Genomic DNA, 52,089 nt, shown 5'->3' on the forward strand with positions numbered 1-52,089 from the left:
TCAAGCCCAGCACCACCAACGCGAACACCGGGACCGGCGGTGGCGGGCCGGCCCGCAGATGCTCCGGCGTCGCGCGCAGATCGGCGCGGAAGAACCACCTGAAGATCAGGTAGACGACCGCCGTCGCAACGAGCCACGGCGCCGCCATCAGCGCGGTGAACCGCACGAACGACAGGCCGGTCGCCTGGAAGGCCAGCAGGTTGGTCAGGTTGGACACCGGCAGCAGCAGGGACGCCGTGTTGGCCAGATGCGCGGTCGCATAGGCGTGCGGGCGCATCGGCGCGCGGCGGCGCCGGACCATCGTCAACACCACCGGGGTCAGCAGCACCACCGTCGCGTCCAGGCTCAATACCGCGGTCAGGCAGGCCGCGATGACGAAGACCCGGCGCAGCAGGTGCTGCGGCGGCCCGACATCGGCGCGGGCCATCGCCGCCCCGGCCGCCTCGAACAGCCCCTCGTCGTCGCAGAGTTGTGCCAGCACCAGCACCGCACCCAAAAACGCGACGACGTGCAGCAGCGTGGCGACTTCGGCTGCCGCGTCGTGCACCGAGATCGCCCCGGTCGCAACCAGGATGGCCGCGGCCGGCACGGCCGCGAACAGTTCCGGCCAGCCCCGCGGCCGGGCCACCGCGAAGCCCAGCACCACAACGAGCAGCAGCAGTGCGAGTATCGGATTCAGCGCCACGGGTCTTCGCGCCGCCACACCGTGGGAAGGTGCAGCGCGACGCCGTCGGCCGCGGCCAGCTCACACAGGATCCGCATCGAGAAATCCAGATCGTCGCCGGCGTAGGGCAACGCGCGCAACGGCTTTGACAGTGGCCGGAAGAAATCGTCCCAGTGGGTCAACACGACCGTCTTCGCGCCGACGGTGCGCACCGTCTCCGACCAGTAGTCGACGAGGTATTGGCGCGGTTGCAAACCGAGTTGGCCCACACCCAGGTACACCACCTCGGCGCGGTGCCCGGCCAGCGCGCCGGGAACGAACCCGGCGCTGCCGACGATCAGCAGGCCCCGCCCCGAGGGCCGGTGGGTCACCAGCGCCGACCACGCCTCACCGCACTTGTAGGCCGACGCCTTGACCGGCGGGACCACCGCGGTGGTGATGACCCCGGGGAAGCGGTCCGGCGGGCAGTGCCGTGACTTGACCAGGGTGACGTCGTAGGCGCCCAGCGTGATGGGTGCCCCCGCAACGGCGACGATCAGCCGATCGTCCGAGAGCCCTTGGCCGCGGCCGATATTGGCGGCTGAGAGGCCACCCACCAGTGCGGCACCGGTGCGTTCGGCCACCACCGCCGAGTCCAGCGCGTGATCGATGTGGGTGTGCAGGGGGATCACTGCGGCCAGCTCCCGCGCCCCGGCCCGGGCCAGGCAGCCGTCGATGCGAGCGGCCGACGGCGACACCTTGCGCAACGCCACCCGGGTCAGACCCGGACGCGAGAAGTAGCCGTCGGTCATCAGCGCCGACGACCCGTCGTCGATCAGCATGCTGGTCACGCCGAGCCACGTCACCCACAGCGGTGCGTCCGGCGCCGCGGCCGGGACGGTGAACCGGTGCTCGTACCTGCCGATGTCGGGGCGGCCGACTTTGAGACGCATCGGCGGGGCCGGGTCAGACCTTGGGGCTGTCGTCGTCGCCGATCAGCAACCGCACCGCCAGGTCCAGTCGCGTGGTGAAGTCGGTCGCAGACGCCCGCCGGGTCAGCCAGGCGAGCAGGTTGGACAGCCACACATCGGAGATGACCCGCGAGATGTGGTACTGCTCCTCGGTCGGCTCGCCGTCGCTCATCGCCTCGGCGAACATCGAGTCGATCAGCTTCTGGACGTGGTCGACCTCACCGGCGGCCGACGCGTCGGCGAAGACGTATGCCCGGGTCATGGCCTCGGTGAGCAGCGGGTTGCGCTGCATCGCGCGGTTGAGTTTGTTGACCACGAGGTTGAGCCGCTGATGCCGGGTGGTTTCGGCGTAGGTGGCCGGGTCGGGCTTGGTCTCGACCCGTGCGATCTCTCTGCCCATCGCCGAGACCAGCAGGTGGACCTTCGACGGGAAGTACCGGTAGAGGGTGCCCACGGCGACGTCGGCGCGGTCGGCGACCGCACGCATCTGCACCGCGTCGTAGCCGCCCTTGGAGGCGATCGCCAGCGTGGCGTCCAGGATGCGCTTGCGCCGTTCCCGCTGCGCCTCGGAACCGAGGTCGGACTCGGTCAGCACGGCCACGCTGGTGACCTCGCGGGGCTGGGTGCCGGCTCCGCGGCCCGGGTTGCTGTCGGCTGGTGACGACATGAGAGGGGCAGCTCCTTCAGTTGGCCTACTCGCCAGTAACGATACGCATCGGGTAGCTGAATCTCTGACTCCCAACACCGGCGGGACGTGATGTGTCCTGCCACAAGGGTTCGACTTGACGTTCGGACGCTGGCACTATTAGAACACGTTCTAGTGAGCGTGGTGGCCTTCTCGCCACGGAAATTCCATACCGCCATGACCCCGAGGAGTCCAGCGTGTCCCTGACCATCGACGACGAACAGCTTGCCGCCCGCGAGCTGGTTCGTGACTGGGCCGCCGCAGCGGGCACCGTGGCGGCGATTCGCGCCGTGGAACTGGGCGAAACCGACGCCTGGAAACCGGTTTTCGCCCGGCTGGCCGAGTTGGGTCTGTTCGGGGTGGCCGTCCCCGAGGAGTGCGGGGGTGCCGGCGGCCGGCTCGAAGACCTGTGCGCGATGGTCGACGAGGCCGCCAAGGCGCTGGTGCCAGGTCCGGTAGCGACCACGGCGCTGGCCACCCTGGTGGTCGCCGACCCCCAGCTGACCGAAGCCCTGGCCGCCGGTGAGCGGGTCGCCGGGGTTGCGATCGACGCCGACCTGCACTTCGATGCCGCGACCGGGAAGGTCTCCGGCACCGCCGAGCGGGTGCTGGGGGCGACCGCTGACGCGCTGCTGATGCTGCCGGCCGGGCAGGACTGGGTGCTGGTGGATTCCGGCGCCGACGGGGCCGACGTCGAGCCGCTGATCGCGACCGACTTCTCCCGGCCGCTGGCGAAGGTGACGTTGTCGGACACCCCGGCCGTCATTCTCGAGTCGGGCGGCCGGGTGGAGAACCTGGCGGTCACGGTGCTGTCCGCCGAGGCGGCCGGTGTCGCTCGCTGGGCACTGGACACCGCCGTCGCCTATGCGAAGGTGCGTGAGCAGTTCGGCAAGCCGATCGGCAGCTTCCAGGCCGTCAAGCACCTGTGCGCCGAGATGCTGTGCCGTGCCGAACAGGCGGCGGTGGCGGCCGCCGACGCGGCTCGCGCCGCCTCGGACTCCGATGAGCAGCAGTTCGCGATCGCGGCCGCGGTGGCCGCCGCGATCTGCATCGACGCCGCCAAGGCCAACGCCAAGGACTGCATCCAGGTGCTCGGCGGCATCGGCATCACCTGGGAACACGACGCCCACTTGTACCTGCGCCGGGCCTACGGCATCGGCCAGGCGCTGGGCGGACAGCAGCGCTGGCTGCGCCGTACCACCGCGCTGACCCGGGCCGGGGTGCGCCGCCGGCTCGAAGTCGACCTGGGCTCAGACGATGCGGCGGCCGATATCCGGCCCGAGATCGCCGCGGCGGCGGCCCGGATCGCCGCGCTACCCGAGGAGCAGCGCCAGGCCGCGCTGGCCGAGTCGGGTCTGCTGGCACCGCACTGGCCGGCGCCGTACGGGCGCGCGGCCGCTCCCGCCGAGCAGCTGGTGATCGACCAGGAGCTCGCCGCGGCCGGCGTCGGCCGTCCCGACCTGGTGGTGGGCTGGTGGGCGGCGCCGACGATCCTCGAGCACGGCACGCCCGAACAGATCGAGCGTTTCATCCCGGCCACCCTGACCGGCGAGGTGTTCTGGTGTCAGCTGTTCTCCGAGCCGGGCGCCGGCTCGGATCTGGCGGCGCTGCGAACCAAGGCGGTCAAGGTCGACGGCGGCTGGCGGTTGACCGGGCAGAAGGTATGGACCTCGCGGGCGCACGATTCGCAGTGGGGTGTCTGCCTGGCGCGGACGGATCCAGATGCTCCGAAACACAAGGGCATCACCTACTTCCTGGTCGACATGGCGGCCGAGGGCATCGACATCCGGCCGTTGCGGGAGATCACCGGTGAGGCGCTGTTCAACGAGGTCTTCCTCGACGACGTGTTCGTGCCCGACGAGATGGTGGTCGGCGGCGTCAACGACGGCTGGCGGCTGGCCCGCACCACACTGGCCAACGAGCGGGTCGCGATCGCCGGCGGTACCGCGCTGGGCAACCCGATGGAGGAACTGCTGAAAGCCCTGTTCGGCGGGCAGCACGATCAGGAACCCGACACCGCCACCGCCGACCGGCTGGCTCGGCTGATCATCGCCGCCCAGGCGGGTTCGTTGCTGGATCAGCGTATTGCGCAGCTCGCCGTCGGCGGTCAGGATCCCGGCTCGGAGTCCTCGGTCCGCAAGCTGATCGGGGTGCGCTACCGCCAGGACCTGGCCGAGTATCGGATGGAGGTGGCCGACGGGGCCGGCGCCGTGGCCGGGCGCCCGGTGCACGACTTCCTCAACACCCGCTGCCTCTCGATCGCCGGCGGCACCGAACAGATCCTGCTGACGCTGGCCGCTGAGCGGCTGCTGGGGCTGCCGCGCGGGTAGCTTTCCAGCACTGCGGGTACCCCCCTGTCGGAAACCCAGCCGACGAACGGAGTGGTGGTGCCGGGCCGAATCGTGGTCGATGGCGTTACGCCGGTTGTGTCCTGCGGCAGGTACCCCGCCAAAGCCGTGGTGGGGGAGGTAATACCGGTCGAGGCCGCCGTCTGGCGCGACGGACACGATGTTGTCGCGGCGACCTTGGCGGTGAGCTACCTCGGTCGCGACTACCCGGCACCCCCGGGTACGCGCGGTCTGGACCAGGACGCTCCGGAGGGCCGTGCCGCATGCCCGCGAACCGAGCCACTGCTGGCAACGATGGCGGCCGGTGCGCAACCCTACGTTTTTCACGGTCAGTTCGTGCCGGATCAGGTCGGGTTATGGTCGTTTCGGGTCGACGGCTGGACCGATTCGATCCGCAGCTGGCGCGACGCGGTGCTGGCCAAGCTCGACGCCGGCCAGGGTGAAGCCGAGCTGTCCAACGATCTGTTGATCGGCGCGGAGTTGTTCGACCGTGCCGCCGCAGCGGTACCGGTCGGCAGCCGCCGGCCGCTGTCGGCCGCCGCCGCCGCGTTACGCGACCCCGGCGATCCGCTGACCGGGTCGGCGCCGGCGTTGTCGGATGAGGTCGCCGAGCTACTCGCCCGCTATCCGCTGCGGGACCTGCTCACCCGGGGGACACAGCAGCTGGTCTGGGTGGATCGGCCGCTGGCCCGCTTCAGCGCCTGGTATGAGATGTTCCCGCGCTCCACCGGCGGCTGGGACTCGGCGGGAAACCCGGTGCACGGCACGCTGGCCACCGCGGCAGCAGCGCTGCCGCGCATCGCTGGGATGGGGTTCGACGTGGTGTACCTGCCGCCGATCCACCCGATCGGAAAGGTCCACCGGAAGGGCCGTGACAACAGCGCTGTCGCCGAGCCGGGTGACGTCGGTTCACCGTGGGCGATCGGCAGTGACGAGGGCGGTCACGACGCGGTGCACCCCGCGCTGGGCTCGCTCGATGATTTCGACCGCTTCGTCGCTCGGGCACGCGAGCTCGGGTTGGAGGTGGCCCTCGACCTGGCATTGCAGTGCGCGCCCGATCACCCGTGGGTTCGCCGGCATCGCCAGTGGTTCACCGAGTTGCCGGACGGGACGATCGCCTACGCCGAGAACCCCCCGAAGAAATACCAGGACATCTACCCACTGAACTTCGACAACGATCCGGCCGGCTTGTACGCCGAGGTGCTTCGGGTAGTGCAGCACTGGATCAAGCACGGGGTCAAGGTGTTTCGGGTCGACAATCCGCACACCAAGCCACCCGACTTCTGGGCGTGGCTGATCGCGAAGGTGAAGGCCGCCGATCCGGACGTGTTGTTCTTGTCTGAGGCGTTCACCCCGCCGGCACGCCAGTACGGTCTGGCCAAACTCGGCTTCACGCAGTCCTACACCTACTTTACCTGGCGCACGTCCAAGGCTGAGCTCGTCGAATTCGGCGACGAGATCGCCGAACTCGCTGATTTCCGGCGTCCGAACCTGTTCGTCAACACACCGGACATCCTGCATGCCAGCCTGCAGCACCACGGTCCCGGCATGTTCGCGATTCGGGCGGTGCTGGCGGCGACGATGGGCCCGGCGTGGGGGGTGTACTCCGGTTATGAGTTGTTCGAACACCAAGCCGTGCGTGAAGGAAGCGAAGAATACCTTCACTCCGAGAAATACGAGTTGCGGCCACGCGATTTCGCCACCGCCTTGCAGCAGGGACGATCGCTAGAACCGTTTATCGCGCGACTCAACGCCATTCGCCGCAGTCATCCCGCGCTGCAGCAACTACGAACCCTGCGCTTCCACCATGTCGACAACGATGCGCTGTTGGCATACAGCAAGTTCGATCCGGTCAGCGGCGACACGGTGCTGGTGGTGGTGACGCTGAACGCGTTCGCCGCCGAGGAGGCGACGCTGTCATTGGATATGGCGGCGTTGGGAATGCAGCCCTACCAGCGTTTCTGGGTGCGCGACGAGATCAGCGGGGAGGAATACCAGTGGGGACAGCAGAATTACGTGCGACTCGACCCGGGCCGCGCGATCGCCCATATCGTCAACATGCCGGTGATGGGCGCCGGCGTGCGAGCCGGCCTTGACTAAAGGGGAAGGCCCGATGACACGAAGCAAACGCACGCCCGCCGGCCGCCTGGCGGCGAATCCGGACGACATCAACCGGTTGCTGTCCGGTGTGTACCACGATCCCCACGCCATCCTCGGCGCCCACGACGACGGTGAACGCACGGTGATCCGAACGCTGCGACCGGGCGCTGCCGCGGTGACCGTCGTGGTGGGCGGCGACCGGTTGCCGATGAAGCAGCTGGCCGATGGACTGTTCGCCGCGACGTTGCCGTTCGCCGACTTGATCGACTACCGGCTGCTGATCGACTATCCCGGCGCCGCGGAACCGCAGACCACCGCCGACGGATATCGTTTCCTGCCGACGCTGGGCGAGGTTGACCTGCACCTGTTCGCCGAGGGCCGCCACGAACGGCTCTGGGAAGTGCTCGGCGCTCATCCGCGCACGTTCACCACCGCAGACGGGACCGTGACCGGGGTGTCGTTCGCGGTGTGGGCGCCCAACGCCGCCGGAGTGGGCCTGATCAGTGACGTCACCGGTTGGGAGGGCATCGGCGCACCGATGCGGGCGCTCGGCTCTTCGGGCGTGTGGGAGCTGTTCTGGCCGGACTTTCCCATCGGCGGCCTGTACAAGTTCCGGATTCACGGCGCCGACGACGTCGTCACCGAACGCGCCGATCCGATGGCGTTCTCCGCCGAAGTCCCGCCGCAGACCGCCTCCCGGGTGGCTACCAGCGGTCATAGGTGGCACGACGACGATTGGATGAGCCGGCGCCCCGGGGGGAATCCGGCCCTGGAGCCGATGAGCATCTACGAGGTGCACCTGGGGTCGTGGCGGCCGGGCCTGAGTTATCGCCAGCTCGCGGTGGAGCTGACCGACTACGTTGTGCAGCACGGCTTCACCCATGTCGAGCTGCTGCCGGTCGCCGAGCATCCGTTCGGCGGGTCCTGGGGTTATCAGGTCACGTCGTACTACGCGCCGACCGCGCGCTTTGGCACACCCGACGATTTCCGGGCGTTGGTCGATGCGCTGCACCGCGCCGGCATCGGTGTCATCGTGGACTGGGTGCCGGCGCACTTCCCCAAAGACGCGTGGGCGCTGGGCCGGTTCGACGGCACCCCGCTCTATGAGCACGCCGACCCGCGCCGTGGTGAACAGCTCGACTGGGGCACCTACGTGTTCGACTTCGGTCGTCCGGAGGTGCGCAACTTCCTGGTGGCCAATGCGCTGTACTGGCTGACCGAGTTCCACGTCGACGGGCTGCGGGTGGATGCCGTGGCGTCGATGCTGTATCTGGATTACTCCCGTCCCGCCGGCGGCTGGACACCCAACATCTACGGTGGCCGGGAGAACCTCGAGGCGGTGCAGTTCCTGCAGGAGCTGAACGCGACCGCGCACCGGGTGGCGCCGGGAATCGTGACCATCGCCGAGGAGTCGACCTCCTGGCCCGGCGTGACCCGCGATACCGGCCTGGGCGGCCTGGGCTTTTCGATGAAGTGGAACATGGGCTGGATGCACGACACGCTGTCCTATCTCGGTCACGATCCGGTGCACCGCTCCTATCACCACCATGAGATGACGTTCTCGATGCTGTATGCCTACAGCGAGAACTTCGTGCTGCCGATCAGCCACGACGAAGTGGTGCACGGCAAGGGCACGCTGTGGAGCCGGATGCCCGGCGACGATCACGCCAAGGCCGCCGGGGTGCGCTCGCTGCTGGCCTACCAGTGGGCGCATCCGGGCAAGCAGTTGCTGTTTATGGGCCAGGAATTCGGCCAGCGCGCCGAGTGGTCCGAGGAACGGGGGCTGGACTGGTTTCAGCTCGACCCGGACCGGCAGGATGGTGGCTTCTCCACCGGAATCCTCCGCCTGACAAGAGATCTCAATGCCATCTACCGAAGCCATCCCGCGTTATGGAGCGAAGACATCAACCCGGCCGGCTACTCCTGGATCGACGCGAACGACTCCGCCAACAATGTGCTGAGCTTCTTGCGCTACGCAACGGACGGATCGGTGCTGGCCGCCGTGTTCAACTTCTCCGGTGTCGCGCACAGCGACTACCGTCTCGGGCTACCGACCGCCGGCCACTGGCGAGAGGTGCTCAACACCGATGCCGTCGATTACCACGGCGGCGGCGCCGGCAACCTCGGTGGCGTGGACGCTGTCGACGAACCCCGCCACGGTCGTCCGGCCTCGGCCGTGCTGGTGCTGCCACCGCTGTCGGCGCTGTGGCTGGAGCCCGAGATCACGCCGGGTTGATAGGCGTGAGCCGGGTCAGCGCCCGCAGCGGAATCGGCAGCCAGCCGGGCCGGTGCCGGGCCTCGTACCCGGCCTCATAGACCGCCTTGTCGACCTCGTAGGCGGCCAATAGCTCCGCTGAATCCCGCGGATCGGCACCCGATTCCGCTCCATACCCTTCGCAGAAGGCGGTGCGGCAGCGATCCAGCCATTCGCGGGCGCGGGTGGCCAATTGCCGGTCCTGCCCGTCGCGTGACAGGTCGGCCAATTTCCCGTAGGCGGCGTAGTCGTAGGACCGCAACACACCGGCGACATCCCGCAGCGGCGAGTCCGGCCGCCGCCGTTCGGACAGCGGGGCGCCCGGTTCGCCCTCGAAATCGATGAGCAGCCAACCGTTGGGGGTGCGCAACACCTGGCCCAGATGCAGGTCACCGTGGACTCGCTGCACCGTGATCGGCTGTCCGGCCAGGGCCTGGAAGCGCTGTTCGATGGCCCCGACGTGCGGGCGCACTTCGGGCACCAGCGCCGCCGTCTCCGACAATCGCGACAGCAAGGCCTCCGCCGGAAACTTCGCTTGCGATGTACCGAAGCTGTCGGCCAGCGTTCGGTGCACCGAGGCGACGGCCTCACCGAGCCGGTACGATTCGCCGGCGAAGTCGCCACCCACTTCGTGGGCGTACAGATCCGCTTCGGCGAAGAGGTCGCGCACACTGGCGGTGGCCATCGCCCAGCCCTCGGCCGAGTTCATCGCGTACTCGCTGACCATGCCCAACGCGTAGGGCACCGCGCCGGACTCGCCGGGCAACTCGATCTGATAGCAGCCCAACAATCGCGGCACGTGCGGATTGGCCGCCTGGCCCAGCGCCGCGTTCAACTCGATGTCGGGATTGATGCCCTCCTTCAACCGCCGGAACACCTTGAGGACCACTTCTTCCTCGATGATCACGCTGGTGTTGCTCTGCTCGGCCTCCGATACCCGAGAGTCCGCCCGCACCGGCAGCGACACCCCCTCCTGGGGGGTGAACGTGACCTCGCCACGGGTGGCCGACGAGTCGATCAGCGACAACAGCACCCTGACTGCGGCCGCGTCATACAACGCGTCATAGGCGGTGTGGCCCCGATAGGTTCCGATCATCGCGATCTGGGCGTACTCCGGGGCCAGCTCCACGTCCCAGCTGATCACCACCTGATAGCGCTCGCCGGCGCCGTCGGTGTAGGCGACATCGAGCAAGACCAGATCCAGTCCGTCGTCGATCGCCACCACCAGGGCGGGCTCGGCTGCGGCCAGCTCCCGATTACGTCCCGCGTACCAGCGTCGGGTCGGCAGCCATTCCGCCCACGGCAGTCCCGCCGGCTCGCCGGTGCCACCGGTCATGACATGTCCTCCTTCGGCTCGCACAGCTGGAACCAGTAGAAGCCGTGCCCGGGCAGCGTGAGCAGATACGGGAGTTTTCCGATCGGCGGGAACTCCACGGACCCGGTCAGCTCCACCGGCGTACGGCCATCCCAGTGCTGCAGATTCAGTTCGATCGGCTGGGGAAACCGCGACAGGTTGTTGACGCACAGCACCGTGTGGCCCTCGTCGCCGGACAATTCGCGCACATAGGCCAGCACCGACGGATTGGAGCCGCCCAGTTCCCGGAACCCGCCGAGGGCGAATGCGTCGTACCGGCGCCGGATGGCGAGCATGGTGCGAGTCCAGTTCAGCAATGAGGTGGAGGTGTCGCGTTGCGCTTCGACGTTGACCGACTGATGGCCGTAGACCGCGTCTTGAATGGGCGGCAGGTAGAGCCGGCCGGGATTGGCGGTGGAGAAACCGGCGTTGCGGTCGGGGGTCCACTGCATCGGGGTGCGCACCGCGTCGCGGTCGCCCAGCCAGATGATGTCGCCCATCCCGATCTCGTCGCCGTAGTAGAGGATGGGTGAGCCGGGCAGCGACAGCAACAATGCGGTGAACAGTTCGATCTGGTTGCGGTCCTTGTCCAGCAGTGGTGCCAGCCGCCGCCGGATTCCCACGTTCGCCTTCATCCTGGGGTCTTTCGCGTATTCGGCGTACATGTAATCGCGCTCGTCGTCGGTGACCATCTCCAATGTCAGCTCATCGTGGTTGCGCAAAAAGATCCCCCACTGCGCCAGCTCCGGGATCGGTGGTGTCTGGGCCAGGATCTCCGAGATCGGAAAGCGCGATTCACGGCGCACCGCCATGAAAATGCGTGGCATCAACGGGAAATGGAAGGCCATGTGGCACTCGTCGCCGCCGGTCTCGGGATCACCGAAATATTCGACGACGTCGCTGGGCCATTGGTTCGCCTCGGCCAGCAGCACCCGGCCGGGGAACTCCTCGTCGACCACCTTGCGGCAGCGTTTCAGGAAAGCGTGTGTCTCGGGGAGGTTTTCGCAGTTGGTGCCTTCCCGTTCGAACAGGTAGGGCACCGCGTCCAGCCGAAAGCCGTCGATGCCGAGGTTCAGCCAGAACCGCAGCACGTCGATCATCGCTTCCTGCACCGCCGGGTTCTCATAGTTCAGGTCGGGCTGGTGGGAGAAGAACCGGTGCCAGTAGAACTGCTTGCGCACCGCGTCGAACGTCCAGTTGGACTCCTCGGTGTCGACGAAGATGATTCGGGCGTCGGCGTACCGTTCGCTGGTGTCACTCCACACGTAGAAGTCACCGTGCGGGCCGTCCGGGTCATGCCGCGACTGCTGAAACCAGGGGTGGCTGTCGGAGGTGTGGTTCATCACCAGGTCGGTGATGATCCGGATGCCGCGCCGGTGTGCCGCGTCGAGCAGTTCGACGAAGTCATCGACGGTGCCGAACTCCGGCAACACCTTGTAGAAGTCACGGATGTCATAACCACCGTCGCGCAACGGCGAATCGTAGAACGGTGGCAGCCACAGGCAATCGACGCCGAGCCACTGCAGGTAGTCCAATCGCTCGGTCAGGCCGCGTAGGTCGCCGATGCCATCGCCGTTGGAGTCGTAGAACGCCCGAACCAGCACCTCGTAGAACACCGCACGCTTGAACCAGACGGGGTCGGCGGGCAGTGCCGCGGCGTCACCGAAATCATCGGCGGTCGGATGCTCCACGAGGCCGTGTTCGACATGGCTGCCGGCTGCCGGGTCTGGGGGGTGCTGACCGAACTCGTCGTCAACGTCGGTGGCCATATTTCGACATGTACCCGATTCGCGTCGCGATTACCTGCCATCCGGGGGATCGTGCACGTCGCCGGGCCTCGGCACGCCACCCGGTGAGAACAATGCCGCGGTCCGGGCGACTCTCGGATCGGCGCGCAACTGTTCGAACGACTCGCGCAGCGGCAGCCGCCAGTTCGGATATTCATCGACGGTGCCGGGCAGATTGGGCTGGCGGGGTTCGGCCAATACGTCATAGGGGGAGATGAGTTTCAGCCGGCTCGGGGTGGCGGCCAGCAAGCGGTGCATGGCGTCGATGATCTCGGGTTCGTCCGCGTCGTCGCGGGGCTCGAGCAGCCCTTCGGAGCGCAGCAGCGCCAGCCATTCGGCCCGTTCGCGCTCGGCGGCGGCTTGGGCGGCCGCCGCGTCGTCGAGCAGGCCCCGCTCGGCGCGGGCCGCGACGTGCTGGGCACGCAGGAATCCGGCCGCGGTGGGCAGGTCGTGGGTGGAGATACTGGCGGCCACCTGCGCCGGCCACTTCGCCGGTGGCAGCAGCGGCTGGCCCGGTGCCGATTCGTCGCGGGTGAACCAGGAGACGGCGCAGCCCAGCATGCCGTTGCCGGCCAGTGTCCGGGTGACCTCCGGTTCGACGGTGCCCAGATCCTCGCCGATGACGACAGCATCGGCGCGATGGGCTTCCAGCGCCAGCACCGCCAGCATGACGTCGGCGTCGTAGTGGACGTAGGTGCCGCGATCCGGGCTTTCTCCGGGCAGGATCCACCACAGCCGCCACAGGCCGGCGACGTGATCGATGCGCACCCCGTCGGCGTGGGCGAGTACGGCACGCAGCATGTCGCGCACCGCGGTGTAGCCGGTGGCGGCCAACCGGTCCGGTCGCCACGGCGGTAGCCGCCAGTCCTGACCGTGCGGGCTGAACGTGTCCGGGGGCGCCCCGACGCTGGCCGCACCGGCCAGCAGGTCGGCCAGTGCCCAGGCATCGGCGCCGTCGGCGTCCACGCCGACGGGCAAGTCGTGCAGTACCCCCAGCGCCATGCCCGAGTCCGTTGCGGCGCGCTGCACCGCCGCCAGTTGTTCCTCGCAGCGCTGTTGCACCCAGGCGTGAAACGCGATCCTCGGTGCGAGCTCCCGACGTGCGGCCGCCACCGCGGGCCCGGCCGCATCGTGCAGCGACGCCGGCCACCTCGTCCACCTGCCGCCGTGGCGCTCGGCCAGCGCACAGTAGGTCGCCCAGTCGCGCAACGCGGTGTTGCCGGGCGACTCGTCCAGCGGGGACGGGCGGCCGTCGGCGCGCCAGAGCGACTCCAGGGCGGCCCGTTTGGCCGCCCAGACCAGGTCGTAGTCGATCCGCGCCGTGTCGGCAGCAACCCGCAGCGCATCGACCTCCGCCCGGGTGTCCGGGTCGGCGCGGTGATAGACCGCGAGGTCGGGGATGCACAGCGCCAGCGGATTGGCGAACCGCCGGCTCGACGGCGTGTACGGCGAAGGCTGCACCGGATGGGTAGGGCCCGGGGCGTGCAGCGGGTTGAGCAACACCGCTCCGGCGCCGTGCTCGCCGGCCGTCCAGCACACCCAGTCCCGCAGGTCCGACAGGTCGCCGATACCCCACGAACGGGCGGACCGCACCGCGTAGAGCTGCAGCATCCATCCCCAGGTGGCCGGGGCCGCCGGCGCCCGCGGGGGAGCGGCGACCAGTGTGACCTGCCGACCATCGCGCAGCGCAAGCTCATACCAACCGGGCGGCAGGCCGGCGGGCAGTTCGTCGCGCACCGTCCGGCGTTCGCCGTCCTCACTCACCAGCTGGGTGGCCCCGGGAAGCGGCTGCGCACGCCCGGTCACCCGCACCGCCACCGTGGGCGGCGCGGCGCCGGCGCGATCGGGCTGGTCCAGTCGGGCCAACTCGCGACGCCGCTCGGTTTCGTCGCCCGCTTCGACGTCGAGCAGCCGAAGTATCCGGATCACCACGTCGGCGTCGACCTGCACCAGCTCCCGCCGCTCATTGCGATAGCAGCTCGCCACGCCGTGCGCGGCCGCCAGCCGGCGCAGGTCATCAGGCACCACGACAACGGCTATACCCGCAGCCGGAACCTTTCAACAAGATCAGCGAGGACCGCGCGATGACCGTAGTGTCGTAGCCGACGAGAGTTTGGCCATCCGGCAGGCGGGTAGCCACGACCGAGTGTCGCGGAAACGGACGGCCTGACCAGATTGAGTGAATATGGGCATTACCCGAAATCCGGAGAGGAAGGTCAGCGCAGTCACGGAAGCAGCCGAGAAACCACCGGTGTCACCGACCGTCTGGCCTGGCAGCAGCGCCCCGCTCGGAGCCGGCTACGACGGCGGTGGCACCAACTTCGCGCTGTTCTCCGAAATCGCCGAGCGGGTGGAGCTCTGCCTGATCGACGAGAACGGCGAGCAGACCTGCATCCCGCTCGAGGAGGTGGACGGCTACGTCTGGCACGCCTACCTGCCGACGGTCTCGCCCGGGCAGCATTACGGCTTTCGGGTGCACGGGCCGTTCGAACCGGCCGACGGGCACCGTTGTGATTCCAGCAAGCTGTTACTGGACCCCTACGGACGGGCGTTCGCCGGGGACTTCGACTTCGGACAGGCGCTGTTCTCCTATGACATGACGGCCGGCGGCGAAGCGGTGAGCGCCGAAACCCTGCCGAGGGTCGATTCGCTGGGCCACACCATGACCAGCGTGGTGATCAACCCGTACTTCGACTGGGCATCCGATCGCCCACCGAAGACGCCCTACCACGAAACGATCATCTACGAGACCCATGTGAAGGGCATGACACAGACCCATCCGGACATCCCGGAGGAACTGCGCGGCACCTACGCCGGCCTGGCCCACCCGGTCGTGATCGAGCACCTCAAGGCGCTCAACGTCACGGCGGTCGAACTGATGCCGGTACACCAGTTCATGCACGATGACCGACTGTTGCAGCTGGGCCTGCGAAACTATTGGGGTTACAACACTTTCGGCTTCTTCGCCCCGCACAGCCAGTATGCGGCGAACCGGACGCCGGGTGCCGCCGTGGCGGAGTTCAAGACCATGGTGCGCACCTTCCACGAAGCCGGTATCGAGGTGATCCTCGACGTGGTCTACAACCACACGGCCGAGGGCAACCATCTCGGCCCGACCATCAATTTCCGGGGCATCGACAACGCCGCCTACTACCGGCTCGTCGAAGAGGACCGCAGTCGCTACATGGATTACACCGGTACGGGCAACAGCCTCAATGCCCGCAACCCGCATGCGTTGCAGCTGATCATGGATTCACTGCGCTACTGGGTGACCGAGATGCACGTCGACGGCTTCCGCTTCGACCTGGCATCGACGCTGGCCCGCGAATTCTATGATGTCGACCGCCTTTCAGCGTTTTTCGACCTGATCCAGCAGGACCCGGTGGTCAGCCAGGTCAAGCTGATCGCCGAACCCTGGGATGTCGGCGAAGGCGGCTACCAGGTCGGCAACTTTCCTGCCTTGTGGACCGAATGGAACGGGAAGTACCGCGACACCGTGCGCGACTTCTGGCGTGGTGAGCCGGAGACGCTGGGCGAGTTCGCCTCCCGGCTCACCGGGTCATCGGACCTCTACGAGGCCACCGGGCGCCGGCCCGGCGCCAGTATCAACTTCGTCGTCGCCCACGACGGCTTCACCCTGCACGACCTGGTCTCCTACAACGAGAAACACAACGAGGCCAACGGCGACGACAACACCGACGGCGAGAGCCACAACCGGTCGTGGAACTGCGGCGTCGAAGGCCCCACCGACGACCCGGACATCCTGGCGCTACGGGGCCGCCAGATGCGCAACATCATGGCCACCCTGATGCTGTCGCAAGGCACGCCGATGATCGCGCACGGTGACGAAATCGGCCGCACGCAGCACGGCAACAACAACGCCTACTGTCAGGACTCCGAACTGGCTTGGATGGATTGGTCACTGGCTCAGACCAATGCCGATCTGCTGGACTTCACCCGCCGGGTGACGCAGCTTCGCAAAGACCATCCGGTGTTTCGCCGGCGCCGCTTTTTCGAGGGCCTTCCGGCGCGCCACGGCGACGAGGTCGGCGACATCGCGTGGTTCACCCCCGCCGGGCAGGAGATGAACCAGGACGACTGGGACAGCGGATTCGACAAGTGCATCATGGTCTTTCTCAACGGTGAGGCGATCCGCGAGCCCGACGTACGTGGCCAGCGCATCGTGGATGACTCCTTCCTGCTGTGCTTCAATGCGCACCAGGATGAGGTCGAATTCGCCGTTCCCGGACCGGATTACGCACAGGAATGGAGCGTCGAACTAGACACCGCCGAGCCGGCGGCAACGGATGAACGGGTGGTGCCGGCAACGGCCGCGTTGCCCGTTGCGGGGCGTTCGCTGCTCGTCTTGCGGAAAGTGCGCTGAGGCGATGACGCCGCGGCCGGTGCTGTCCACCTATCGGTTGCAGCTGCGCGGCCCGGACAGCGGATTCGCGTTCACCTTCGCCGACGCCGAAGGGCTGCTGGACTACTTCGACGATCTGGGCGTCTCGCACCTTTACCTGTCACCGGTTATGACCGCGGTACGCGGCTCGGCGCACGGCTACGACGTGGTCGATCCGACCACCGTGTCTGCCGAGCTGGGCGGTGCGCAGGGGTTGGCGCGGCTGGCGGCGGCCGCGCATGCCCGCGGAATCGGTCTGATCGTCGACATCGTGCCCAATCACGTCGGGGTGGCGAAACCGGAGCAGAACCGGTGGTGGTGGGATGTGCTCAAGCACGGGCGTTCCTCGCCGTACTCGGTGTTCTTCGATATCGATTGGGAGCTGGGTGACGGCCGGATCATCCTGCCGGTGCTGGGATCTGACGGCGACGTCGCCGATCTGGCGGTCGACGGTGAACGGCTGCGACTGGGTGATCTGGTGTTTCCGATCGCGCCGGGTACCGGGACCGGAACCGGCGCGCAGGTTCACGACCGCCAGCACTACCGGCTGGTCGGGTGGCGTAACGGCACGTGTGGATACCGGCGCTTTTTCTCGATCACGTCGCTGGCGGGTCTGCGGCAAGAGGATCGGACGGTGTTCGATGCCTGGCACGCCGAGCTGTCTCGCTGGTTTCACGACGGTCTCGTCGACGGCGTGCGGGTAGATCACCCGGACGGGCTGTCGGATCCGTGTGAGTATCTGGAATGGCTGCGTGCCCTGGTGGGAGCCGATGCCTGGATTGTCGTCGAGAAGATTCTGGCCGTCGACGAATCGCTTGAGCCGACCCTGCCGGTGGCCGGCTCCACCGGCTACGACGTGCTGCGGGAGATCGGCGGGTTGTTCATCGACCCGAATGGCGAGCCGGCGCTGACCGAGCTGGTCGAGACCGCCGGGGTCGACTATCGCGCGATGCCGACGTTGCTGGCCGAACAGAAGGAGATCACGGCCGCCGAGACGCTGGGCAGCGAACTGGCTCGGCTGTGCCGTTGCGTGGTGAGCGCCACCGGCGCGGACCATCCGCTGCTGTCCGAAGCCATCGTGGCCCTGCTCGGCCGGCTGGGCGTCTACCGCAGCGACTACCCCGGCCTGGTGGCGACACTATCGGTGGCGTTGGCTGAAACGCAGTCTGGCAAACCGGAACTCGGCGAACCGCTGGCATTGCTGGCGGCCGCGATCGCCGTCGACGGGCAGTGCTCGACCCGGTTGCAGCAGCTGTGCGGGGCGGTGACCGCCAAGGCGATCGAAGACTGCCTGTTCTACCGCGATGCCCGGCTGGTCTCGCTCAACGAGGTCGGCGGCGACCCGCAGTGTTTCGGGGTGGGGGCGGCCGAATTTCATGATCGGGCCGCGACCCGGGCGCGGTGCTGGCCGCACACCATGACTACGCTGTCCACCCACGACACCAAACGCGGCGAGGACGTGCGGGCCCGCATCGGCGTGCTGTCACAGGTGCCCTCGTTGTGGGCCGAGTTCGTTGCCCGGTGGGAGGCCGTTGTCCCATCGCCGGACCTGGCGACCGGACTGTTCCTCTGGCAGAACATCTTCGGGGTATGGCCGCTGGACGGCACGACGGCCCCCGCGTTACGGGAGCGGCTGCACGCCTACGCGCAGAAGGCGGTACGCGAAGCCGGCCGCCGTACCTCATGGCACGACCCCGACACCGAGTTCGAGGATGCGGTACACCGCTGGCTCGACGACGTACTGGACGGACCGATCGCCAAGCAACTGACCGAGTTCGTCACCGAACTCGCTCCGCACATCGAAAGCGACATGTTGGGCCAGAAACTCCTGGCGTTGACCGTTCCCGGCATCCCGGACGTGTATCAGGGCACCGAACTGCCAGAGGACAGTCTGGTCGACCCGGACAACCGGCGAGCGGTCGACTACACCGCGCGCCGTGCGGCATTCACGTCGTTGCGGCACCCGAAGATGCGGGTCGTCGCCGCGGCGCTGCGAATGCGGCGAGCGCGTCCGGACACCTTCCGGCACGGCGGCTATCACCCCGTGCTGGCGTCGGGTCCGGCCGCCGAACACGTCGTCGCCTTCGCCAGGGGTCACGACGTGGTGGTAGCGGTCAGCCGCTGGACGGTGCGGCTGCGCGACACCGGATGGCGCGACACCGTCGTCGCGATCCCGCCGGGGCGCTGGGTCGACGCACTGTCGGGCGTCGAGCACAGCGGACCGACACCGGCCGCGGAGTTGTTCGCCACGCTGCCGGTAGCCCTGCTGGAGCGCGTCGATGACTGACTTCGCCGTCTGGGCGCCGGCCTCGGCAACCGTCGCCCTCGATGTCGATGGGGTCTCCTACCCGATGACCCGTGCCGACGGCGGCTGGTGGCGGACGACGGTCGAGGCCCGCGCCGACGCCCGCTACGGCTATCTGCTCGATGACGACCCCGCGGTGCTGCCGGATCCGCGGTCGGCCCGTCAGCCCGACGGCGTGCACGCGCGCTCGGCGTTGTGGGACGAGACCGGCCCGGCTTGGACCGACGACGACTGGGCGGGGAAGCCGGTCGAAGGCGCGGTGATCTACGAACTGCACATCGGCACCTTCACCCCGGCCGGCACCTTCGATTCGGCCATCGCGAAGCTAGATCACCTGGTCGACTTGGGTGTCGACTTCGTCGAACTGATGCCGATCAATGCCTTCTCCGGGACGCACGGCTGGGGATACGACGGGGTGCTGTGGTACGCGGTACACGAACCCTATGGCGGCCCGGACGGGCTGGCGCGCTTCGTCGATGCCTGCCACGGCCGCGGCCTGGGAGTGTTGATCGACGCCGTCTTCAACCACCTCGGGCCGTCCGGGAACTACCTGCCCCGCTTCGGCCCGTACCTGTCGCAAGCACGCAATCCCTGGGGCAACGCCATCAACATCGACGGCCCCGACTCCGACGAAGTACGCCGCTACATCATCGACTGCGCGCTGCGCTGGATGCGTGTCTTCCACGCCGACGGCCTGCGGCTCGATGCCGTGCACGCGCTGGTGGACACCACGGCGATCCACCTTCTCGAGGAACTGGCCGCCGAGACCGACGCGCTCGCAGCGCAGTTGGGCCGCCCGCTGTCGCTCATCGCCGAAAGCGACCGCAACGACCCGCGGACCATCACCCGTCGTGAAGACGGAGGGTATGGGATCACCGCGCAATGGGACGATGACATCCACCATGCCATCCACACCGCGGTATCCGGTGAGCGACAAGGTTATTACGCTGACTTCGGCAGTATCGCCACGCTGGCGACCACGCTGCGTAACGGCTTCTTCCACGCCGCCACGTACTCGTCGTTCCGGCGCCGGCGGCACGGTCGTCCACTGCCCACCTCGCAGATCCCGGCCACCCGGCTGCTGGCGTACACCTGCACCCACGACCAGGTTGGCAACCGGGCGCTCGGTGACCGCCCCTCGCAGTACCTGACCGCCGGCCAGCTCGCGATCAAGGCGGCGCTGGTGCTGCTATCGCCGTACACCGCAATGCTTTTCATGGGTGAGGAATGGGGCGCGCTGACCCCTTTTCAGTTCTTCACCTCGCATGAGGACCCGCAAGTGGCACGCGCTACCGCCGAGGGCCGCAAAGCCGAGTTCGCCGAGCACGGCTGGGACGCCGACGAGATCCCGGACCCCCAGGACCCCGATACCTTCCGGCGATCCAAGCTGGACTGGGACGAGGCCGACGGGCACCGCCATCGGCAGCTGCTCGGCGTCTACCGGGCGCTGATCGGGCTGCGCGCCGAAGCGGATCTGGCCGATCCCTGGCTGACCCATCTCACGATCGACTACGACGAGGACGACCGCTGGATCGCCATGCGCCGTGGTCGGTTGGTGCTCATCTGCAACCTGGGTGAGGCCACGGTGGGCGTTCCGGTGTCCGGCGAGCCGGTGCTGGCGTGGGGATCACCGGGCTACGGCGAGGAGACGACGCGGTTGCCGGGGCACACGTTCGCGGTGCTGCGGACTTAGAACACCGTCTGGGCGCAGGTGGACGGCGTGGTCAGGTTGACCCCGCTGTAGACCACCTGGATGTGGGTGCACACGATCACGTTGGCGTCGGTCTTGGGCCGGCCGGTGGAGTACTCCAACACGTCGATGCTGCCGTTGGTCTGGTACTTCTCCGGTGGGCCTTCGCCGTAGTACATCGACTGGATCACCGCGCCGGTGCCGTCCTTGAACACCTTCGTTCCCGGCCCGCCGCGGTCCTTGAACCAGCCCTCACCGCCGTCGGTGTGCACGTCGAGATACGCGGTCCGCTTCGAAGAGCGGATCTCGGTGCTCTGGCGGGCCCACAGGTCGGGCGGGAAGCCGGTCAACCCCTCCGGCGTCTGCAGTCGCACCCCGACCGTGAAACGGCACAGCGGCGGCGCGGCGCAGTCCACCCAACTGTGGGTCTGCAGCTGATCGAACTCGTTGACCGGCATCAGACTGGTCTTGGTGTCACTCGCCGCCGCGGAGATCGCGGGCGGGATCAGCGCGGCCAACAGCGTCACCGTGGCCGGCACCATCAGCAACCGTTTCATGTCGCACCAACCTAGACCCGAGATCACTCGTCGTAGGTCACTTCCACCGAATCGGTCTCGGGATGGGCCTGGCAGGCCAGGATCAGCCCCTCGTCGAGGTCTTGTGGTTCCAGCACATCGTTGACCTCCATGGCGACCTCGCCTTTCTTCAAAACGCAAGCGCATGCGCCGCAGTGCCCCTCACGGCAGGAGAACGGGGCGTCGAGGCCCTTGTCGAGCAGCAGGTCCAGCAGCTTGACGTGGCGCGGCCACGCAATCGTCTGGGTCTGCCCGTCCAATTCGACGGTGACGGTGGCCGGCGCCGTGTCCGCTGACCCCTCAGGCGCCTCGGTGATCTGGACCGCGGCGAACGGGTCGCTCTCCAACGACTTGAACACCTCGAGATGCACCTGCTCGGCCGGAACCTGCAAAGCGTCCAGCGCGTCCCGCGACGCCTGCATGAACGGGCCGGGTCCGCAGATGAAGGCCTGGCGGTCGGTGTAGGGCGCGATCAGCTGGGCCAGCGCCGCGGAGCTCGGCAGGCCCTGCACCGATTCCAACCAGTGCACGACCGTGAGCCGGTCGGGGTACTTGGCGGCCAGTTCGCGCAGCGCGGTGCCGAAGATCACCGACCGTTCGTCGCGGTTGGCGTACACCAGCACCACCTTGCCGCTGCCCTGCGACAGCGCCGACTTGCAGATCGCCATCATCGGCGTGATCCCGCTGCCGGCGGCCAGTAGCAGGAAATCGGTGTCCAGGGACTTGGGCACGAAGGTGCCCGACGGCGCGAGCACGTGGACTCGCATCCCGGGACGGGCGTGATCGCAGAGCCAATTCGAGGCGTAGCCGTCCGCGGTCCGCTTCACGGTGACGGTCAGCGAGTCGTCGGTGAACGGAGAGCTGCACAACGAATAGCAGCGGGCCACCGAACCGGTGCGTTCGCTGGGAATTCGCAGCGTCAAAAACTGGCCCGGCGAGTACTTGAGCCGCTCCGCGGGGATCTCCGGATCGTCGGGGCCGTCCGGCACGCCGAATACCAGCGAACACGCGTCGTCGGTCTCGGCGACGACCTCGCTGATCTGCAATTCCAGGACGTGACTGCCGAGTGGTTCGTCCGGAATGGTCTCCGTCACAGTCCGCCCCTCACCTTCCGTCATAACTAGAACAGGTTACAGAAAACCGGTCCGGTATCGCTACCAGCCGCAGGAACACCCCACTCGACACAAATCGGAACGTGTTCTAATCTCACTCTAGGCTGGTTGAGAAACGGGCCGCTATACCTGCTCACTCCATGGGAGGCAATCTAGTGACGTCCATTCAGCAGCGTGACGCGCAGTCGGTGCTGGCAGCCATCGACGACCTTCTTCCGCAGTTGCGCGAGCGCGCCCAGGAGACCGAAGATCTGCGCAAGCTTCCCGACGCCAACATCAAGGCGCTCGAGGAGATCGGATTCTTCACGCTGTTGCAGCCGTCGCAGTGGGGCGGTCTGGAATGTGACCCGGCGGTGTTCTACGAGGCGGTCCGCCGCATCGCCAGCGCCTGCGGTTCCACCGGGTGGGTGGCGTCGATCATCGGTGTGCACAACTGGCATTTGGCGCTGTTCGACCAGCGGGCCCAGGAAGAGGTGTGGGGATCCGACACCAACGTGCGGGTGTCGTCCTCCTACGCCCCGATGGGCGCCGGCGTGGTCACCGAGAACGCCGACGGTTACATCGTCAACGGCTCCTGGAACTGGTCGTCGGGCTGTGACCACGCCACCTGGGCATTCCTGGGCGGCCCGGTGATCAAGGACGGCAAGCCGGTGGACTTCGGCAGCTTCCTGATCCCGCGCAGCGAGTACACCATCGACGACGTCTGGCACGTGGTCGGCCTGCGCGGCACCGGCAGCAACACCGTCGTAGTCAAGGATGTCTTCGTGCCACGGCACCGCTTCCTGTCCTACAAAGCGATGAACGACCAGACCGCCGGCGGTTATGAGACCAACACCGCGCCGGTCTACAAGATGCCGTGGGGCACCATGCACCCCACCACGATCTCGGCCCCCATCATGGGCATGGCCTACGGCGCCTACCAGGCCCACGTCGAGCACCAGGGCAAGCGGGTGCGGGCGGCGTTCGCCGGCGAGAAGGCCAAGGACGACCCGTTCGCCAAGGTGCGGATCGCCGAGGCGGCCAGTGACATCGACGCCGGTTGGCGGCAGCTGATCGGCAATGTCGCCGACGAGTACGCGCTGCTGGCGGCCGGCAAGGAGATCCCGTTCGACCTGCGCGCCCGCGCGCGGCGCGACCAGGTGCGCGCCACCGGCCGGGCCATCGCCTCCATCGACCGGCTCTTCGAGGCGGCCGGCGCCACCGCGCTGTCCAACGACGCTCCGGTGCAGCGGTTCTGGCGTGACGCACACGCCGGCCGGGTGCACGCGGCCAACGACCCGGAGCGGGCATACCTGATCTTCGGCAACCACGAGTTCGGGTTGCCGCCCGGCGACACGATGGTCTGATCTGGAGGTATCGCGATGAGTATCCGTTCGCTGGGGTATCTGCGGATCCAGGCCACCGACATGGCGGCCTGGCGTGAGTTCGGCCTGAAGGTCCTCGGCATGGTCGAGGGCGACGGCGCCACCGATGGTGCGCTGTATCTGCGGATGGACGAGTTCCCGGCCCGGCTGGTGATCGTGCCCGGTGACACCGACCGGCTGCTGTCCTCAGGTTGGGAGTGCGCCAACGCTGAAGGGCTGCAAGAGATCCGGCAGCGCCTGGAAGTCGAGGGCACGCCCTACAAGGAGGCCTCGACCGCTGAGCTCGCCGAGCGTCGTGTCGTCGAGATGATCACCTTCGCCGACCCGTCCGGCAACACCCTCGAGGTGTTCCACGGGGTGGCGCTGCAGCACCGCCGGGTGGTCAGTCCCTACGGGCACCGGTTCGTCACCGAGGAACAGGGTCTGGGGCACGTGGTGCTGTCGACCAACGACGACGACGAGGCGCTGCACTTCTACCGCGACGTGCTCGGCTTCCGGCTGCGCGACTCGATGCGGCTGCCGCCGCAGATGGTGGGCCGCCCGGCCGACGGCGACCCGGCGTGGCTGCGCTTCTTCGGCTGCAACCCGCGCCATCACAGCCTGGCGTTTTTGCCGATGCCCACCCCGACCGGCATCGTGCACCTGATGGTCGAGGTCGGCGAGGCCGACGACGTGGGGCTCTGCCTGGACCGCGCTTACCGCCGCAAGGTGCCCATGGCCGCGACCCTGGGCCGGCACGTCAACGACAAGATGTTGTCGTTCTACATGAAGTCGCCCAGCGGGTTCCAGGTCGAATTCGGTTGTGAGGGACTGGAAGTCGACGATGAGGACTGGGTGGCTCGGGAGAGCACCGCGGTCAGCCTGTGGGGGCACGACTTCACGGTCGGCATAGAGTCATAGCAGTGAGCTCCGAAGCGAAAGACGACCTTCCGATAGACCCGCGCGCGTTCCGCAACGTACTCGGTCAGTTCTGTACGGGGATCACCATCATCACCACCGTGCACGATGACGTGCCGGTAGGGTTCGCCTGCCAGTCGTTCGCCGCGCTGTCGCTGGACCCGCCGCTGGTGCTGTTCTGCCCGACGAAGCTGTCGCGGTCCTGGCAGGCCATCGAGGCCAGCGGACGCTTCTGCGTGAACATCCTGGCCGAAGAGCAGAAGGATATCTGCGCCCGGTTCGGCTCGCGTGAGCCGGACAAGTTCGCCGGCGTGGAATGGACGCCCTCACCGCTGGGATCGCCGATCCTGGCCCGCTCCCTGGCCCACATTGACTGCACGGTGGCCTCGGTGCACGACGGCGGCGACCACTTCGTGGTGTTCGGGGCGGTGCAATCGCTATCCGATGTGCCGGAGGTGAAGCCGCGGCCGCTGCTGTTCTACCGCGGCGACTACACCGGTATCGAACCGGAGAAGACCACGCCCGCGCAGTGGCGCGACGACCTGGAGGCGTTTCTCACCGCCACCACCGACGACACCTGGCTGTAGGTTCTTTCTTTCCCGCGAGCAGTCGCGAAAGCCCCCAAATCAACGGTATTTTGGGGGCTTTCGCGACTGCTCGGCGGCTTTAATGCCAGCGCTGCTGGTGTTCGGCGTGGGTCCGCAGATACGCCCCGGGGCCGTAGAGCTCGTCGTAGAAGTCGGTGTCCAGATGCTGGGCCTGCAGGTACATCAGCACGTGCACGGTCGGCACGGTGCCAGGCAGCTTGCCGAAGGTGTCGTAGATGTACGACGCCTGCAGCGTGACCAGCTCGGCGATGCCCTCGGGCGGCAGCGCCGAACCGCGTACCCCCGTATTGTCCTTCCACGGTCCCGCCGTCTCGCGGTGGGACGGACCGCCGGGGCCGAATTTGCGGGCCACCAGCTTGGCCACGCCGTCGGCCACCGACGCGACGTGGGGCGGGCTGAGCGTCTCGAAGTGGCCGGGCAGTCCGGTGACGTTCGGGAACGGCCAGCGCGGGTCGTCATCGGCGACGAAGCCGAACCCGGGTGCCCGCGGGTCACCCGAGCCGCCCAGCACCGACAACCGGTCCAGGCCGTCGAAGATCCAGCCGCCCAGCCCCATCGCCTGCAAGCCCAGCGCCCCGTTGTGGGCGGCGATGGACAGCTCGGCGCTGGCCTCGGTCAGCGTGTACTGCTCGACGAACGACAACGGTATCGGGTCGTCGGCGTGCGTCAGCCCGGAAAACGCTTGGATGCCCGGGATTTCGCAGCCGTTGATATCGTCGCGGACCGGGTAGCCGTTGGCCGCGAAGAACCACAGGTTCTCCAGCAGGTGCTCGGCCAGATCCGCCACCGCGAACGCCAGCAGACTGCCCGGGTGGTTGCCGATCCAGGTGTTGTGGCCTTCCATGTAGGGCTCTTCGCGGGGCAGCTGCAACCGGGAATCCGAGAGCCGCACATAGGAATCGGCGGTATGGCTGATCCGGTCCTCGAGGGTGTCGAATTCCCGGGGCGGCTGATCACGGGTCGGCAGCAGATAGCAGCCGTTGTCGTCGGTGAAGAACACCTGACTGGTGTGAAAGCCCGCCGCCGACGGCATGGCCCGGCCGGTGGCGCTACCGGGGTAGTTCGGCAGCGCGGGGGCATAACCGGGGTGGTGCGCGATGCCGTCATGCCAGCCGGTGACACCGGCCATCAGCGACAGCAGCAGCGCCCGCTCGACGTCGGAGAGCGGCTGCACCGGCCGGCGGCTGCGGTAGGCCAGGGGGCCGGCCGGAATGACACCGCCGGCCGGGAACCGCCGCGACCGGCGCCCGGAGATGGCGGCGAACAACCCGAACCCGGCCGCCTCGGCCAGCGCGGCTCGTTCGTGCTCGCTGATCGTCAGGCCCATGGCGGACCTATTTGCTGACGGTCTCCAGCAGCATGGCCAGCTGGGTCGGCGACACCGCGATCCCGCACTGGTTCTTCAGGTCGGTGAGCGGCTGGGCTATGCCCTGCAGGGTCGACAATTGGTCGAGGTGGCTGACGAAGTAACCCTGCACGGAGGACTTGGCCTGCTCCGGCGGCATGGTGGCGGCATTGGTCAGCACGTCGTTGGCCTCCGGGTGCTCGTTGAGGAACACACCCGCCTGGCTCAGCACCCCGCTGGCGGTACTGGACAGTCCGGCGGCCGTGCAGGGCGCCGGTGCCGCATCGGCGGCCGGGGCGGTGGTCCCGGCCGTTGCGGAAGCGGCCACCGCGCCGAGGATGCCGACGGCCGCCGCACCGATCGCCAGTCGAGAAGTCGTGGATGTGCGCATTGCTGTGATCCCTTCGATCAGACGAGCTTGGGCTAAACCTACCCGAGCGGCAGCCACTCGCGGATTCGGCGCAATGCTTCTTCGATGTCGGTGGTCGGGCCGGCGAACGACAGCCGCACGAAGGTGTTGCCCCGTTCGGTGTCGAAGTCGATACCCGGCGCCAGCGCGACCCCGGTGTCGGCGAGCAGTCGCGCGCAGAACGCCAGCGAATCGTCGGTATACCCGGCGACGTCGGCGTAGACGTAGAACGCGCCGTCGGTGGGCGCCAACCGGTCGATGCCCATGGACCGCAGCCCGTCGAGTAGCAGTGCCCGGTTGGCGGCGTAGTGCCGCAGATGGCCGTCCGATTCGGCGATCGATTCGGGGGTGAATGCGGCCACGGCGGCGTATTGGGCCAGCACCGGCGGGCAGATGGTGAAGTTGCCGGTGAGGCGGTCCACCGCGCGGCGCAGCGCTGCCGGCACCAGCAGCCAGCCCAGCCGCCAGCCGGTCATCGCGAAGTACTTGGAAAAGCTGTTGGCCACCACCGCGTTCCGCGAGGTCTGCCAGGCGCAGCTGGTCTGCGGGGCGCCGTCGTAGACCAGGCCGTGGTAAACCTCGTCGCTGATCAGCCGCACCCCGGTCTCGTCGCACCAGGTGGCGATCGCGGCCAGCTCGGCGGGCTCTAAGACGGTGCCGGTCGGGTTGGCCGGGCTGGCGACGATCACCCCGGCCAGCGGCCCGGTTTCGGCGAGTGCGGCCAGCATCGCCGCGGTGGGCTGGAAACGGGTCTCGGGCCCGCACGGGATCTCGACCACCTCGCAGCCCAGCGCGGTCAGGATGTTGCGGTAGCACGGGTAACCGGGGCTGGCGATCGCCACCCGGTCACCGGCGTCGAAGCAGGCCAGAAACGCCAGCAGGAAACCGCCCGACGAACCGGTGGTCACCACCACGTCGTCGGGGTCGACGGCCAGGCCGTAGCGATCGCCGTAGGAGCCGGCGATGGCCGCGCGCAACTCCGGGATCCCCAGCGCGACCGTGTAGCCGAGTTGGTTGGCCCGCAGCGCCGCTGCGGCGGCGTCACGCACCGGACCGGGCGCGCCGACACTGGGCTGCCCGGCCGACAGGTTCACCAGATCGCCGTGGCTGCGTTGGCGTTCGGCGGCGGCCAGCCACACGTCCATCACGTGGAACGGTGGGATGCCCGCACGCAGCGCGACGCCGCCGGAGCCGGGAGCCGAATCGGTCATGGCATCAACCTGCCATGACCCGCTGCAGGAAACGGGTGGAGTCGGGCATCGAGGCGATCACCGTGCCGGAATGGTCCTGGTCGGGGTAGATATGCAGCTCCACATCCTGGTGATTGTCGGTCAGTTGCTGATACAGCGTCTGGGTGGAAAGCGGCGGGACATCACTGTCGAGCAGCCCTTGGCCCAAAAAGATCGGCCGGCTGTAACCCTCGGTGGGCGTGCCCATGAAGCTGTCCAGCGCCGCGTCGATGCCGGGCAGCGAGCCGACCGGGGCGCTGAACAAGTCGTTGAGCGTGGTGGTCCCGACCCGCTGATCCAAGGCCGGTTTGCACAGCGACTGTGCGGCGTCGGCCAACTCGCGGCCGCGTGGCGTCAGCACCTTGTCGATACCGAGTTCGGGGTGCGCCTCGCGCAGTGCGGCGAGGATGTAGGAGGTGTAGCTGATCGCCGCCGGCGGTGTCTGACGCGGCGGCAGATCCGGCCCGGCCCGGGCGAACACCCGCTCGATGTTGGCCGGTGTTCCGGTGGCCACCACACCGCGGTAGTCGAGTCCGGCGCCTGCGGTCAGCCGGTCGGCCCACCAGGCGCTGTTGACCGCCGCGCCGCCGCCCTGCGATTGGCCGATGATCGCCCATTTTGGCGACAGCGGCAGGTCCAGGTGATGAACCGCGCGAACGGAGTCCACCACCGAATGCGCTTCGGCGGTGCTGTTGAGGTAGCTCATCAGTCCCGGGGTGCCCAGGCCGGCGTAGTCGGTGCCGACGACGACGTAGCCCTGGTCGAGCCAGTGCGTCAGGTACTCGTCGTCTCGGGCGCTGCGGGGCAGCGCCGATGGCGTGCAGTCGTCGCCCAGGCCGACGGTGCCGTGTGCCCAGGCGACCACCGGCCAGCCACCGGGTGGCGGGGCGGTGCGCGGGGTGAAGACGGCCGCCGTGCTGACCGCCGGTTCGGCGTGCTGGTCGACGGTGGCGTACAGGATGCGGAACGCCTCGCCGGCACCGCGCACCGACAGCGCCGGGTTCAGCGGTACCGCGGCGATCACGTCTCCGGCCGAAGGGATCGGCCCGGCGTAATCGCGGGCGTCCAAGCCGGACCAGTCCGGCGCGGTGATAGCGCCGACCGGACTGGTGGTTGTCAGGGCGCACACCAGCACCGCCAGCAAGGCCGCGGCCAGGCGACGGTTCCCAGTCACGTGGTGATTTCCAGAAACGTGAACGGCTCGGTGACCTCGAATTCGGCCGAGCTCTCGCCGGCGAACGTGTTGGATTCGTCGCGCCCCAGATCCAGCTTGCGCACCGGTGCGCCCTCGGACAGGTCGAGCTTGTTCAGGTCCACCCAGAAGACGTTGGGCGTCAACGCCGACTCGAAGCAGTACAGCTTGCGGGTGTGGTGGGCGACGGTGCGCCACCGGGTGGAGGAGATGTTCGGCTCGTCCGGTGTGGAGATGCCGAACGGGACCGACACGTTGCGCACTACGCTGAACACCGAGGCGAGCGCGATCTTGGGGTCTTCGACCTTGGGTATCGCGTTGACGTAGAACGATGCCCGCGCGAACCGGTCGGCGGCCCGGTTGGTGCCCGGCAGCATGACCGTGCCGCCGAGTTGTTCCCAGTAGGCGTTGACGGCGAGTTGCTGTTCGAAGACCGGGGAGTTCGTCATCACCTGATAGTCGCGACTGTGGTGGATGACCTGTTTGCCGCCAACGTATTCCACGATCGCACTGTCACCGCTGCTGTCCGACATCGACAGGTGCAGGGTGGCCAGCCGCTCTTCCCCGGGCACGCCTTCGGTGAGCACATCGAACGGTTCGGTCTGCAGTGCTGCGACCGCATCGGCCACCGTGGCGAAGTTGTCGAGCATGTACTGGGCCCACGTTGCGACGGACATCACCGGGCGGGAACCATTGCGGGAGGGGTATTCCGACTCGGCCAGCCACAGCAGGTTGGCCGACAGGCCGGCCTCGTTCAATCCGTCGGTGGTGCAGATGTCGTAGCCGGTGGCCACCACGCTGCCGTACTTCGCGGTCCACTCGATGGAGTTCGTTCCGGCCCGCCCGTCGCGCTTCACACCGCGCGGCAACGACCACAGGTTGGTTGCCAGATCAAGCTTCCAGTCCATCGACCGTCCGGTGATGATGTTGCCATTGGGGCCGAGGTAAACCAGTCGGGTGCACATGTGTCTACCGTACGGGCTCCTAGAACACTTCGGCCTGTAACCGCCGCAGGTGTTCGGCCGGCTGGCCGAGCAGCTGCGAACTGCCGTGCGCGCGTTTGAAATAAAGCTGGATGTCGCTTTCCCAAGTGATCGCGATGCCGCCGTGCAGTTGGACCGCCTCAGCGGCGACTTTGGAGAATGCCTCACTGGCAACGACTCTGGCCAGCGCGGCCGACGTCGCCGACGGCTCGGCGATCGCGTCGTCGACGACGGCCCGGGCTGCCGAGACGGCCACGTACAGGTCGGCCATCCGGTGCTTGAGGGCCTGGAAGCTGCCGATCGGCCGGCCGAACTGCACCCGGTCCTTGGTGTACTGCACGGTCAGGTCCAGACAGCGGGTGGCCGCGCCGACCTGTTCGGCGGCCAGCAGGATCGCCGCATAGTCGGCGATGCCGGGGTCGGCGCCGATGGGCGCGGTCTGCTCGGCGGTGACCCGGCCCAGCCGGCGGGTGGGGTCCATGGTTGCCACCGGCTCGGCGCTGAAGGCCGTCCAGCGCAGCAGTTGTCCGTCTTGGACGCCGATGACAACACCGTCGACATCCGCTGCGCCCACCAGATCGCCGTTGGCCGCGTAACCGTCACCGAAGACCACCGCTCCGATCGCACTGCCTTCGGCGAGCCGCTCCAGCGTTTCGGCATCAGGCTCGGTGGCGGCCAGCAGTGCCAGCTCGGCCAGCACGGTGCCCAACAGCGGGGTGGGCACCAGCGCCTTGCCCAGTTCCTCGAGCACGACGGCGGCATCGCCCAACTCGCCGCCGGCGCCGCCGAGCTCCTCGGGCACCACCAGCGCGGCGGCACCGACCTGCTCGCACAACAGCTGCCACAGCGACTCGTCGTAGCCGCGGTCGGATTCCATCGCGGTGCGGACCGCTTCGGGGGTGGCGTGCTTGTCGACCAGCGCGGCGACCGTCTGGCGCAGCAGGTCGCGTTCTTCATTGCGGGCCATCAGATCGCCTCCAACACTCGCCGCCGGTGGGCGGTGGCATCTCCCCAGGCCGGGCGCACGGCCTGCACCCGCAGCAGCCACAGTGACAGGTCGCATTCACTGGTGAAACCGATCGCACCGTGCGTCTGCAGCGCCGAGCGCGCGGCCAGCAGGGCGGCATCGGCGGCCGCGACCTTGGCCGCGCTGACGTCGCGGGCGGTCTCGGCGGTCTCGGCGGTCTCGGAGGCGAGTGAGAGCGCCGCTCCGTACACCAACGGGCGCGCCAGCTCCAAAGCGATGTGCACGTCGGCCAGCTTGTGCTTGATCGCCTGGTAGCTGCCGATCACCCGGCCGAACTGGGTGCGCTGCTTGGCGTAGTCCACGCTCGCGTTCAGCATGGCCTGCCCGGCCCCGATCAGCTGCGCTGCGGTGGCCAGGGCGCCCACCTCGTAGGCGCGGGCGGTGTCGGCTTCCCAGGAGTCGCCGGTGGCAGTCACGTCGAAGACGCCCCGGCTGGGGTCTACCGAGGCATGCCGGGTGCCGGCCTGCGCCGTGCCGGCCCGGCCGTTCTCTGCCAGCAAGACGAGGTCGGCGGTGTCGGCAGCCACGGCGCGGGGGGTGTGCGGCGGCAGCGCCACGGTGGCGATCAGCTCACCGGCGGCCAGCCCGGCCAGCTGCGCTGCGGCGTCGGGTGCACCGGCCAGCAGAACCGGCGCCACCGCAATCGATTCCACCACCGGCCCGGGTACGCACCAGCGGCCGAGCGCTTCCATGGCCAGCACCAGATCGACCGGGTGGGCGCCGATGCCGTCGAACTCCTCGGGTACGGCCAACGCGGTGACACCGAGTTCGGACAGCTGGTTCCACACCCGCTTGCCGGCCGCCGTGTCACCGGTCGACCAGGCGCGCACCGCGCCCGGCACGTCGGCCGCGGCAAGCGCGGCGTCGATGCTGGCCGCGAAGTCGCGCTGGTCTTGGTCTAGATCGAATTTCACTTCTTCTCCCGGGGCAGGCCCAGCAGCCGCTCGGCGATGATATTGCGCTGGATCTCGTTGGTACCGGCGTAGATCGGGCCACCCAGCGCGAACAGGTAGCCGTGGGTCCAGGCGTCGGCAAGCTCGCCGTCGGCGCCGCGGATGTCCAGGCCGGTCTGGTGCAGCGCGACGTCGAGATCGGACCAGAACACTTTGGTCACCGAGGATTCCGCGCCCAGCTCGCCGCCGGCGGCCAGCCGGGTCACGGTGCCGAAGGTCTGCAGCCGGTAGGCCTGCGCGGCGATCCAGGCGTCGGCGACCCGATCGGTGTACGCCGGGTCGCTGCCGTGCTCGCGCCAGAGCGCGACCAGCTTCTCGGCTCCCACCAGGAACCGGGCCGGGCTGCGCAGGCTCATGCCGCGCTCATTGCTCGACGTGCTCATCGCGGCGCGCCAGCCCTCGCCTGCCACACCGATCACGTCGTTGTCCGGTACGAACACGTCGTCGAGGAAGATCTCGCCGAAACCGGTCTCGCCGCCGAGCTGCTCGATGGCGCGCACGGTGACTCCGGGTGCCTTGAGGTCGAACATGAAGTAGGTCAGCCCGTGGTGGCGCTGGGCCTCCGGGTCCGAGCGGAACAAGCCGAAGCCGCGCTCACCGAACGGCGCGCGTGAGCTCCAGATCTTCTGTCCGTTGAGCTTCCAGCCGCCCTCGACCTTGGTGGCCGTCGACCGCAGCGACGCCAGGTCGCTGCCGGACTCCGGTTCCGACCAGGCCTGCGCCCAGATCTCCTCGCCAGTCGCCATCTTCGGCAGCACCCGGTCCAACTGTTCTTCGGTTCCGTGTGCGAACAGCGTCGGCGCCAGCATCGAGGTGCCGTTGGCGCTGGCGCGCCCCGGTGCGCCCGCGCGGAAGTACTCCTCCTCGAACACCACCCACTGCAGCAGGGTGGCGTCGCGCCCGCCGTACTTCTCCGGCCAGGCGATCACCGACAGGCCGGCGTCGTAAAGCACCTTTTCCCAACGACGGTGCTGTTCGAAGCCTTCGGCGGTGTCGTAGGACGCGACCGGGAACTTGTCTTTGTTCGCCGCCAGGAACTCGCGGACCTCCGTGCGGAAGGCCTCGGTGTCGGCATCGAAATTCAGGTCCATCAAGCCCACTCTCTCAACTCATGCTTGACCACCTTGCCGCCGGGATTGCGCGGCAGGGAGTCGGCGAAGGTCACCGATCGCGGTGTCTTGAAGTTCGCCAGATGTTCACGGGCGTAAGCGATCACCGTCGCTTCGTCCAGCTCGGATCCTGCCCGGCGCACGATGAATGCCCGTCCGACTTCGCCGAGCCGCTCGTCAGGCACCCCGATCACCGCCACGTCGGCCACTCCGTCGAGGCGGGCCAGTACCTGCTCGATCTCGGCCGGATAGACGTTGAAGCCGCCGCAGATGTACATGTCCTTGAGCCGGTCGGTGATTCGCAGGTTGCCGGCCGCGTCCACGGTGCCGACGTCACCGGTGTGCAGCCAGCCGTCGGCGTCGATGGCGGCCGCGGTGGCCTCGGCGTCATCGAGGTAACCGAGCATGACGTTGGCGCTGCGCAGCAGCACCTCGCCGGCCTCGGAGTCGGGACCGTGATCGATTCGCAGCTCGAAGTCGGCGATCGGCCGCCCGCAGGTGGTGGCGACGGTGACGGCGTCATCATCGGCGCGGCACATGGTGGCGAACCCGCCGGACTCGGTCAGCCCGTAGGCGGTCAGCACGATGTCGATGTCGAGTTCGTTCTGCATCCGCTCGATCAACACCACCGGCACGGTTGCGGCACCGGTGACCGCGAACCGCAGCGAGCTCAGGTCATGCCGATCGCGGTCGGGGTGGTCGAGCAGCGTCTGGTAGATGGTCGGAGGTCCGGGCAGCACGGTGATCCGGTGTTCGGCGATAGCTCGCAACGCTGCGGCCGGATCGAACGTCAGCTGTGGGATCAGGGTGGCCCCGGTCTGCAGACAGGCCAGGATGCCGGCCTTGTAGCCGAAGTTGTGGAAGAACGGGTTGATGCACAGGTAGCGGTCGTCGGCGGTCAGCTGCCCGCACTCGGCCCAGGCCGCCGGGCCGGCCAGCGACTGCCGGTGGGCGCAGAGCACGCCCTTGCTGCGGCCGGTCGTCCCCGAGGTGAACAAGATGTCGGAGAGGTCGTCGGGGCCGACCGCCGCGGCCCGGGCGTCGATCTCGTCCTCGGTGATCGCCGCTCCGGACGCGATGAACTCGTCCCACGTTCCGTCAGCTATCTCCACCGGTACCCGGACCACGTGCTGCAGGTCGGGCAGTCGGTCTCGATCCAGTTCGGCGAGTCGGTCGGTCTTGAGGAACCGGCCCATGCCGATCAGCACCTTGGCTTTGCTGCGGACCAGGATGTCGGCGGCCTCCGCCGCGGTGTAACGGGTGTTCAGCGGTACCAGCACCGCGCCGGCGTAGTGGGTGCCCAGGCAGGCGATGACCCAGTGCCAGGTGTTCGGCGACCACAGCGCGACCCGGTCGCCAGGCGCCACGCCCTGGGCGATCAGCGCGGCCGCGGCGCGGCGCACCTGTTCACGCAGCTGGGCGTAGCTGAGCCGAACATCGTCGGTGAGCAGCGCCTCATGGTCGGGGAGTGCACTCGCGATGTGGTCCAGGGCCGCGGGGGTGGTCCGCGGGTCCGTGCTCATGGGCGCCACTCCTCCTCGTCGCTGCGTTCCGCTCGCCGCTGCGCGGCCGGGGGCGCCCCGACCGCATCGTCGCCGGCGCCGGACATCGGGACTCCCTGGGTTCGACGGCTCGTAGCCGAGCAAGTGCTTGGTAGGTTAGCCTACAAGGGTGCAAGCAGTCGAGGAGTTCCGGGCTGAGGTCCGCGCATGGCTGTCCGACAACCTGGTCGGAGAGTTCGCCAAGCTCAAGGGCCTCGGCGGTCCCGGACGCGAACACGAGGCCTTCGAGGAGCGGATGGCGTGGAACCGCCACCTCGCCGACGCCGGGCTGACCTGCCTGGGCTGGCCGATCGAACACGGCGGCCGCGGCCTGTCGGTGGCGCACCGGGTGGCGTTCTACGAGGAATACGCCCGCGCCGACGCGCCCGACAAGGTCAACCACCTCGGCGAGGAGTTGCTGGGTCCGACGCTGATCGCCTTCGGCACCCCCGAACAACAGCAGCGCTTCCTGCCCGGCATCCGCAACGTCACCGAGTTGTGGTGCCAGGGCTACTCCGAGCCGGGCGCCGGGTCTGACCTGGCCAATGTCGCCACCACCGCGGTGCTCGAGGGTGAGCAGTGGCTTATCAATGGCCAGAAGGTGTGGACCTCGCTGGCGCACCTGTCGCAATGGTGCTTCGTGGTCGCCCGTACCGAGAAGGGCTCCAAACGTCACAACGGGCTGTCGTATCTGCTGGTGCCACTGGATCAGCCCGGTGTCGAGATCCGCCCGATCGTGCAGCTGACCGGCACCTCGGAGTTCAACGAGGTGTTCTTCGACAACGCGGTCACTGATGCCGACCTGGTGGTGGGTGAGCCCGGCGACGGCTGGAAAGTGGCGATGGGCACGCTCACCTTCGAGCGCGGCGTCTCGACATTGGGACAGCAGATCCGTTACGCGCGTGAGCTTTCCGCGCTCGCAGAGCTCGCCACGCGCAACGGCGCCGCCGAAGACCCGCTGATCCGCGAGCGGCTGACCCGGTCGTGGGTCGGCTTGCGGTCGATGCGGTCGTATGCGATGGCCACCATGGACGTGGAGCAACCCGGCCAGGACAACGTCTCAAAGTTGCTGTGGGCCAACTGGCATCGCGACCTGGGCGAGCTTGCCATGGACGTGATCGGTCGCGACTCGATGGTGCTCGCCGACGGCGAGTTCGACGAGTGGCAGCGGCTCTACTTGTTCACCCGCTCAGACACCATCTACGGCGGGTCGAACGAGATTCAGCGCAACATCATCGCCGAGCGGGTTCTCGGCCTACCCCGGGAGGCAAAGGGATGAGCTCGGCCAAAGATCTGTCCAAGGCGCCGGACGAGATCGCCGGACACGGCCTATTGGCGGGCAAGACGGTGCTGGTGACCGCGGCCGCCGGTACCGGTATCGGTTCCACCACCGCCCGGCGTGCGCTGGTCGAGGGTGCCGACGTCGTGGTCTCCGACTACCACGAACGCCGGCTTTCCGAAACCCGCGAGGAATTGGCCGCTCTCGGGCTGGGCCGGGTGGAGGCGGTGGTCTGCGACGTCACCTCCACCGCTGCGGTCGACGAACTGTTCGAGACCGCCGTGGCCAGGATGGGCCGGCTCGACGTGCTGGTCAACAACGCCGGCCTGGGCGGCCAGACGCCGGTGATCGACATGACCGACGATGAGTGGGACCGGGTGCTGAACGTGACTTTGAACTCGGTGATGCGGGCCACCCGGGCCGCGTTGCGCTACTTCCGCGACGTCGAACACGGCGGCGTGATCGTCAACAACGCCAGCGTGCTGGGCTGGCGCGCGCAGCATTCCCAGTCGCACTACGCCGCCGCCAAGGCCGGTGTCATGGCCCTGACCCGGTGCAGCGCCATCGAGGCGGTCGAGTACGGGGTCCGGATCAACGCCGTGTCGCCGTCGATCGCCCGACACAAGTTCCTGGAGAAGACCAGCTCCGCGGAGCTGCTCGACCGGCTCGCCGAGGGCGAGGCCTTCGGCCGGGCCGCCGAGCCGTGGGAGATCGCCACCACGATCGCATTCTTGGCCAGCGACTACTCCAGTTACCTGACGGGCGAAGTCATCTCGGTTTCCAGTCAGCACCCGTGATGATGACGCGCCGTGACGAACTCCTGAACCTGGCTGCGGCGATGATCGCCGAGCGTGGGCTGCGCGCGACCACGGTGCGCGACATCGCCGACGCCGCCGGGATCCTGTCGGGGAGTCTGTATCACCACTTCTCCTCCAAGGAGGAGATGGTCGACGAGGTGCTGCGCGACTTCCTCGATTGGCTGTTCGAGCGCTACCAGCAGATCATCGACACCGAATCCGACCCGATGGAACGCTTCAAAGGGTTGTTCCTGGCGTCGTTCGATGCGATCGAGCACCGGCACGCCCAGGTCGTCATCTACCAGGACGAAGCCAAGCGGCTGTCGTCGCAGGAGCGCTTCGGCTACGTCGATGAGCGCAATCGCCAGCAGCGCAAGATGTGGATCGACGTGCTGCAGCAGGGCGTCGAAGCAGGTTGTTTCCGGCCCGACCTCGACGTCGACCTGGTCTACCGTTTCATCCGAGACACCACCTGGGTATCGGTGCGCTGGTACCAGCCCGGTGGCCCACTGACCGCCGAACAAGTCGGCAGACAATACCTCGCCATCGTCCTGGGTGGCATCACCAAAGAAGGAGTCTGAAATGGCCGCACAAGTCTCTGAGGCGTACGTCATCGACGCCGTTCGCACCGCCGTCGGCAAGCGCAACGGATCGCTGGCCGGTATCCACCCGATCGACTTGGGCGCGTTGGCGTTTAGCGGCCTGCTGGACCGGGTCGGTGTCGACCCGGCTGCTGTCGACGATGTGATCACCGGCTGCGTGGACGCCATCGGCGGCCAGGCCGGCAATATCGGCCGGCTGGCGTGGCTGGCGGCCGGCTTCCCCGAAGGGGTGCCCGGGGTCACCGTCGACCGGCAGTGCGGTTCGTCCCAGCAGGCCATCTCCTTCGGCGCGCAGGCGATCATGTCTCGCACCGCGGACCTGATCGTGGCCGGCGGCGTGCAGAACATGAGCTGGATCCCGATCTCGTCGGCAATGATCGTCGGCGAGCAGTTCGGCTTCACCTCGCCGACCAACGAGTCGAAGAAGTGGCTGGAGCGCTACGGCGACGAAGAAGTCTCCCAGTTCCGCGGTGCAGAGATGATCGCCGAGCGCTGGGACATCTCCCGCGAGGACATGGAGCGTTTCGCATTGCAGAGCCACCAGCGTGCGTTCACCGCGATCGCCGAGGGTCGCTTCGACAACGAGATCATCGATGTCGACGGTTTCCGGGTGGACGAGTGCCCGCGCGAGTCCACCTTGGAGAAGATGGCCGGCCTCAAGCCACTGGTCGAGGGCGGCCGGCTGACCGCCGCGGTCTCCAGCCAGATCTGTGACGGGTCGGCCGCGGTGCTGCTCGCCTCCGAAAGCGCCGTGCAGACGCACGGCCTGAAGCCCCGCGCCCGCATCCACCACATCAGTGCCCGTGGTGACGACCCGGTGATCATGCTGACCGGCCCGATTCCGGCCACTCGCTACGCGCTGGAGAAGACCGGCCTGAGCATCGACGACATCGACGTCGTGGAGATCAACGAGGCGTTTGCTCCGGTGGTGCAGGCCTGGATGAAGGAGTTCCCGATCGACCCGGCCAAGGTCAACCCCAATGGCGGGGCGATCGCGCTCGGGCATCCGCTGGGGGCCACCGGGGCCAAACTGTTCACCACGATGCTGCACGAGCTGGAGCGGACCGGCGGCCGGTACGGGTTGCAAACCATGTGTGAGGGCGGCGGTACGGCAAACGTCACCATCATCGAGCGGCTGGACAGCTAAACTTCTGCAGCATGGGAGCAATGACGACCCCCGTGCCGGGCGGGCGCCGGATCCGTGGGTTGGACGCCGAGCAGCGTCGCGCGCAGCGCCGCGACCAACTCCTGACCGCGGCATTCGACCTGTTCGCGCGGGACGGCTATGTCAACACGTCGATCGAACAGATCTGCCAGACGGCATATGTCGGCAACAAGGCGTTCTATGAACTGTTCGACAGCAAAGAAGACTGCTTCCTGGCGCTGCTCAACCAGATCGGCGACCGGCTCAAGGGGGAGGTAGAGGCAGAGCTGGGGCGCAGCGCCCCCGACGAGCCAGGAGAGCTGACGGTGCGCCGGGTTGCCACCACGTTTGCGCACGTGCTGGTCGACGACCCGCGAGTGGCAGTGGTGGCGTTTCGGGAGTGCACCGGTATCTCGCCGCAGGTGGAGTCCCGACGGCAGGAGAACCGCAGGTGGGCAGCGGCCTTCATCGAGGCGTTCTGGCGCAGCAAGGCACCGCCCGACGACAACGCCGACTACCGGGCGATGGCCGTCGCCACCGTCGGGGGGGTCTTCGAGTTGATCGCCGACTTCTTGCATGCCACCGAGCCGCCGCGGTCGATCGACGAGTTGGCGAACGATCTGACCTCGTTCGTGCTCGCGGTCGGACACGGAATCCACTATGCCGGTCCGGCCCGACCGAGCCGGGCCGGGTGAGGTAGCCGGTCAGCGCACCAGCCCGGAGATGATGTCGCCGACCGTTCGTCGTGCCAGGGCATCGAGTTCGCCGCGACTGGTGCCGCGCAGCGGCCCGCGCAGCGCCAGTTCGGCGAATCCGTGTACGGCCGACCAGCACGGCCACTCCGCTCCCGCGCGTTGTTCCGGTTGCAGCACACCGGCTTCGACCATCGCGTCGAGGGCATCGACCAGCGCGCGAAGCGGCGGCGGGACCCGGTCATCGCCGATCGCGCTGAGGTCGGAACCGGGTTCCAGCTTCGCCTCTCCTGCGTCGAGGCTCGCTGAACCGCGGTGTTGATGCGGCGGTTCCAGCTTCGCCTCTCCTGCGTCGAGGCTCGCTGAACCGCGGTGTTGATGCGGCGGTCCCAGCTTCGCCTCTCCTGCGTCGAGGCTCGCTGAACCGCGGTGTTGATGCGGCGGTCCCAGCTTCGCCTCTCCTGCGTCGAGGCTCGCTGAACCGCCGAAGAACGCCACCGCGAACCACCCGGGTTCGTTCAACGCGAACTCGATGTAGCCGAGACCGACTGCGCGCAGCTGATCACGGGCTCGGGTCTGCGCTGAACCGCGCCGGCTTACCGGTTTGAGCATGCGCGCGGCCATCTTGTCGTGGATGGCCGTCGCCACCGCGGTCAACAGCGCCTCACGGTCGGCGAAGTGACGGTAGGCGGCGTTGGGTGAGACCCCGGCGCGGCGTGTCGCCGCCCGGATGGTCAGGGCATCCGGACCGCCGGTGCGGGTGAGCTGCAGGCCGGCGTCGATCAGTGCCGCGCACAGATCGCCGTGGTGGTAACCGGTCTTCGTCGCAGTCACCTCTTGACAGCTCCCTCGTATCGAAGTGTACGGTGTCAACATACCAATGTAGACGCCGTACACATGACATCGGGAGGAGTTCTCGTGACTACGACCTTGGGGTTGCCGCCCGTCGTGGACCGGTCGGCCTGGCAGCGGGAACTCGACGCCCTGCGAGTCCGGGAGAAGGCGGCCACCCGGGAACTCGACGCCATCGCCGCGCAGCGCCGCCGGTTGCCGATGGTCGCGATGGGCAACTACGTGCTCGAAGGCGAGAACGGCCCGGTTCGCCTGCCGGAGATGTTCGACAACAAGAGTCAGCTGATCGTCTACCACCACATGTGGTCACCCGGACAGGAGTGGCAATGCCCCGGATGTACGGGGTACACCGCGCAGTTCACCCGGCTGGAGTTTCTGTCGGCTTATGACGCGCGCTTCGTCATCGTCACGCAGGGTCCCATCGACGAAGCGATCGAGTACAAGCACCGAGTCGGCAACCAGATGGACTGGTACAGCAGCGCCGGCAGTGGGTTCGGGGCGGATGTCGATGCTCCGCCGGGCGGTGGATTCGCCGTCAACGTCTTTCTGCGGCAAGGAGATACGGTCTACCGAACCTGGCACACCGCCGGACGTGGTGTCGAACAGCTCAGTCACACGTTCCCATTGATCGACTTGTTGCCCTATGGGCGTCAGGAGGAGTGGCAGGACTCGCCCTCCGGCTGGCCGCAGGGCCCCACCTACGGCCGCTGGGCGAGCTCTCCGGAGATCGCCCAGCTATACGGCCCCGAGTCGTAGTCCCCCAACCGAGAAGGAGAAAGATGAGCACGATCACGACCGGCCTGAAGACGATCAACCTGGTGTGTGTCCCGACGCCTGATCAGGACAAGGCCGTTGCGTTCTATGAGTCGCTGGGCTTCGAGAAGCGCACCGACATCGAGATGGACGATGGTTACCGATGGATCGAGGTTTACCCGCCGACAGGTATCGCCGGCATCGCGCTGGCGCCGCCGCCGCCGGGGAGCGGTCCGGTTGAGCCGGCCGTCACCGGCATCACGCTGACCACCGACGACATCGACGCCACGCTGGCAGCCATGAAAGAGCTCGGGGTCGATGTCGACGAGCAGGTGTCCCGGATGGGTGATCCGGTGCCGCCGCTGTTCTGGTTCCGCGACCCGACCGGCCACACCCTGATGGTGGCCGAGGTCTGATCCTCGTGCCGAGCGCCAATCTCCCGACGCCGCCACGGCGTGTCGCGTCGTGAGATTGGCGCTCGGCGGGCTTGTGGATGGGTGTCGGCGCGAATCGGCATCCGCGGGCAGGCTTTCAGGCTGTGGACGAATTGGGATGGCCATTCCTGGGGCAGGAAGCACTGGCTGCCAAGGCCATCCCCGAGCGGGCGATGCGGGCGCTCTACGAGCCGGTCTATCCGGGGGTCTATGTGCCCTGGGGCGTCGAGCTGACCGCCCGGCAGCGGGCGGAGGCGGCGTGGCTGTGGTCACGCCGCCGCGGCGTGATCGCGGGTGACTCGGCCGCGGCACTGCTGGGCGCGAAGTGGGTTAGCGGCGCGCTGGACGCCGAGCTGGTGTACGGCAGCCGCATGCCCCCGCAGAAGCTCATCGTGCACCGCGACACCCTGAAGCCGGGCGAGGTGACGAACGTCGACGGGATGGCGGTCACCTCCCCGGCGCGCACCGCTTTCGACATCGGGCGGCGTACGTCGTCACGGCTGCGGGCTCTCCAGCGGCTTGACGCACTGGCGAACGCCACCGGCGTCGGGGTTGCCGAAGTCGAGGCCGTCATCGTCGCGCATCGTGGGGCGCGGAACCTGAACCGGCTTCGCCGGGTGCTGCCGCTCGTCGACCGCGGAGCGGAGTCGCCACAGGAGACGCGGACGCGATTGGTGTTGATCGACGCCGGCCTGCCGCGGCCGGAGACCCAGATCGTGGTGTGCGGCGAATACGGGGAATTCGTGGCCCGGATCGATATGGGCTACCGGGACATGAAGGTCGGCATCGAATACGACGGTCAGCAGCACTGGACTGATCCGCAACAGCGCCAACATGATATCGACCGGCAGGTGGCGCTGGCCGATGCGGGCTGGGTGATCATCCGGGTCAGCGCGGAGCTGCTGCGGTATCGGGAGGCGACGCTGATCGGCCGGGTGCGGGACGCGATGTGCGCGGCCGGATCGCCAGCCCGCGCGAGCGCCAATCTCCCGACGCCGCCACGGCGTGCCGCGTCGTGAGATTGGCGCTCGGGGTTAGACGACGAAGGAGTTGGCGCTGCGCAGGTGCTCGACCGCCTCGGCCACGATGCCCTCGATCAGCTCCGCGCACGACGGCAGGCTGTCGAGGATGCCGGCCACCTGACCCGAGGCCAGCACGCCCGCCTCGGTGTTGCCTTCCACCAGACCGGCTTTGAGCAGCATCGGGGTGTTGGCGGCCATCAGCACCTGCGACCAGGTGAGTTCCTTGCCGTGCCGCATGGCCAGCCCGTCTTTGACCATGGTCGGCCAGCTCATGCCCGACATCTTCTTGAACTTCGCCGCGTTGCGAATGGCAGCGCTGAAACCGCGCGCCCGCGAACCGCTTTCGAGCTTGTTCACCAGCTCGGTGCGCAGCACCCGGTGCGGCATGCCGTCGACGCGGGTGGAGACCACGGTGCCGCCCAGATCGGCGGCCAGGTAGCGCTGCTTGACCGCGTCCGGAACGGTGGAGTCGCTGGTCAGCAGGAACCGGGTGCCCATCGCGACGCCCGTCGCGCCATAGGACAGTGCGGCGGCCAGGCCGCGACCGTCGAAGAACCCGCCGGCGGCGATCACCTGCACTCCGGTGCCGGCAACGGCGTCGAGCACCGATGGCAGCAGCAGGGTGGTGGCCACCGGACCGGTGTGGCCACCGCCCTCGCCGCCCTGCACGATCACCGCGTCGGCACCCCAGGAGGCCACCTTCTTGGCGTGCTTGGCCGCACCGACCGACGGGATCACCACCGCACCCGCCTCTTTGAGCTTCGCGATCAGCTCGGCCTTGGGGGCCAGCGCGAACGACGCCACCTTGACGCCCTCGCGGATCATCAGGTCCACCCGGTCGCCGGCGTCGGCGCCGTCGGCGCGGATGTTGACCCCGAACGGCTTGTCGGTCGCCGACTTCACCTTGGCGATCGCGGTGGCCAGCTCGTCGATGGTCATGGTCGCCGAGGCCAGGATGCCCAGGCCGCCGGCATTGGCGGTCGCCGAGACCAGTCGGGCGCCGGCCACCCAGCCCATCCCGGTTTGCACCACCGGGTGTTCGATGCCGACCAGCTCGGTCAGCGGGGTCTTGAGGCGGCTCATGCCCGTACTTCTTTATCCCGCAGCGACTTCGGGTCGATAACCTCGCGGATCAGCCGCAGCTCCTCGACCTCCGGCAGCCGGGTCGCCGGCGCATCGGCCAGCCCGTGCACCTCGAACGAGGTGTTGTCGGCGACCTCATCGGCGGTGACGCCCGGGTGCAGCGAGACCGCACGCATCTGGTGCGAAGGGCCGCCGAAGTCGAACACCCCGAGGTTGGTCACCACGCCGCCCAGGTTGAAGAACCGGAACGCCGGGTTGGCGGGATCCACCTTGTCGTAGCCGATGCCGGACACGATGTCGACGCTCTCGCAGAACACCCGCGGCGAGTGCGCACCCACCCAGTAGCTGGTGGTGTGGTTGATGGTGTTGCCGGGCGCGCCGCGGACCCCGAACATCTGCCGGGTGGGGTGCTGCAGCGGGCCGAACGCCGACAAGTTCTGGTTGCCGTACCGGTCGATCTGGTTGGCGCCCATGATCACATGCCGACGGCCCCACGACAGGGTTTCGAAGACGCGGTTGAACGGCATCCAGCCCTCCAGGGGTCCGACCTTCCCGATCGCCGGGGTGTCGGCGAGGATGCGGGCCTCACCGTCGGTGATCACCAGGTCGGGGGAGAAGGTGAGCCGGGCGAGCCGGGCGCCCACTGAGGGCACCGTGGCCATCGGGCTGGCCATGATCTCGCCGGCGTCCCGGAACAACTCGGCGCAGGCGATGGCGCAGATCTCGGCGCGGGTGGGTGAGTCGGTCATGCTTGGGCCTCCGCTCCGAACTTCTTGACCGCCGCCTGGTAGTCCTCTTCGCTACCGGACAGGTAGGTGGCCTTGAACTCCGCCCAGGTCTCGTCGGACCTCGCGGCTTCGGCGTAATGCCGCTGGAACTTCTCGTCGCGGCCGTAATCTGCTGCGCCGATGGTGAAGTGGGCACCACCGGGTGCTTCCACGACGTTGTCGACCATCATCCGGTTGATGATCTGGGTCTGCGGCGACGTGGTGGCGATCAGCTCCTCGGTGGGCACGATCTTCTCCACCGACAGGAAGCGGCGCTGCGCCGACATCAAGAACAGGTCGTCGAAGTAGGGGTCGATGCCGGTGTAGGCGGCGTTGCCACGCTCATCGCCGAGGTTCATGTGCACGAACGCGGCGTCGAGGTTCAACGCCGGCATCGCGACCAACGTCTCGTGGGCACCGTCAGTCGGGTACGGGCTGGTGACGGTCTTGAGCTCCCCTTCCCAGAAGTCGATCACCGAGCTGCCCAGGCCGGCCCGGGTCGGGAGGAACGGCAGACGCTGGGCGGCGGCCTGCAGCCCGCACCGCAGCATGCCCTCGTCCATCTCGCGGGCCTCGATCGCGCCGGTGGTGCGGGCACGCGCGAACCAGGGATCGTAGAACGGCGGCGAGTCCAGCGAGACGAACCCGTAATAGGCCCGGCGCACCTTGCCGGCCGAGCACAGCAGGCCCAGGTCCGGGCCGCCGTAGGTCACCACGGTCAGGTCTTTGACTCCGGTGCGCAGTATGGCGCGGACGAATGCCATCGGCTTGCGGCGCGAACCCCAGCCGCCGATGCCGATCGTCATGCCGTCGCGCAACTCGGCGACGGCGTCGTCCAGAGTGGTCAGCTTGGTCGTCACTTCTTCCCCTTCTCGGTGCCGGCGAAGGCGTCGCGGTGCTCGTCGGCCACCCCGGCGAGGTTGAGTTCGAAGGTGAAGCCCTGCTCCATCCGGTAGCTGCTGTTGACCTTCTGCACATCGATGAGGTTGAGAGCCTCCTTGGCCGCCCGGATCACCCGGGTGTCTTTAGCTGCGATGTCGCGGGCCACCCGCAGTGCGGCCTCATCGAGCTCGGCGCGGGGCACCACCTCGTGCACCGAGCCGTACTGGTGCAAGGTGGCGGCATCCACGGTGGCCGCGGTGTAGAACAACCGGCGCATCATGTGCTGCGGCACCAGCCGGGACAGGTGGGTGGCCGCGCCCAGTGCGCCACGCTCCACCTCCGGCAGGCCGAACTTGGCGTCGTCGGAGGCCACGATCACGTCGGCGTTGCCGACCAGTCCGATGCCGCCGCCGACGCAGAAGCCGTTGACGGCGGCGATCACCGGTACCGCGCACTCGTAGACGGCCTTGAAGGCGGCGAAGCAGCCCCGGTTGGCGTCGATCAGCGCGGTGAAGCCCTCGGTGTTCTGCATCTCCTTGATGTCCACGCCGGCGTTGAAGCCGCGCCCCTCGGCCCGCAGGATCACCGCATGGGTGGCCATGTCGTTGCCTGCGGCGGTGATGACGTCGCCCAGCTCGAACCAGGCCCGCGAGGGCAGCGCATTGACCGGCGGATAGTCGACGGTGACCGCGACGATCCCGGGTTCAACGGTCATGGATGTGATCGGCATCTGCTGTTCCTGGCTTTCCCTGTCGATTCGGGGGGCGTGAACCACCTGAGCTACCTAAGCAAGCACTTGCTTGGTACGCTAGCACAGTGTCTGATCTCAAGTCCGGTTCCCTCTATTTCGGATTGACCGGAAAAGTGGTGCTGGTGACCGGTGGTGTCCGCGGTGTCGGCGCGGGTATCAGCGCCGTCTTCGCCGACCAGGGCGCCACGGTGGTGACCTGTGCGCGCCGGCCCGGGGACGGCCTGCCGTACGAGTTCCACTCCTGCGACGTCCGCGACGACGACGCGGTCAAGAGCCTGATCGAGACGGTGGTCGCCAAGCACGGCCGGCTTGACGTGGTGGTCAACAACGCCGGCGGGTCACCGCATGCGTTGGCCGCCGAGGCCTCGGCCAACTTCAGCCGCAAGATCATCGAGCTCAACCTGCTGGCGCCGCTGCAGGTTGCCCAGCATGCCAACGCCGTCATGCAGACCCAGGACAGCGGCGGGTCGATCGTCAACATCACCAGCGTGAGTGGTCATCGGCCGTCGCCGGGCTCGGCGGCCTACAGCGCGGCCAAGGCCGGCGTGGACAACCTGACCGCCACCCTGGCCGTCGAGTGGGCCCCCAAGGTGCGGGTGAACTCGGTGGTGGTCGGCATGGTCGAGACCGAGCAGTCCGAGCTGTTTTACGGCGACGCCGAGTCGGTGGCTGCCGTCGGCGCCACCGTGCCGCTGGGCCGGCTCGCCAAGCCGGCCGACGTCGGCTGGGCGGCGGCCTTCTTGTCTTCTGAGGCCGCGTGCTACATCAGCGGCGCCACCCTGGAAGCCCACGGCGGCGGCGAGGCGCCCGCCTACCTCGACGCTTCGAGCGCCAACAAATAAAGGAGAGAGCACACATGGGACTTCTCGACGGCCGCGTGGTCATCGTCACCGGAGCGGGCGGCGGAATCGGGCGGGCGCATGCGCTGGCCTTCGCCGCCGAGGGCGCCCGGGTGGTGGTCAACGACATCGGTGTGGGCCTGGACGGCTCGCCGGCCGGTGGCGGTAGTGCCGCCCAGGGCGTGGTCGACGAGATCGTCGCGGCCGGTGGGGAAGCCGTCGCCAACGGTTCCAATGTTGCCGACTGGGATCAGGCCGCAGCGCTGATCCAGACCGCGGTCGAGCACTTCGGCGGGTTGGATGTGCTGGTCAACAATGCCGGGATTGTGCGGGACCGGATGTTCGCCAATGCCACCGAAGAGGAATTCGACGCCGTCACGGCGGTGCACCTCAAGGGCCACTTCGCCACCATGAAGCATGCCGCCGCCTACTGGCGGGCGCAGTCCAAGGCCGGCGAGACCGTGGACGCCCGCATCATCAACACCAGTTCGGGTGCCGGTCTGCAGGGCAGTGTCGGGCAGGCTACCTACAGCGCTTCCAAGGCCGGTATTGCCGCGCTGACGCTGGTCGCCGCGGCCGAGATGGGCCGCTACGGCGTGACCGTCAACGCCATCGCCCCGTCAGCGCGCACCCGGATGACCGAGACGGTGTTCGCCGACATGATGGCGACGCAGGACCAGGCGTTCGACGCGATGGCGCCGGAGAACGTCAGCCCGCTGGTGGTGTGGCTGGGCAGCGTGGAATCCAAGGACGTGACCGGCAAGGTCTTCGAGGTCGAGGGCGGCAAGATCCGCGTCGCCGAGGGCTGGGCGCACGGTCCGCAGATCGACAAGGGTGCGCGCTGGGATCCGGCCGAATTGGGCCCGGTCGTCAGCGACCTGCTGGCCCAGGCGCGCACGCCGGTGCCGGTGTACGGGGCCTGAGTCGTCGGACAGTGAGGTGCCGCTGCGACGACCGGTCTTGTTCGCCGCACTCGCACGCTTCGCCTGATACGTCGCGGGGCAACGTCGTCGGGCTCAGATATGCCTTGCCGCTTCCTGGACGAGTTGCACGCGGGAAGAGATACCGAGCTTGGTATAGATGTGGTTCAGGTGGGAGTGCACGGTTCGCGGCGAGATGCTCAGTTTCGAGGCGATGTCCTTGTCGCGGAGTCCAGCACTGACGAGCCGGATCACGTTGTGTTCGGCCGGAGTCAGCGAAGCCCAACCACGCGACGGGCGTTTACGCCTGCCTTCGGTGCTGGACGCGTAGGCGATGGCCTCAGCGATCGACGATGCAGTTCCCTGGTCCCAATGACGCTCAAAGTCGTCCTGCCGCATTGCTTCTCGTAGAGTGTTGAGTGCGTCGGTGTATTCGGCGTCGTACACCTTGGAGCGGGCCGTGCCGACGATATCTCGGGCACTGGCCGCCAGGCCGAAAAGCCGTGCTGCGCGAGGGTGTTGGCCCGCAGCGCAGTTCACTGCTGCTAGCGACTCGATTAGTTCGGGGACGGCCAGGTATCCCCCGGTTTCCGCGGCGATCGCCAACGCGTGACGCGCGTCTTCCTCGGCCTGCTTGAGTTTCCCCTCGGCCATCGCTACCCGGGCACGTATCTCCAGTAGCAGTACCCGCTGGAATCCGGAACCCACGGCAAGCGCCTCGTCGGCCAGGTGGCGCGCCGTGACCAGGTCGCCGGACGCCAACGCGGCCCTGGCGACCGGATTGCCGGTTATTGCCAGCAGTTGCGGCAGTGCGCACGTGTCAAACGCTGCGGCACCGGCGCCGACCGCACCGGACACATCACCGGCGGCCAGCGACACGTCCGCCACCGTCCCGAAGCTGACGGCACGGTGGAAGTCGATGAGGTCCGTGGCAGCCTCGACGCACGCGTCCGCTGCGGCCCGGGCACCTCGGGTATCCCCTTGGCACGCAAGGGCCTCGGCCAGGACGGCCAGACTCTGGGTGCTGAACAGCGGATCGCCTGCTGCCTCGGCCTCGACAGCCACGCTCCGGGTCTTCTCGACGGCCATGGTGAGTTCGCCCCGATGAAGGTGTGTCAATCCCAAGCAGAGCCGGCACAGGCGCGAAACCGACCAGTCGCCGACCGCGTCGGCGAGGCGCTGCCCTTTCTCCGCGGCCACGCGCGTGGTGGCCAGGTCCCCGGCGACGAAGGCGGAATAGGCCTGTACGCCATATATCTGCGCCAGCCGCCAATCGTCGTCGAGGGCGGGAGACAGTGCGATGGCCTGCTCGAAGTAGGGCAGGGCCAGCTCAGGGCTGTAGCTCGAGGTGAAACCGCAGGCTGCCAGCGACCAGGCGAGCAGGGCCGGGTCATCGAGACGCCGCGCGATGGCGACTGCCTCCTCAGCTTGATCGGCATGGCCGTAGTCGCCGGTCAACGCCTCGAAGATGGCCTTGTCGGCGAGAGCGCGGGCGCGCGCGGCAGGTGCCATCGAGGCGGGCGTGGTGAGAACGGCATCGAACCACGCCAGGCCCTCCAAGGTCTGACTATGGATCCACAGCGGGAACAACGACGAGGCGAGATGTGCGGCCAGCTCGATGTCGCCATGTTCACGACTCCAGTTGAAGGCGGCCCTGAGGTTGTCGATCTCGAGTTCGGCCTGCGCAATGTGCCATCCGTACCCGGCGGTCACCCCGGCGTCGAACAGTGCTGTGTAGTGGTCACGGTGGCGCGCCCGGATGGCCTCAGCTTCCCCGGCCTGCTCCAGCTTCTCCAGGGCGTACTGCTGCACAGTCTGCAGCAGCCGGAACCGCGTCGATTCTCCGGTGCTGTCGGCTATCACCAGCGATTTATCCACCAGCTGCGTGAGTTTGTCGACGATGTGTCCACGCGGCAGGTCAGTGCTGCCGGCGACAGCGTGGGCGGCGTCAAGGTCGAACCCGCCCCGAAACGGCGCCAATCGGCGAAACACCACGCGTTCGGATTCGCTCAACAAATCGTGCGACCAGTCCTCCGACGCTCTCAGCGTCTGTTGGCGCGGCACCGCAGTGCGCGCGCCACCGGTCAACAGTTGGAAGCGTTCGCCTAGCCCGTCGGCGATCTCGGTCAGCGACAACGCTCGGGCGCGTGTCGCGGCAAGCTCGATGGCCAACGGCACCCCATCCAGCCGCTGGCAGATCTCGGCTACCAAGGCGGCATCGTCGGTGGTGCCGGTGAAACCCGGCCGAACCAGCCGAGCGCGCTGACGGAACAAGTCGACAGCCTCGTCGGCCGGCGAGAGCGAGGGGGTCGTCCAGGTCACCTCGCCGGCCACGCCAATGGGTTCCCGACTTGTCGCCACGATTGTCAGCTCCGCGCTGGCGGCCAATAGCGTGGCGATCAGCCGTGCGCACGCGTCCAGGAGGTGCTCACAATTGTCGAGCACCATCAGCAATTGCCGGCCTGCGATCAAGGACACCAGAGTGTCGAGTGGGGAGCGGTCGGGTCGATCAGGCAGGCCCAGCGTTTTCGCTACTCGCTCGGGAATCAGTTCGGGATCAGTGATCGGCGACAGATCTACACACCATGCCCCGTCGCGGTACCTGCCGGCCACCTCATCGGCCAGTTGCAGCGCCAGCCGTGTCTTGCCGACTCCACCGGTGCCGGTCAACGTCACAAGCCGGTTGCCGTCAACGAGCCGCCGGAGCTCGGTCAGTTCCGCATCGCGTCCGACGAAACTGGTCAGCGGCGTCGGAAAATGCGGCTCGGCCACCGGTTTTCCCGTTAAAAGGGGCGGAAAATCGGTGACGAGGTCGCGGTGGCAGAGTTGGCTCACGCGCTCCGGATACGGTCGGCCGGGAAGCCGATGAACACCCAGATCATGCAGCCACGCCTCCAAGGGAAGCCGATCACCCACCAACTCCCGGGCCGTCTCCGACAACACCGTCTGACCGGCATGGGCCAGGTCGCATAGCCGCGCGGCGCGGTTCACCAGGGATCTCGGGTACGCATCCGGTTCGACCGGCGGCACCTCGTCGGCGTGCACTGCGATTCGCGGCTGGATGGGTGCCGAAGGCGTGCGCTGCAGCGCTATAGCGCACGCCACCGCGGCACCGGTGTCCGCGAACCCGGCGGCGAACCTGTCTCGGCGGTCCTGCTCCGTCAGGCGGATACCGCGGTGGCCGGCCACCACCTCGGCCAGCGTGCGCTCCAGCCACGAGAGCGCGGCGGTCGACAACGACTCCGTACCGGGCTGCCACTGTGGCCGGGGATCCCCGGCGTCTACCACCAGGACCGTCCGCGCTACGGCAGGCGCGAAACCCGCCTCGCTCGCGTTCGACAAGATGTACCGTCCCTACCAGCCGCAATGGTCATGCGAGCGGCTGGCCCTGCTGTCCAGGATGGAGCGCGGCGATACGTCTTGGTTCCCGACCATGTAGGTATTTCTACCGGTACTTCCGCGAGTGCGCCATTGGCCACTTTTGAGAACTTTTGCCGATGTTGTCGGAGGCGCAGTGCCGGACAGTGGTCGGGACGGGCTGCGCTTGCCCGCTGCGCGCCGGACGGTTTGATCTTCGCCCCGCAGCGGTCCACCTGATCGCGACCTTCCGAGCGAAGCACCGAGCAGCGGCGGCGGCTCTTCATGGCCATGGTCATGCGGGCGCGAGCGGGGCGCGGGCCCGTTCCTTTGACGTGTTGCGGCTGCCGGGCATGGCGATTCCAGCAAACCGAAATTAAAGGTGATCCCGATACGCACGCTGTCCTCTAATGCGCACTCAGGTCTAGGTATATAAAGGAGGGTCGGTAAAAATACTTATACGCCCAGCCGACTTGCTGTGAATAATGCCGACTGCTGAATGTGACGGGCGTCGCAGCAGTGTGACGGTGGTCTCAAAACGCCGTTGCAACAGTCGCTTTCGTCATTCCAGCCGGGAGTGAAATGCACATATCAACATGATATTCATCACAGTTTATGGTCCCTAAGTTGTCCATCAGTGGACGCCTGGCCATAATTCGAACCTTCAGGAATTCTTAGTAGAAACTGTTGAGAGGTTCTTCCATGGGTCGGCGAGTGTCTAGCAAATTGGTACGTTCGTCGGGTCGGGGTTCGGTGCGGCGTCGCGTGGTGGGCGCGTCGAGTTCGGTGGCGGCGTTTTTGGCGTTTGGGGTGGCTCCGGTGGTGGCGGCGCCGAGTGCGCAGGCCGATGATTTCGGGCTGGATGCGTTCTGGGATTTCTTCGGTGTCGGTGATGGTGGCGTTGCGTCGGACTTTGAGCTGTTCGATGTGTCGACGTGGGGTGTGCCCGGTGTGGCTGAGGGTGGCTTGTTCGGGTTGTGGGATGCCGATCATGCCGAGTTGTGGCAGGAGACGTTCTATCTGCCGTTGCAT

Annotated in this window: 43 protein-coding genes; 20 read left to right on the forward strand and 23 right to left on the reverse strand. The window is 67.8% G+C overall.

Annotation, left to right across the window (positions count from 1 at the left end):
- The 3 genes from DQP56_RS06860 to kstR form a co-directional block, all read right to left on the reverse strand.
- Positions 1-679 (reverse strand): SLC13 family permease (locus DQP56_RS06860; protein WP_435673830.1); only part of this gene is annotated, 679 nt, incomplete at its 3' end.
- Positions 676-1,596, reverse strand: a complete 921-nt coding sequence (locus DQP56_RS06865; protein WP_112684214.1) for an MBL fold metallo-hydrolase — start codon at positions 1,594-1,596, stop codon at positions 676-678. The genes DQP56_RS06860 and DQP56_RS06865, both read right to left, overlap by 4 nt.
- 13 nt (positions 1,597-1,609) lie before the next feature.
- Positions 1,610-2,281, reverse strand: a complete 672-nt coding sequence (gene kstR / locus DQP56_RS06870) for a cholesterol catabolism transcriptional regulator KstR (protein ID WP_112684215.1) — start codon at positions 2,279-2,281, stop codon at positions 1,610-1,612.
- 215 nt (positions 2,282-2,496) lie between these two features.
- Between kstR and DQP56_RS06875 the strand changes: the two genes are divergently transcribed.
- Genes DQP56_RS06875 through glgB form a run of 3 tightly spaced genes read left to right on the forward strand, consistent with a single transcriptional unit; the run spans position 2,497 to position 8,983 of the window.
- Positions 2,497-4,629 carry an acyl-CoA dehydrogenase family protein gene (locus DQP56_RS06875; RefSeq protein ID WP_112684216.1) on the forward strand — a complete coding sequence of 711 codons (2,133 nt, stop codon included), beginning with the start codon at positions 2,497-2,499 and terminating at the stop codon, positions 4,627-4,629.
- 51 nt (positions 4,630-4,680) lie between these two features.
- Entirely contained in the window at positions 4,681-6,747 is a 2,067-nt protein-coding gene (locus DQP56_RS06880; RefSeq protein ID WP_112684217.1) for an alpha-1,4-glucan--maltose-1-phosphate maltosyltransferase, read from the forward strand.
- A 13-nt stretch (positions 6,748-6,760) separates the two neighbouring features.
- Positions 6,761-8,983 carry a 1,4-alpha-glucan branching protein GlgB gene (gene glgB, locus DQP56_RS06885; protein WP_112684218.1) on the forward strand — a complete coding sequence of 741 codons (2,223 nt, stop codon included), beginning with the start codon at positions 6,761-6,763 and terminating at the stop codon, positions 8,981-8,983.
- Here the strand turns inward: glgB and DQP56_RS06890 are convergent.
- Genes DQP56_RS06890 through malQ form a run of 3 tightly spaced genes read right to left on the reverse strand, consistent with a single transcriptional unit; the run spans position 8,970 to position 14,170 of the window.
- On the reverse strand, positions 8,970-10,337 hold the full coding sequence (locus DQP56_RS06890; protein WP_112684219.1) for a maltokinase N-terminal cap-like domain-containing protein: 1,368 nt from the start codon (positions 10,335-10,337) through the stop codon (positions 8,970-8,972). The genes glgB and DQP56_RS06890 overlap by 14 nt on opposite strands.
- Entirely contained in the window at positions 10,334-12,124 is a 1,791-nt protein-coding gene (treS, locus tag DQP56_RS06895; protein WP_112684220.1) for a maltose alpha-D-glucosyltransferase, read from the reverse strand. The genes DQP56_RS06890 and treS overlap by 4 nt, the downstream gene beginning before the upstream one ends.
- A 30-nt stretch (positions 12,125-12,154) precedes the next feature.
- Positions 12,155-14,170: a 4-alpha-glucanotransferase gene (malQ, locus tag DQP56_RS06900; RefSeq protein WP_112684221.1), complete on the reverse strand. Its 2,016-nt coding sequence runs from the start codon at positions 14,168-14,170 to the stop codon at positions 12,155-12,157.
- 223 nt (positions 14,171-14,393) lie between these two features.
- Here malQ and glgX point away from each other — a divergent pair, with 223 nt between their 5' ends.
- Genes glgX through treZ form a run of 3 tightly spaced genes read left to right on the forward strand, consistent with a single transcriptional unit; the run spans position 14,394 to position 20,542 of the window.
- Positions 14,394-16,526 (forward strand): glycogen debranching protein GlgX, encoded by a 2,133-nt coding sequence (glgX, locus tag DQP56_RS06905; RefSeq protein ID WP_205868812.1) that lies wholly within the window; start codon positions 14,394-14,396, stop codon positions 16,524-16,526.
- A gap of 4 nt (positions 16,527-16,530) precedes the next feature.
- Positions 16,531-18,831 (forward strand): malto-oligosyltrehalose synthase, encoded by a 2,301-nt coding sequence (gene treY / locus DQP56_RS06910; RefSeq protein WP_112684223.1) that lies wholly within the window; start codon positions 16,531-16,533, stop codon positions 18,829-18,831.
- Positions 18,824-20,542 (forward strand): malto-oligosyltrehalose trehalohydrolase, encoded by a 1,719-nt coding sequence (gene treZ / locus DQP56_RS06915; RefSeq protein ID WP_112684224.1) that lies wholly within the window; start codon positions 18,824-18,826, stop codon positions 20,540-20,542. Before treY ends, treZ begins: the two co-directional genes overlap by 8 nt.
- Here treZ and DQP56_RS06920 read toward each other — a convergent pair.
- On the reverse strand, positions 20,539-21,096 hold the full coding sequence (locus DQP56_RS06920) for a hypothetical protein (protein WP_112684225.1): 558 nt from the start codon (positions 21,094-21,096) through the stop codon (positions 20,539-20,541). The two genes, treZ and DQP56_RS06920, sit on opposite strands and share 4 nt — an antisense overlap.
- Before the next feature lie 23 nt (positions 21,097-21,119).
- A complete protein-coding gene (locus DQP56_RS06925) occupies positions 21,120-22,208 on the reverse strand; it encodes a ferredoxin--NADP reductase (RefSeq protein WP_112684226.1) in 1,089 nt (362 codons plus the stop codon).
- 173 nt (positions 22,209-22,381) lie between these two features.
- Here DQP56_RS06925 and hsaA point away from each other — a divergent pair, with 173 nt between their 5' ends.
- From hsaA to hsaB, 3 genes are read left to right on the forward strand one after another with little or no spacing between them, the layout of a single operon-like run.
- Positions 22,382-23,572: a 3-hydroxy-9,10-secoandrosta-1,3,5(10)-triene-9,17-dione monooxygenase oxygenase subunit gene (hsaA, locus tag DQP56_RS06930; RefSeq protein WP_112684227.1), complete on the forward strand. Its 1,191-nt coding sequence runs from the start codon at positions 22,382-22,384 to the stop codon at positions 23,570-23,572.
- Positions 23,573-23,587: 15 nt separating this feature from the next.
- Complete coding sequence (gene hsaC, locus DQP56_RS06935) at positions 23,588-24,490, forward strand: iron-dependent extradiol dioxygenase HsaC (RefSeq protein WP_112684228.1); 903 nt, start codon at positions 23,588-23,590, stop codon at positions 24,488-24,490.
- A 32-nt stretch (positions 24,491-24,522) separates the two neighbouring features.
- Positions 24,523-25,074 carry a 3-hydroxy-9,10-secoandrosta-1,3,5(10)-triene-9,17-dione monooxygenase reductase subunit gene (gene hsaB, locus DQP56_RS06940; protein WP_205868814.1) on the forward strand — a complete coding sequence of 184 codons (552 nt, stop codon included), beginning with the start codon at positions 24,523-24,525 and terminating at the stop codon, positions 25,072-25,074.
- Between the two features lie 79 nt (positions 25,075-25,153).
- Here the strand turns inward: hsaB and DQP56_RS06945 are convergent, their stop codons facing one another.
- From DQP56_RS06945 to fadD3, 9 genes are read right to left on the reverse strand one after another with little or no spacing between them, the layout of a single operon-like run.
- The gene (locus DQP56_RS06945; protein WP_112684230.1) at positions 25,154-26,422 is read right to left on the reverse strand and encodes a hypothetical protein; all 1,269 of its coding nucleotides are present in this window, start codon (positions 26,420-26,422) and stop codon (positions 25,154-25,156) included.
- Between the two features lie 7 nt (positions 26,423-26,429).
- Complete coding sequence (locus DQP56_RS06950; RefSeq protein WP_112684231.1) at positions 26,430-26,831, reverse strand: heme-binding protein; 402 nt, start codon at positions 26,829-26,831, stop codon at positions 26,430-26,432.
- A 38-nt stretch (positions 26,832-26,869) separates the two neighbouring features.
- Positions 26,870-28,060 carry a pyridoxal phosphate-dependent aminotransferase gene (locus tag DQP56_RS06955; RefSeq protein WP_112684232.1) on the reverse strand — a complete coding sequence of 397 codons (1,191 nt, stop codon included), beginning with the start codon at positions 28,058-28,060 and terminating at the stop codon, positions 26,870-26,872.
- Positions 28,061-28,064: 4 nt separating this feature from the next.
- Complete coding sequence (locus DQP56_RS06960) at positions 28,065-29,252, reverse strand: alpha/beta hydrolase family protein (RefSeq protein WP_112684233.1); 1,188 nt, start codon at positions 29,250-29,252, stop codon at positions 28,065-28,067.
- Positions 29,249-30,235, reverse strand: coding sequence for a bile salt hydrolase (gene bsh, locus DQP56_RS06965; protein WP_112684234.1), 987 nt, complete (start codon positions 30,233-30,235; stop codon positions 29,249-29,251). The genes DQP56_RS06960 and bsh overlap by 4 nt, the downstream gene beginning before the upstream one ends.
- 19 nt (positions 30,236-30,254) lie before the next feature.
- Positions 30,255-31,220: an acyl-CoA dehydrogenase IpdE2 gene (ipdE2, locus tag DQP56_RS06970; RefSeq protein ID WP_112684235.1), complete on the reverse strand. Its 966-nt coding sequence runs from the start codon at positions 31,218-31,220 to the stop codon at positions 30,255-30,257.
- Complete coding sequence (locus DQP56_RS06975) at positions 31,220-32,194, reverse strand: acyl-CoA dehydrogenase family protein (RefSeq protein WP_112684236.1); 975 nt, start codon at positions 32,192-32,194, stop codon at positions 31,220-31,222. The genes ipdE2 and DQP56_RS06975 overlap by 1 nt, the downstream gene beginning before the upstream one ends.
- Positions 32,191-33,324 (reverse strand): acyl-CoA dehydrogenase family protein, encoded by a 1,134-nt coding sequence (locus DQP56_RS06980; protein ID WP_112684251.1) that lies wholly within the window; start codon positions 33,322-33,324, stop codon positions 32,191-32,193. The genes DQP56_RS06975 and DQP56_RS06980 overlap by 4 nt, the downstream gene beginning before the upstream one ends.
- A complete protein-coding gene (gene fadD3 / locus DQP56_RS06985; protein ID WP_112684237.1) occupies positions 33,324-34,865 on the reverse strand; it encodes a 3-((3aS,4S,7aS)-7a-methyl-1,5-dioxo-octahydro-1H-inden-4-yl)propanoate--CoA ligase FadD3 in 1,542 nt (513 codons plus the stop codon). Before fadD3 ends, DQP56_RS06980 begins: the two co-directional genes overlap by 1 nt.
- A 148-nt stretch (positions 34,866-35,013) precedes the next feature.
- On the opposite strand from fadD3, the gene ipdE1 reads away from it, so the two are divergent.
- Genes ipdE1 through DQP56_RS07010 form a run of 5 tightly spaced genes read left to right on the forward strand, consistent with a single transcriptional unit; the run spans position 35,014 to position 39,400 of the window.
- Entirely contained in the window at positions 35,014-36,162 is a 1,149-nt protein-coding gene (ipdE1, locus tag DQP56_RS06990) for an acyl-CoA dehydrogenase IpdE1 (RefSeq protein WP_112684238.1), read from the forward strand.
- A complete protein-coding gene (gene ipdF / locus DQP56_RS06995; RefSeq protein ID WP_112684239.1) occupies positions 36,159-36,959 on the forward strand; it encodes a (5R,7aS)-5-hydroxy-7a-methyl-1-oxo-2,3,5,6,7,7a-hexahydro-1H-indene-carboxyl-CoA reductase in 801 nt (266 codons plus the stop codon). Before ipdE1 ends, ipdF begins: the two co-directional genes overlap by 4 nt.
- A gap of 2 nt (positions 36,960-36,961) precedes the next feature.
- Positions 36,962-37,540 carry a TetR family transcriptional regulator KstR2 gene (kstR2, locus tag DQP56_RS07000; RefSeq protein ID WP_112684252.1) on the forward strand — a complete coding sequence of 193 codons (579 nt, stop codon included), beginning with the start codon at positions 36,962-36,964 and terminating at the stop codon, positions 37,538-37,540.
- Position 37,541: 1 nt separating this feature from the next.
- Positions 37,542-38,708, forward strand: coding sequence for a steroid 3-ketoacyl-CoA thiolase FadA6 (gene fadA6 / locus DQP56_RS07005; protein ID WP_112684240.1), 1,167 nt, complete (start codon positions 37,542-37,544; stop codon positions 38,706-38,708).
- A 20-nt stretch (positions 38,709-38,728) separates the two neighbouring features.
- Positions 38,729-39,400 (forward strand): TetR/AcrR family transcriptional regulator, encoded by a 672-nt coding sequence (locus DQP56_RS07010; protein ID WP_234825536.1) that lies wholly within the window; start codon positions 38,729-38,731, stop codon positions 39,398-39,400.
- Positions 39,401-39,409: 9 nt separating this feature from the next.
- Here the strand turns inward: DQP56_RS07010 and DQP56_RS25175 are convergent, their stop codons facing one another.
- Positions 39,410-40,231 carry a TetR/AcrR family transcriptional regulator gene (locus DQP56_RS25175; protein ID WP_234825537.1) on the reverse strand — a complete coding sequence of 274 codons (822 nt, stop codon included), beginning with the start codon at positions 40,229-40,231 and terminating at the stop codon, positions 39,410-39,412.
- Between the two features lie 63 nt (positions 40,232-40,294).
- Here DQP56_RS25175 and DQP56_RS07025 point away from each other — a divergent pair, with 63 nt between their 5' ends.
- From DQP56_RS07025 to DQP56_RS07035, 3 genes are all read left to right on the forward strand, one after another.
- Positions 40,295-41,005: a DUF899 domain-containing protein gene (locus DQP56_RS07025; protein ID WP_112684242.1), complete on the forward strand. Its 711-nt coding sequence runs from the start codon at positions 40,295-40,297 to the stop codon at positions 41,003-41,005.
- A 23-nt stretch (positions 41,006-41,028) separates the two neighbouring features.
- On the forward strand, positions 41,029-41,418 hold the full coding sequence (locus tag DQP56_RS07030) for a VOC family protein (protein WP_112684243.1): 390 nt from the start codon (positions 41,029-41,031) through the stop codon (positions 41,416-41,418).
- 122 nt (positions 41,419-41,540) lie between these two features.
- Positions 41,541-42,455: an endonuclease domain-containing protein gene (locus tag DQP56_RS07035; protein ID WP_112684244.1), complete on the forward strand. Its 915-nt coding sequence runs from the start codon at positions 41,541-41,543 to the stop codon at positions 42,453-42,455.
- Positions 42,456-42,470: 15 nt separating this feature from the next.
- On the opposite strand, the gene ipdC is transcribed toward DQP56_RS07035, so the two are convergent.
- Genes ipdC through echA20 form a run of 4 tightly spaced genes read right to left on the reverse strand, consistent with a single transcriptional unit; the run spans position 42,471 to position 45,920 of the window.
- Positions 42,471-43,541, reverse strand: a complete 1,071-nt coding sequence (gene ipdC / locus DQP56_RS07040) for a (3aS,4S,5R,7aS)-5-hydroxy-7a-methyl-1-oxo-octahydro-1H-indene-4-carboxyl-CoA dehydrogenase (RefSeq protein WP_112684245.1) — start codon at positions 43,539-43,541, stop codon at positions 42,471-42,473.
- On the reverse strand, positions 43,538-44,290 hold the full coding sequence (ipdB, locus tag DQP56_RS07045; protein WP_112684246.1) for a cholesterol ring-cleaving hydrolase subunit IpdB: 753 nt from the start codon (positions 44,288-44,290) through the stop codon (positions 43,538-43,540). The genes ipdC and ipdB overlap by 4 nt, the downstream gene beginning before the upstream one ends.
- Complete coding sequence (gene ipdA / locus DQP56_RS07050; protein ID WP_112684247.1) at positions 44,287-45,168, reverse strand: cholesterol ring-cleaving hydrolase subunit IpdA; 882 nt, start codon at positions 45,166-45,168, stop codon at positions 44,287-44,289. Before ipdA ends, ipdB begins: the two co-directional genes overlap by 4 nt.
- Positions 45,165-45,920, reverse strand: a complete 756-nt coding sequence (gene echA20, locus DQP56_RS07055) for a (7aS)-7a-methyl-1,5-dioxo-2,3,5,6,7,7a-hexahydro-1H-indene-carboxyl-CoA hydrolase (RefSeq protein ID WP_112684248.1) — start codon at positions 45,918-45,920, stop codon at positions 45,165-45,167. Before echA20 ends, ipdA begins: the two co-directional genes overlap by 4 nt.
- Positions 45,921-46,006: 86 nt before the next feature.
- Between echA20 and DQP56_RS07060 the strand changes: the two genes are divergently transcribed.
- Both DQP56_RS07060 and DQP56_RS07065 read left to right on the forward strand, forming a co-directional pair.
- Entirely contained in the window at positions 46,007-46,783 is a 777-nt protein-coding gene (locus DQP56_RS07060; RefSeq protein WP_112684249.1) for an SDR family oxidoreductase, read from the forward strand.
- 14 nt (positions 46,784-46,797) lie between these two features.
- Positions 46,798-47,703 (forward strand): SDR family oxidoreductase, encoded by a 906-nt coding sequence (locus DQP56_RS07065; protein WP_112684250.1) that lies wholly within the window; start codon positions 46,798-46,800, stop codon positions 47,701-47,703.
- A gap of 93 nt (positions 47,704-47,796) precedes the next feature.
- Here DQP56_RS07065 and DQP56_RS07070 read toward each other — a convergent pair whose 3' ends face one another.
- Positions 47,797-50,598: a helix-turn-helix transcriptional regulator gene (locus DQP56_RS07070; protein ID WP_205868813.1), complete on the reverse strand. Its 2,802-nt coding sequence runs from the start codon at positions 50,596-50,598 to the stop codon at positions 47,797-47,799.
- 1,173 nt (positions 50,599-51,771) lie between these two features.
- On the opposite strand from DQP56_RS07070, the gene DQP56_RS07075 reads away from it, so the two are divergent.
- A partial coding sequence (locus DQP56_RS07075; RefSeq protein WP_133258895.1) for a hypothetical protein occupies positions 51,772-52,089 on the forward strand: 318 nt, incomplete at its 3' end.

This window comes from Mycolicibacter senuensis (assembly GCF_003284925.1).
Classification (GTDB): domain Bacteria; phylum Actinomycetota; class Actinomycetes; order Mycobacteriales; family Mycobacteriaceae; genus Mycobacterium; species Mycobacterium algericum_A.

Coding starts and splice junctions, on each gene's coding strand:
- kstR2 (WP_112684252.1), top strand. CDS start 36,962: ATGACGCGCCGTGACGAACTCCTGAACCTGGCTGCGGCGATGATCGCC.
- hsaC (WP_112684228.1), top strand. CDS start 23,588: ATGAGTATCCGTTCGCTGGGGTATCTGCGGATCCAGGCCACCGACATG.
- DQP56_RS07030 (WP_112684243.1), top strand. CDS start 41,029: ATGAGCACGATCACGACCGGCCTGAAGACGATCAACCTGGTGTGTGTC.
- DQP56_RS06945 (WP_112684230.1), bottom strand. CDS start 26,422: ATGGGCCTGACGATCAGCGAGCACGAACGAGCCGCGCTGGCCGAGGCG.
- treZ (WP_112684224.1), top strand. CDS start 18,824: ATGACTGACTTCGCCGTCTGGGCGCCGGCCTCGGCAACCGTCGCCCTC.
- ipdB (WP_112684246.1), bottom strand. CDS start 44,290: ATGACCGACTCACCCACCCGCGCCGAGATCTGCGCCATCGCCTGCGCC.
- DQP56_RS06920 (WP_112684225.1), bottom strand. CDS start 21,096: ATGAAACGGTTGCTGATGGTGCCGGCCACGGTGACGCTGTTGGCCGCG.
- DQP56_RS07010 (WP_234825536.1), top strand. CDS start 38,729: ATGACGACCCCCGTGCCGGGCGGGCGCCGGATCCGTGGGTTGGACGCC.
- treY (WP_112684223.1), top strand. CDS start 16,531: ATGACGCCGCGGCCGGTGCTGTCCACCTATCGGTTGCAGCTGCGCGGC.
- fadA6 (WP_112684240.1), top strand. CDS start 37,542: ATGGCCGCACAAGTCTCTGAGGCGTACGTCATCGACGCCGTTCGCACC.
- glgB (WP_112684218.1), top strand. CDS start 6,761: ATGACACGAAGCAAACGCACGCCCGCCGGCCGCCTGGCGGCGAATCCG.
- DQP56_RS06980 (WP_112684251.1), bottom strand. CDS start 33,324: ATGGACCTGAATTTCGATGCCGACACCGAGGCCTTCCGCACGGAGGTC.
- ipdF (WP_112684239.1), top strand. CDS start 36,159: ATGAGCTCGGCCAAAGATCTGTCCAAGGCGCCGGACGAGATCGCCGGA.
- kstR (WP_112684215.1), bottom strand. CDS start 2,281: ATGTCGTCACCAGCCGACAGCAACCCGGGCCGCGGAGCCGGCACCCAG.
- ipdE2 (WP_112684235.1), bottom strand. CDS start 31,220: ATGGCCCGCAATGAAGAACGCGACCTGCTGCGCCAGACGGTCGCCGCG.
- DQP56_RS06955 (WP_112684232.1), bottom strand. CDS start 28,060: ATGACCGATTCGGCTCCCGGCTCCGGCGGCGTCGCGCTGCGTGCGGGC.
- bsh (WP_112684234.1), bottom strand. CDS start 30,235: ATGTGCACCCGACTGGTTTACCTCGGCCCCAATGGCAACATCATCACC.
- echA20 (WP_112684248.1), bottom strand. CDS start 45,920: ATGCCGATCACATCCATGACCGTTGAACCCGGGATCGTCGCGGTCACC.
- DQP56_RS06890 (WP_112684219.1), bottom strand. CDS start 10,337: ATGACCGGTGGCACCGGCGAGCCGGCGGGACTGCCGTGGGCGGAATGG.
- ipdC (WP_112684245.1), bottom strand. CDS start 43,541: ATGAGCCGCCTCAAGACCCCGCTGACCGAGCTGGTCGGCATCGAACAC.
- DQP56_RS06950 (WP_112684231.1), bottom strand. CDS start 26,831: ATGCGCACATCCACGACTTCTCGACTGGCGATCGGTGCGGCGGCCGTC.
- DQP56_RS06865 (WP_112684214.1), bottom strand. CDS start 1,596: ATGCGTCTCAAAGTCGGCCGCCCCGACATCGGCAGGTACGAGCACCGG.
- DQP56_RS07025 (WP_112684242.1), top strand. CDS start 40,295: ATGACATCGGGAGGAGTTCTCGTGACTACGACCTTGGGGTTGCCGCCC.
- DQP56_RS07065 (WP_112684250.1), top strand. CDS start 46,798: ATGGGACTTCTCGACGGCCGCGTGGTCATCGTCACCGGAGCGGGCGGC.
- fadD3 (WP_112684237.1), bottom strand. CDS start 34,865: ATGAGCACGGACCCGCGGACCACCCCCGCGGCCCTGGACCACATCGCG.
- treS (WP_112684220.1), bottom strand. CDS start 12,124: ATGGCCACCGACGTTGACGACGAGTTCGGTCAGCACCCCCCAGACCCG.